The organism is Nocardia implantans, assembly GCF_035544775.1.
In the GTDB taxonomy this organism is placed as follows: Bacteria; Actinomycetota; Actinomycetes; order Mycobacteriales; family Mycobacteriaceae; genus Nocardia; species Nocardia implantans.
In genome coordinates, this window is the sequence record NZ_JAYKYQ010000014.1 from 1 (window position 1) to 57,671 (window position 57,671).

General features: G+C 69.6%; 50 protein-coding genes and 1 pseudogene (1 of these 51 running past the window's edge). 30 read left to right on the plus strand and 21 right to left on the minus strand.

Going from position 1 to position 57,671, the window contains the following annotated elements:
* From U3653_RS27735 to U3653_RS27755, 5 genes and pseudogenes are all read left to right on the plus strand, one after another.
* Window positions 1–697: pseudogene (locus tag U3653_RS27735) on the plus strand (lytic transglycosylase); the annotation flags it as partial.
* A gap of 558 nt (window positions 698–1,255) precedes the next feature.
* Complete coding sequence (locus tag U3653_RS27740; RefSeq protein ID WP_195082857.1) at window positions 1,256–2,479, plus strand: hypothetical protein; 1,224 nt, start codon at window positions 1,256–1,258, stop codon at window positions 2,477–2,479.
* Between the two features lie 61 nt (window positions 2,480–2,540).
* Entirely contained in the window at window positions 2,541–3,764 is a 1,224-nt protein-coding gene (locus U3653_RS27745; RefSeq protein WP_195082858.1) for a serine hydrolase, read from the plus strand.
* 166 nt (window positions 3,765–3,930) lie between these two features.
* A complete protein-coding gene (gene trpB / locus U3653_RS27750) occupies window positions 3,931–5,172 on the plus strand; it encodes a tryptophan synthase subunit beta (protein WP_195082859.1) in 1,242 nt (413 codons plus the stop codon).
* A gap of 76 nt (window positions 5,173–5,248) precedes the next feature.
* Window positions 5,249–6,388, plus strand: coding sequence for a metallophosphoesterase (locus U3653_RS27755; RefSeq protein ID WP_195082860.1), 1,140 nt, complete (start codon window positions 5,249–5,251; stop codon window positions 6,386–6,388).
* Window positions 6,389–6,404: 16 nt separating this feature from the next.
* On the opposite strand, the gene U3653_RS27760 is transcribed toward U3653_RS27755, so the two are convergent.
* Window positions 6,405–8,060 carry an alkaline phosphatase D family protein gene (locus tag U3653_RS27760; RefSeq protein WP_195082861.1) on the minus strand — a complete coding sequence of 552 codons (1,656 nt, stop codon included), beginning with the start codon at window positions 8,058–8,060 and terminating at the stop codon, window positions 6,405–6,407.
* Between the two features lie 47 nt (window positions 8,061–8,107).
* A complete protein-coding gene (locus U3653_RS27765; protein ID WP_195082862.1) occupies window positions 8,108–10,720 on the minus strand; it encodes a LuxR C-terminal-related transcriptional regulator in 2,613 nt (870 codons plus the stop codon).
* A gap of 221 nt (window positions 10,721–10,941) precedes the next feature.
* On the opposite strand from U3653_RS27765, the gene U3653_RS27770 reads away from it, so the two are divergent.
* Both U3653_RS27770 and U3653_RS27775 read left to right on the plus strand, forming a co-directional pair.
* A complete protein-coding gene (locus U3653_RS27770) occupies window positions 10,942–11,355 on the plus strand; it encodes a DUF7144 family membrane protein (protein ID WP_195082863.1) in 414 nt (137 codons plus the stop codon).
* Window positions 11,356–11,901: 546 nt separating this feature from the next.
* Entirely contained in the window at window positions 11,902–12,681 is a 780-nt protein-coding gene (locus tag U3653_RS27775) for an alpha/beta fold hydrolase (protein WP_195082864.1), read from the plus strand.
* A 57-nt stretch (window positions 12,682–12,738) separates the two neighbouring features.
* Here the strand turns inward: U3653_RS27775 and U3653_RS27780 are convergent, their stop codons facing one another.
* Window positions 12,739–14,532, minus strand: a complete 1,794-nt coding sequence (locus U3653_RS27780) for a hydroxysqualene dehydroxylase (protein ID WP_195082865.1) — start codon at window positions 14,530–14,532, stop codon at window positions 12,739–12,741.
* Window positions 14,525–15,937, minus strand: a complete 1,413-nt coding sequence (locus U3653_RS27785; RefSeq protein WP_195082866.1) for an NAD(P)/FAD-dependent oxidoreductase — start codon at window positions 15,935–15,937, stop codon at window positions 14,525–14,527. Before U3653_RS27785 ends, U3653_RS27780 begins: the two co-directional genes overlap by 8 nt.
* Before the next feature lie 169 nt (window positions 15,938–16,106).
* Between U3653_RS27785 and U3653_RS27790 the strand changes: the two genes are divergently transcribed.
* The 5 genes from U3653_RS27790 (at window position 16,107) to U3653_RS27810 (ending at window position 20,107) form a co-directional block, all read left to right on the plus strand.
* A complete protein-coding gene (locus U3653_RS27790) occupies window positions 16,107–16,751 on the plus strand; it encodes a TetR/AcrR family transcriptional regulator (RefSeq protein WP_195082867.1) in 645 nt (214 codons plus the stop codon).
* A 1,019-nt stretch (window positions 16,752–17,770) separates the two neighbouring features.
* The gene (locus U3653_RS27795) at window positions 17,771–18,109 is read left to right on the plus strand and encodes a histone-like nucleoid-structuring protein Lsr2 (protein ID WP_195082868.1); all 339 of its coding nucleotides are present in this window, start codon (window positions 17,771–17,773) and stop codon (window positions 18,107–18,109) included.
* Window positions 18,110–18,218: 109 nt separating this feature from the next.
* Window positions 18,219–19,235 carry an iron-containing redox enzyme family protein gene (locus U3653_RS27800; RefSeq protein WP_195082869.1) on the plus strand — a complete coding sequence of 339 codons (1,017 nt, stop codon included), beginning with the start codon at window positions 18,219–18,221 and terminating at the stop codon, window positions 19,233–19,235.
* 31 nt (window positions 19,236–19,266) lie between these two features.
* On the plus strand, window positions 19,267–19,920 hold the full coding sequence (locus U3653_RS27805; RefSeq protein WP_195082870.1) for a HemK2/MTQ2 family protein methyltransferase: 654 nt from the start codon (window positions 19,267–19,269) through the stop codon (window positions 19,918–19,920).
* A gap of 13 nt (window positions 19,921–19,933) precedes the next feature.
* Window positions 19,934–20,107: a CDGSH iron-sulfur domain-containing protein gene (locus tag U3653_RS27810; RefSeq protein WP_195082871.1), complete on the plus strand. Its 174-nt coding sequence runs from the start codon at window positions 19,934–19,936 to the stop codon at window positions 20,105–20,107.
* 9 nt (window positions 20,108–20,116) lie between these two features.
* Here the strand turns inward: U3653_RS27810 and U3653_RS27815 are convergent, their stop codons facing one another.
* Window positions 20,117–20,605, minus strand: coding sequence for a CinA family protein (locus U3653_RS27815; protein ID WP_195082872.1), 489 nt, complete (start codon window positions 20,603–20,605; stop codon window positions 20,117–20,119).
* A gap of 138 nt (window positions 20,606–20,743) precedes the next feature.
* Between U3653_RS27815 and U3653_RS27820 the strand changes: the two genes are divergently transcribed.
* Window positions 20,744–21,244: a hemerythrin domain-containing protein gene (locus tag U3653_RS27820; protein ID WP_195082873.1), complete on the plus strand. Its 501-nt coding sequence runs from the start codon at window positions 20,744–20,746 to the stop codon at window positions 21,242–21,244.
* Between the two features lie 52 nt (window positions 21,245–21,296).
* Here U3653_RS27820 and U3653_RS27825 read toward each other — a convergent pair whose 3' ends face one another.
* Together U3653_RS27825 and U3653_RS27830 are read right to left on the minus strand one after the other, a co-directional pair.
* Window positions 21,297–21,908 carry a flavodoxin family protein gene (locus U3653_RS27825; protein WP_195082874.1) on the minus strand — a complete coding sequence of 204 codons (612 nt, stop codon included), beginning with the start codon at window positions 21,906–21,908 and terminating at the stop codon, window positions 21,297–21,299.
* A gap of 34 nt (window positions 21,909–21,942) precedes the next feature.
* On the minus strand, window positions 21,943–23,406 hold the full coding sequence (locus tag U3653_RS27830; RefSeq protein ID WP_195082875.1) for an aminotransferase class I/II-fold pyridoxal phosphate-dependent enzyme: 1,464 nt from the start codon (window positions 23,404–23,406) through the stop codon (window positions 21,943–21,945).
* 180 nt (window positions 23,407–23,586) lie between these two features.
* On the opposite strand from U3653_RS27830, the gene U3653_RS27835 reads away from it, so the two are divergent.
* From U3653_RS27835 to U3653_RS27850, 4 genes are all read left to right on the plus strand, one after another.
* A complete protein-coding gene (locus U3653_RS27835; protein WP_195082876.1) occupies window positions 23,587–24,777 on the plus strand; it encodes a zinc-dependent alcohol dehydrogenase in 1,191 nt (396 codons plus the stop codon).
* A 91-nt stretch (window positions 24,778–24,868) separates the two neighbouring features.
* Complete coding sequence (locus tag U3653_RS27840) at window positions 24,869–29,470, plus strand: cation-translocating P-type ATPase (protein ID WP_195082877.1); 4,602 nt, start codon at window positions 24,869–24,871, stop codon at window positions 29,468–29,470.
* Window positions 29,471–29,615: 145 nt separating this feature from the next.
* Window positions 29,616–30,176, plus strand: coding sequence for a hemerythrin domain-containing protein (locus tag U3653_RS27845; protein WP_195082878.1), 561 nt, complete (start codon window positions 29,616–29,618; stop codon window positions 30,174–30,176).
* 39 nt (window positions 30,177–30,215) lie between these two features.
* Window positions 30,216–31,055, plus strand: a complete 840-nt coding sequence (locus U3653_RS27850) for an SDR family oxidoreductase (RefSeq protein ID WP_195082879.1) — start codon at window positions 30,216–30,218, stop codon at window positions 31,053–31,055.
* Between the two features lie 63 nt (window positions 31,056–31,118).
* Here the strand turns inward: U3653_RS27850 and U3653_RS27855 are convergent, their stop codons facing one another.
* From U3653_RS27855 to U3653_RS27865, 3 genes are read right to left on the minus strand one after another with little or no spacing between them, the layout of a single operon-like run.
* The gene (locus U3653_RS27855) at window positions 31,119–31,349 is read right to left on the minus strand and encodes a DUF6480 family protein (protein WP_195082880.1); all 231 of its coding nucleotides are present in this window, start codon (window positions 31,347–31,349) and stop codon (window positions 31,119–31,121) included.
* 9 nt (window positions 31,350–31,358) lie between these two features.
* Window positions 31,359–31,475 carry an LPXTG cell wall anchor domain-containing protein gene (locus tag U3653_RS27860; RefSeq protein WP_157111893.1) on the minus strand — a complete coding sequence of 39 codons (117 nt, stop codon included), beginning with the start codon at window positions 31,473–31,475 and terminating at the stop codon, window positions 31,359–31,361.
* 59 nt (window positions 31,476–31,534) lie between these two features.
* On the minus strand, window positions 31,535–31,915 hold the full coding sequence (locus U3653_RS27865) for an inorganic diphosphatase (protein WP_195082881.1): 381 nt from the start codon (window positions 31,913–31,915) through the stop codon (window positions 31,535–31,537).
* A 125-nt stretch (window positions 31,916–32,040) separates the two neighbouring features.
* Between U3653_RS27865 and U3653_RS27870 the strand changes: the two genes are divergently transcribed.
* The 3 genes from U3653_RS27870 to U3653_RS27880 all read left to right on the plus strand — a co-directional run bounded on the left by U3653_RS27870 (window position 32,041) and on the right by U3653_RS27880 (window position 34,370).
* Entirely contained in the window at window positions 32,041–32,664 is a 624-nt protein-coding gene (locus U3653_RS27870; protein WP_195082882.1) for a hypothetical protein, read from the plus strand.
* Between the two features lie 75 nt (window positions 32,665–32,739).
* Entirely contained in the window at window positions 32,740–33,519 is a 780-nt protein-coding gene (locus U3653_RS27875) for a helix-turn-helix domain-containing protein (protein WP_195082883.1), read from the plus strand.
* Window positions 33,516–34,370: a fructosamine kinase family protein gene (locus tag U3653_RS27880; RefSeq protein ID WP_195082884.1), complete on the plus strand. Its 855-nt coding sequence runs from the start codon at window positions 33,516–33,518 to the stop codon at window positions 34,368–34,370. The genes U3653_RS27875 and U3653_RS27880 overlap by 4 nt, the downstream gene beginning before the upstream one ends.
* Before the next feature lie 9 nt (window positions 34,371–34,379).
* On the opposite strand, the gene U3653_RS27885 is transcribed toward U3653_RS27880, so the two are convergent.
* A complete protein-coding gene (locus tag U3653_RS27885; RefSeq protein WP_195082885.1) occupies window positions 34,380–35,255 on the minus strand; it encodes a TIGR03619 family F420-dependent LLM class oxidoreductase in 876 nt (291 codons plus the stop codon).
* A 134-nt stretch (window positions 35,256–35,389) separates the two neighbouring features.
* The gene (locus U3653_RS27890) at window positions 35,390–35,929 is read right to left on the minus strand and encodes a VOC family protein (protein ID WP_323124550.1); all 540 of its coding nucleotides are present in this window, start codon (window positions 35,927–35,929) and stop codon (window positions 35,390–35,392) included.
* A 141-nt stretch (window positions 35,930–36,070) separates the two neighbouring features.
* On the opposite strand from U3653_RS27890, the gene U3653_RS27895 reads away from it, so the two are divergent.
* Entirely contained in the window at window positions 36,071–36,709 is a 639-nt protein-coding gene (locus U3653_RS27895) for a TetR family transcriptional regulator (protein ID WP_195082887.1), read from the plus strand.
* A gap of 12 nt (window positions 36,710–36,721) precedes the next feature.
* Here the strand turns inward: U3653_RS27895 and U3653_RS27900 are convergent, their stop codons facing one another.
* Window positions 36,722–36,961: a hypothetical protein gene (locus U3653_RS27900; RefSeq protein WP_195082888.1), complete on the minus strand. Its 240-nt coding sequence runs from the start codon at window positions 36,959–36,961 to the stop codon at window positions 36,722–36,724.
* 238 nt (window positions 36,962–37,199) lie between these two features.
* On the opposite strand from U3653_RS27900, the gene U3653_RS27905 reads away from it, so the two are divergent.
* Both U3653_RS27905 and U3653_RS27910 read left to right on the plus strand, forming a co-directional pair.
* Window positions 37,200–37,379, plus strand: a complete 180-nt coding sequence (locus U3653_RS27905) for a hypothetical protein (RefSeq protein WP_195082889.1) — start codon at window positions 37,200–37,202, stop codon at window positions 37,377–37,379.
* Between the two features lie 111 nt (window positions 37,380–37,490).
* Window positions 37,491–38,789: an NtaA/DmoA family FMN-dependent monooxygenase gene (locus tag U3653_RS27910; RefSeq protein WP_195082890.1), complete on the plus strand. Its 1,299-nt coding sequence runs from the start codon at window positions 37,491–37,493 to the stop codon at window positions 38,787–38,789.
* 21 nt (window positions 38,790–38,810) lie between these two features.
* Here the strand turns inward: U3653_RS27910 and U3653_RS27915 are convergent, their stop codons facing one another.
* Window positions 38,811–39,140, minus strand: coding sequence for a winged helix-turn-helix transcriptional regulator (locus U3653_RS27915; protein WP_323124551.1), 330 nt, complete (start codon window positions 39,138–39,140; stop codon window positions 38,811–38,813).
* Window positions 39,141–39,203: 63 nt separating this feature from the next.
* Here U3653_RS27915 and U3653_RS27920 point away from each other — a divergent pair, with 63 nt between their 5' ends.
* On the plus strand, window positions 39,204–39,605 hold the full coding sequence (locus U3653_RS27920) for a VOC family protein (protein WP_067805479.1): 402 nt from the start codon (window positions 39,204–39,206) through the stop codon (window positions 39,603–39,605).
* On the opposite strand, the gene U3653_RS27925 is transcribed toward U3653_RS27920, so the two are convergent.
* Together U3653_RS27925 and U3653_RS27930 are read right to left on the minus strand one after the other, a co-directional pair.
* Window positions 39,595–40,407 carry a hypothetical protein gene (locus tag U3653_RS27925; RefSeq protein WP_195082891.1) on the minus strand — a complete coding sequence of 271 codons (813 nt, stop codon included), beginning with the start codon at window positions 40,405–40,407 and terminating at the stop codon, window positions 39,595–39,597. The genes U3653_RS27920 and U3653_RS27925 overlap by 11 nt on opposite strands.
* A 554-nt stretch (window positions 40,408–40,961) precedes the next feature.
* Window positions 40,962–42,281 carry a family 1 glycosylhydrolase gene (locus U3653_RS27930; RefSeq protein ID WP_195082892.1) on the minus strand — a complete coding sequence of 440 codons (1,320 nt, stop codon included), beginning with the start codon at window positions 42,279–42,281 and terminating at the stop codon, window positions 40,962–40,964.
* Window positions 42,282–42,638: 357 nt separating this feature from the next.
* Between U3653_RS27930 and U3653_RS27935 the strand changes: the two genes are divergently transcribed.
* Window positions 42,639–43,730, plus strand: a complete 1,092-nt coding sequence (locus tag U3653_RS27935) for a hypothetical protein (protein ID WP_195082893.1) — start codon at window positions 42,639–42,641, stop codon at window positions 43,728–43,730.
* Between the two features lie 46 nt (window positions 43,731–43,776).
* Here U3653_RS27935 and U3653_RS27940 read toward each other — a convergent pair whose 3' ends face one another.
* From U3653_RS27940 to U3653_RS27950, 3 genes are all read right to left on the minus strand, one after another.
* Window positions 43,777–45,024, minus strand: a complete 1,248-nt coding sequence (locus U3653_RS27940; protein ID WP_195082894.1) for an esterase/lipase family protein — start codon at window positions 45,022–45,024, stop codon at window positions 43,777–43,779.
* A 36-nt stretch (window positions 45,025–45,060) separates the two neighbouring features.
* Window positions 45,061–46,218: an SMP-30/gluconolactonase/LRE family protein gene (locus U3653_RS27945; RefSeq protein ID WP_323124565.1), complete on the minus strand. Its 1,158-nt coding sequence runs from the start codon at window positions 46,216–46,218 to the stop codon at window positions 45,061–45,063.
* 116 nt (window positions 46,219–46,334) lie between these two features.
* Window positions 46,335–47,051, minus strand: a complete 717-nt coding sequence (locus U3653_RS27950) for a metal-dependent hydrolase (RefSeq protein WP_195082895.1) — start codon at window positions 47,049–47,051, stop codon at window positions 46,335–46,337.
* A 795-nt stretch (window positions 47,052–47,846) separates the two neighbouring features.
* On the opposite strand from U3653_RS27950, the gene U3653_RS27955 reads away from it, so the two are divergent.
* Entirely contained in the window at window positions 47,847–48,887 is a 1,041-nt protein-coding gene (locus tag U3653_RS27955) for a hypothetical protein (protein WP_323124552.1), read from the plus strand.
* 528 nt (window positions 48,888–49,415) lie between these two features.
* On the opposite strand, the gene U3653_RS27960 is transcribed toward U3653_RS27955, so the two are convergent.
* Both U3653_RS27960 and U3653_RS27965 read right to left on the minus strand, forming a co-directional pair.
* Window positions 49,416–53,711 carry an nSTAND1 domain-containing NTPase gene (locus U3653_RS27960; RefSeq protein ID WP_195082897.1) on the minus strand — a complete coding sequence of 1,432 codons (4,296 nt, stop codon included), beginning with the start codon at window positions 53,709–53,711 and terminating at the stop codon, window positions 49,416–49,418.
* A 100-nt stretch (window positions 53,712–53,811) separates the two neighbouring features.
* Window positions 53,812–54,777 carry a DUF4231 domain-containing protein gene (locus tag U3653_RS27965; protein WP_195082898.1) on the minus strand — a complete coding sequence of 322 codons (966 nt, stop codon included), beginning with the start codon at window positions 54,775–54,777 and terminating at the stop codon, window positions 53,812–53,814.
* A gap of 401 nt (window positions 54,778–55,178) precedes the next feature.
* Here U3653_RS27965 and yczE point away from each other — a divergent pair, with 401 nt between their 5' ends.
* From yczE to U3653_RS27985, 4 genes are all read left to right on the plus strand, one after another.
* Complete coding sequence (yczE, locus tag U3653_RS27970; RefSeq protein ID WP_323124566.1) at window positions 55,179–55,766, plus strand: membrane protein YczE; 588 nt, start codon at window positions 55,179–55,181, stop codon at window positions 55,764–55,766.
* A 94-nt stretch (window positions 55,767–55,860) separates the two neighbouring features.
* Window positions 55,861–56,004 (plus strand): hypothetical protein, encoded by a 144-nt coding sequence (locus U3653_RS27975; RefSeq protein ID WP_195082900.1) that lies wholly within the window; start codon window positions 55,861–55,863, stop codon window positions 56,002–56,004.
* 348 nt (window positions 56,005–56,352) lie between these two features.
* Entirely contained in the window at window positions 56,353–56,910 is a 558-nt protein-coding gene (locus U3653_RS27980) for a GNAT family N-acetyltransferase (protein ID WP_195082901.1), read from the plus strand.
* 66 nt (window positions 56,911–56,976) lie between these two features.
* A protein-coding gene (locus U3653_RS27985) for a molybdopterin oxidoreductase family protein (protein WP_195082902.1) crosses the window boundary here: on the plus strand, window positions 56,977–57,671 show its start. It continues 1,519 nt past the right edge of the window; 695 of the gene's 2,214 nt are visible here — the first part of the coding sequence; the start codon lies at window positions 56,977–56,979; its stop codon lies off the right edge, out of view.

Genomic DNA, 57,671 nt, shown 5'->3' on the forward strand with positions numbered 1-57,671 from the left:
CTCGATGGCGTATGCGGCGAATGTGCTGAGTTGGGCGCGGGCGTATCGGACGGGTGGTTCGCCGACGCCGGTGCGGGTGTCGCCGGATCTGGTGGCGCCGGGGTCGTTGCCGCCGGTGGGGCCTGGCACCGACATGACCGCGGTCACCGCGACGGTGCCCGCGCCCGAGGTGGCGACGCCGCCGCCGTCGCCACGGCCGCAGACGCAGACACAGACACAGGTGATGATCACGCTGCCCGGTCTGCCGCCGATTCCGTGCGGGATCTTCTGCCCGCCTCCCCAGCCGGTGCATCCCTGCCTGGTGCAACCGATTCCCGCTCCGATGCCGCAACCGGGACAGCCGGAATCCGGCCGCATCCCCCTCGCGCCCGGGCAAACATACGGTGCGGCCCCCGGACACCTGCGCAACCCGGACGTCGACGGTGCCGACGCCGAACCGCGAAGCGCCGACGCCGGAACGGTCGACTGCGCGCAGCCGGAAGCGGCCACCGCCCCCGTACCCGCGCCGGACGCCCCACAGCGGGACGTCGCACCACGCCACCCCGAACCTGCCACCACCACCCCGCCCGCGCCGGAACCCGAACCGGAACCGGAACGCGGCGTGGAGCCGGCACCCCCGCCGCCGCCCGCTATCACCCTGCCCTTCGGCATCGTCATCCCGCTGCCAGGGCCACCCCCGCCGCCACCGGCGGGCTGACATCGGCTGTCACCCGAGCCGGCTCGCATCCGGCGACGGCCCGCCCCAGCCCTGAGGGGAACCCGGGGTGAATGAGGCGTCGTCGACGTCGGCCCCGGTTGCGTTCGGGTCTGTCGGCCTGAGGGCGGCGCGGACGTGACTCGACCCGCGTGCAGGCGAGCCGCCGAAGCGCTCGAAGAGGTCTTCGAGCACTGGCCCCGACCGTGTTCTCCGCCGATCGCCACGCGATACCAGCCGCTTCCGCACGCCATCGGATCGGTTCGAACCCCGCCGCCGGAGTGGCGCCGATGGATGCGGCCACGACCGTGCCCCCGAGCGCGCGACGCCTGCCGCAAAGGCGTATCCGGACCGCGTCAACCGACGTATTGTGGTCGTTAGCTATCGCGTGGCATCTACCAGCGGCGCCCAAGAGGCCAGTCACTGTCAGTGGTCTTCGAAGACGCCATTTCGTGCGGTGGGCGCTCGGCGGATGGGTGGCCCGGTGCACCGACCGGGGCCGGTCGCCGGCGACCCGCGGTGACGAACCTTTACCGGGACCGGTCGAGCAGAGGTGATCTCATGAGGGCCACAGTCGGAATATCAGCGGAGCAGGCGGTGGTACGTGGGGTGATGATCGCGTCGACGGCGCGGCGAGGCACCCGTCCCGCCGTGCTGGGGGAGATCGAACAGCCGGTCGAGCACTCCACCGCCGCATCGGTGGCCGCCGCGCTCGACGCGTTGACCGCCGCCGCGGGCTCCGGCGCTCGAATCGATGACGTCGCGGTCGCCTACCGCACCGTGGCCGAACGGCGGGCAATCGTCTCGCAACTCTCGTCGGCCTCATGGCGTTCGTCGTCGCTCGTGTCGACCAAGACGGCGCTGCTCGCGCTGCTCGCTGACCTGCCCGGACTGGCCGAGGACGACACCCTGCTGGTGATGGAGGTCGTCGGCTACCACACGTCGTATCTCGTGGCCGCGCCGAATCGAGAGGAAATCCTGCTGTCCGGATCCTGGTCGTCCGGTGTCGTCGACGCGGAGACCGCGGGTTCGGCGGCCGACCGGATCAGGCCCGCTCTGGAAGCAGCCGGGGTACTGCCCGACGCCGTGGTGCTGTGCGGCTCGTCGGCGGGAGATCCGGAGGTCGTCTCCGCATTGCGAGCCGGGCTCGACGCGCCGGTCGTCACGGCGCCCGACCATGCCAACGCCGCCGCTTACGGTGCGGCCTTGGTCGTCGCGGCTCCGTTCCGGGGCGCGGCGGCGGAACCGGCAGCGGCCGATCGCAAGCACGGCGGCCGGGTGATCCTGGCCGGGGCCGCCGTCGCCGCGCTGCTCGGCGGCGCCGCGATCGCGGTCGCGCAGGCACGGGACGACCGTCCGGCCGACGCCGAGATCGGTGGACCGGCGGCCGCCACCGCCACCCAGCCGGTCGACCCGAATCCGGCGCAGGCGGCCCCCGCTCCTGCGGTCGAGCAGGCGCCCATCTCCGTGGTGCCGGAGGCGGCCGCCACTCCCGAGCCGTATCCCGAACCGCCGGTGCCGCCGCCTCCCGCGAACGCGCATGCTCAATTGCCCGCCCCGCCGATACCAATGCCCCCCGGACCGCCGCCCGCCGAGCAGCAGCCGCCGCCGCACCCGCGCACCTCGACGGAGTACCCGGAACCGACAACCGCCGCCGTCCCCGACGACACCTTCCTGTTCCCGGGCGAGTCGCCGCCGCCACCCTGGAATGCCGACCCTGCCGTCGTCCAGGCCTGGTGGGACAACCACGCGAAGCTGAAGGAGAGCTGGCTGAGTGGCCGCTGATGACATCGACCGCCCCGCCCGCGCGGCGGCGACATCCTCGGCGGGCCGATAAGCTGGCCGGGTGAGCGCACCAACCGCCGGATCGGTGGCGATCGTCGACGACCTGGAGGCCGTGACGACCCGAGGTCACGAAGACGAACCCACCGCGACCGGGATCGGCCGCGCCGACGTGGAATCGCTGTGGGCGTCGGTGCAGGCGTGGTACCGCCTCGGCACCACCCCGGCGATCCAGGTCTGCCTGCGCCGTGACGGGAAGATCCTGCTCAACCGCACCATCGGTCACGGCTGGGGCAACGCGCCGGAGGACGGACCCGACGCGGTCAAGGTGCAGGCCACTCCGGAGACGCCGTTCTGCGGCTTCTCGACCGCGAAGGGCGTGGCCGCGGCGCTGATGTTCATGCTCGTCGAACAGGGCGCGTTCGCCCTCGACGAGCCGGTGTCCGTGTACATCCCGGAGTTCGCCGCCAACGGCAAGGCCGCCATCACGATCGGTGACGTGCTTTCGCACTCGGCCGGGATCCCGTTCGTCACACCGCCGTACCGAGGCGTCGATCTGGTGCTCGACGAGGAATTGGCCGTGCGCGGGCTGGCCGATCTGGTCCCGAGCTGGAAGCCGGGACGGTTCCGCGTGTACCACGCGCTGACCATCGGGTTGATCCTGCGGCTGCTGGTGCAGCGGGCCACCGGCAAGCGGCTGCGCGAGCACCTCGCCGAGCAGGTGCTGGAGCCGTTCGGTTTCCGCTGGACCAATTTCGGTGTGCATCCGGAGGATGTGGGCGAAGTCGTGCCGAGCGTGAAGACCGGTCCGGCGCCGTCGCGCACGGCGAGTTACCTGGCGCGCAAGGCCATCGGCGGGCGAATGGACCGGGCATCGCGCTCGGCGACCGACGCCTTCCTCACCGCCGAACTGCCGTCGGGCAATCTGGTCACCACCGCGGCGGAGTTGTCGCGGTTCTACGAGATCCTCACCCGCGGCGCACCGGACGGCAGGCGCATCATCCGGCCGGAGACGTTGGCCGAGGCGGTGCGCCCGGCGCGCTGGATACCCGGCGTCGCCGGACGCGTCAGCCGAGCCGGATTCGAACTCGGCGGGCGCAGGTCGAAATTCGGCCGCGACACCGGATCGCACTTCGGGCGTAGCGGATTGACCACCCAGTACGGCTGGGCCGACCCGGCTCGCGGGCTGTCCGGGGCCATCCTCACCAGCGGCAAGGCCACCACCGACACCAAGCGTCCGTGGCAGCTGGTCGCCCAGATCTCCGCCACGGTGCCTGCCGACCGGTAGCCACGCGCCAGGGCATCCCGCGCCGAGGGCCTCCACCAGTGAGAAGACCTTAGCCATCCGACCGATTTAGTCTGTTAACTCGGTCGTTGCCAACCTGTCGGGTTGTGCTAGCGCTAGCGGAACAGACTGACCCGTCGGCTCTTTGGCGGTGAAAGCGTTGGTGTTGATGAGGATTGACCTTGACGTGGCGGTGAGCGCATCCCGGCACGAGATGTTCCCCGACGAGCGTGGCCGGTTCGGCGTGTTCGGAGGCAGATTCGTTCCCGAGGGCCTGATGGCCGCCCTGCTGGACCTGGAGGACGCCTATCGCCTGGCGCGGGAGGACCCCGGCTTCGTCACCGAGTACCGAGAGCTGTTGCGGGACCGGGTGGGTCGGCCGACGCTGCTGCACCAGGTACGGCGCTTCGGACGGTTGCTGGGCGTGCCGGGCGTCCGGGTGTATCTCAAGCGCGAAGACATGGCCCACACCGGCGCCCACAAGATCAACAATGCCATCGGGCAGGCGTTGCTGGCCCGGCGGATGGGCAAGAAGCGGATCGTCGCCGAGACCGGCGCGGGACAGCACGGCGTCGCGGTGGCGACGGTGGCGGCGATGCTCGGATTGACCTGTGTGGTGTACATGGGAACCGAGGACATGCGCCGTCAGTCGTCGAACGTGATGCGGATGAAGCTGCTCGGCGCCGAGGTGCGGCCGGTCGACATCGGCTCGCGACGGCTGAAGGAGGCGATCAGCGAGTCGGTGCGCGACTGGGTGGCCAGCGTGGACACCACCTACTACCTGTTCGGGACCGCGGCCGGGCCCGCGCCGTATCCGCGGATCGTGCGGGACTTCCAGACGGTGATCGGCACCGAGACCAGGGCCCAGATCGCGCGAGTCGAAGGCAGACTGCCCGATTACGTCCTGGCCTGTGTGGGCGGCGGCAGCAACGCGATCGGGGTCTTCCATCCCTTCGCCGACGACCCGCAGGTCCGGCTGATCGGCGTCGAAGCGGCCGGATTGGGGGTGGACACCGGAGAGCACGCGGCGACCCTGTGCATGGGCAGCCCCGGCGAGATCGACGGCTCCTACAGCTATCTGCTGCAGGACGAGGACGGCCAGATCGCGCGGACGCACAGTATCGCGGCGGGACTGGACTATCCGGGGGTCGGGCCGGAGCTCAGCCATCTGAAGCACAGCGGCCGGGTGACCTATCGAGCCGCGACGGACGCGGTCGCCCTGCGGGGCATGCAGGCGCTCAGCCACACCGAAGGCGTCCTCGCCGCATTGGAATCCGCCCACGCCGTCGGCCACCTGATGGAGATGGCCGACCGTGGTGAGATCCCCGCGGGCTCGCTGATCGTGCTGTGCCTGTCCGGCCGAGGGGACAAGGATCTCGCCGTCGCCGCCGAGCGGCTCGGCGTGGCATGACCGCTGCTATGGTCGGAAGCGCCCATGGCGCCGGAGAGGGACCGCGCGCTACACCCGCGCACGAGGACGAGCCCTCTTGAAGTATGTGCCCCGCCTGATCTTGTTCCTGGCGATTCCCGCTGTCTTGTTCCTGCTGCCCTGGTGGACGCTGGTGGCCGCGACCACCGATGAATCCGGTCCGCTGTTCTGGCTTGGTTCGGCGCTGTTCCTGCTCGGGTTCGCGGGCCTGCCCGCGGCGATGTATCTGGGTCACGGGCCCGCGCAGTCGGACGCGGCCTCGATCGTCGGCGACACTGTGCTCGGTGTGATGTGGGTGCTGTTCAGCTGGTCGGTGCTGGGCAATCTGGCGCGCGCGGGATTGACCGTCGCCGGCGTCGGCGACCCGGCTCGCTCCCGGATCGTGGCCGTCGGCGTGCTCGCGGTCGCGACGGTGCTGGTGGTGTGGGGTGTGATCGAGGCGCGCCGGGTGCCGAGGGTGCGCACGGTGGAGGTGTCGATTCCCGGTCTCGGCTCCGCGCTCGACGGACTGCGCATGGTCGTCGTGACCGACACCCACTACGCCGCGCTGGACCGGCTGCGCTGGTCGGAACGCGTGGTGGAGGTGGTCAACGCGCAACGACCCGACATCGCCTGTCACGCCGGCGACCTCGCCGACGGATCGGTGGCGAAGCGGCGCGCGCAGGTCGACCCGCTCGGCAAGGTGGAGGCCGAACTCGGCCGGTTCTACATCACCGGCAATCACGAGTATTTCGGCGATGCCGAAGGCTGGATCCAGCACATGACCTCGCTCGGCTGGCAGCCGTTGCACAACCAGCACGAGGTGGTGCGCCGCGGCGGCGATCGGCTGGTGATCGCAGGCATCGACGACCCCACCGGTGTCGGCTTGACCGGGCACGGCCCCGACCTGCCCGCAGCGCTCGCGGGCGCGGACCCGGACGTACCGGTCGTGTTGCTCGCCCATCAGCCCAGACAGATCGCGCAGGCGGTGGCCGCCGGTGTGGCGCTGCAGATCTCCGGCCACACCCACGGTGGCCAGATCTGGCCGTTCCACTATCTGGTCCGCCTCGAGCAGCCCGTCGTCGCCGGGCTGAGCCGCCACGGCGAGCGCACCCAGCTCTACACCAGCCGGGGCACGGGATTCTGGGGGCCGCAGTTGCGCGTGTTCGCGCCGAGTGAGATCACCGTGCTGGTCTTGCGCGCGGAGTCGGCGGGGTGAAGCGGGGCGGGTGAAGTCAGCGCGGGCCGTGCTCGGCGTCGGCGCGGCTCACCGCATCGGGCGCCGACGGCGGGGCGGGGGTGTGGCCGGGAGTCCACGCCTCGGTGACACCCGCAACGCCGTCCTGGACCACGTAACTGGCGCGGGTGTGGATCGGCGCGCCGCGATGGCGCACATAGGGCACCACGCGGAAATCGTTGCGCCATACTCGATGGTCGAGTTCCACCCGGACGTACCCGCGCTGGGCGTTGAAGAATTTGACGTCCGGATCGGCCGCGAGCAGACGGCGGCCTTTGTCGCTCAGATCGGTTCCGTCGCTGTTGCTGGTGATCGAGGTCCCGGTGAATTCCGCGGCCACCACCGGTGATCCGGGATCGGAGTAGTCACGCCGCAGGTCGGCGGCCTGGTTCTCGTGCCGGTCGCCGGTGATCACCACCAGGTTTCCCGCCCCGCGGGCCGCGGCGGCGCCCAGCACGGCGTTGCGGTCGGCGACGTAGCCGTCCCAGGCGTCGGTGGAGACGCTGACCCCGGGACCCGGATCGGAGTCGTTCTGGCTCATGCCCACCTGATTGCCGAGAACCTGCCAGCGCGCCGGCGACCGGGTCAGGCCGTCGATCAGCCAATCGCGCTGTGCCGCACCGAGAATCGTGCGGCCGGGGGAGAACCGCTCGGCGCAGCCGCTGACCACGGCGCCGCCGCAGGCCTGCGGCGTGCGGTACTGGCGGGTGTCGAGCATCGTGATCTCCGCGAGGTCGCCGAACCGGAAACGGCGGTGCAGGCGGATGCCCGCCGCGGACGGCAACTGCGCCAAGCGCAGCGGCTGGTGCTCGTACATGGCCTGGAAGGCGGCGGCGCGGCGCCTTCGGAACAGCGCGGGCACCCGCCAGATGTCCAGACCGATGCCGGGCTCCTCGCCGGCCCAGTTGTTGTCGATCTCGTGGTCGTCCATGGTGACCAGCCACGGAAACGCGGCGTGCGCGGCGCGCAGCGGCTGCTCCGCTTTGTAGAGCGCGTAGCGCAGCCGGTAGCCGGGCAGATCGACGGCTTCGTCGCGGAAATGCGGACCCATCGCCACGCCGGCCCGCCCGCGTGACCAGGCTCGCTCGTAGATGTAGTCGCCCAGATGCACCACCAGATCCAGGTCTTCGCGGCTCATGTGCTCGTAGGCGGTGTAGTAGCCCGAACTCCAGGACTGGCAGGAGGCGAAGGCGAAGCGCAACCGCGCCAAGGCTCGACCGGGCGCGGGGGCGGTGCGGGTGCGCCCGATCGGCGAGACGGCCGAACCCGCCCGGAACCGGTAGTGATACCAGCGATCCGGCGCGAGTCCGTGCACCTCCGGATGCACGCTGTGGCCGAGCGCGCGGGTGGCCACCGCCGATCCGCGCGCCACGACTCGGCGGAAGTACTCGTCCTCGGCGACCTCGTAGTCGACCGTCACCGGGTCCACCGGCATGCCGCCGAGGCCGTCCGGCGCCAGCGGGTCCGGGGCCAGCCGCGTCCACAGCACCACACCGTCGGGAGCCGGATCGCCGGACGCGACGCCGAGCGAGAACGGATCGCCGAGCCGGCGCGGGGCGGGAAAACGGGCGCTGCTCGCCGCCGCGGCGCCGGCCAGGACCGCGGCCGACCCGGCGGTGCCGACGCGCAACAGTTCCCGGCGTGAGAGGGCCATACCTCAGCGTAGAGCCGCGCCCGGCGGCGGGAAGTCCGGTCGCGACGTCAGAGCAGGCCGCCGCGGCGCGCGTGGTGCAGCGCGTCGACCCGGGAATTGGTGCCGAGCTTGCCGTAGATGCCGCGCAGGTGCGTCTTCACGGTGTTGACCGAGACCCCGAGGTCCTCGGCGATCTGCTGGGCGGTGCGGCCGGAGGGCAACTGCTTGAGCACGGTCATCTCGGTGTGGGTCAAGGCGGGGTAGGCGGGTCTGCGGCGCGCCGCGGGATGACGCCGGATCGCCTCCGCGAAGCTCTCCGCCCGGCCGAGACGGCCCGCGTAGCTGTCCAGCAAAGGCATCGCGGCCGGCACGTCGAGGAACGGCCGCAGCAGCCGGTGCGGCGTCGCGGAACCCAACGCGTTCTCCAACGCGGTGAGGGCCCTGGCCGGAGCCCGTGACTCGTGTTGCGCCGCGGAGTAGAGCAGCCACCCGGTGACCGCGCTGACCGGGCGCAGATCGCCCGCGCGGTCCAGCAGTGGTTCGAGCACCGCGCAGGTCGCCTTGCGACGATCGGCGGCCGCGTGCAGTGCCGCGTCGGCCAGCCGCACCTCGGGCAGTTCGCCGACGATGCCGCGGGCGCGTTCGACCAGCAGTTGGGCCGTCCTGGCATCGTGCACGCGCAGCAGCGCCCACACCACCGGCAGGATCAGGCTGCCGGTGGTGGCGGGCACCGCCGTGTGCTCCAGCAGGGCCAGCAGGCTGCGGCGCAGCGCGTCGACCGCGGCCGACTGCTCCTCCGCCTGTTCCAGGTCGAGCAGGCGGCCGATGACGTGGCCGCGCCGGCCCGCGACCGGACCGTGGGATCCGTCGTGATCGACCCGCTCGGTGAGCACGGACGCGACCTGCGCCGCACCGGGCGTCTCACCTTGCAGGTAGGCGCCGTAGGCGGCCACGGCGGTCGCCTGGACGGCGTCGGTGCTCTCCAGCAGCCCGTGTTCCTCCGCGACCGCCAGCGCGCGTGCCGCACGCGCCCGCATCGCGGTGGCGGCGTCGACGGCGTCGGCGGCGAACGCCAGCCGGGTCAGCGCACGCAGCACCAGGCGGGGCCGCCCCGCGTGCTCGGCCAGCGCCAGTCCGGAATGCAGCAGCTGTTCCCCCCGCGTGACGGCGCCGCCCGCGACGAAGGCGGTGGCGATCTGGATCTCGGTGTAGGCGTCGAGATCGGGGTCGCCGGTCGGCGCGAGGTCCTCCGGAAACTCCGGGAAGACCGCGCCGGTGGTCGCCGCGACGTCGATGGTCGCGGCGAGGGTCAGCGCGTCCAGCCGCTCGGGCGCGGCGAAGGAGACCTTGGCCGCGCGCCGCGCCGCCGCGGTGTCCAGGCACGCCACCGCTGCGGCGGCGCTGCCCGCGACGACCGCGTCGACGACGCGCACCAACCACAGGAACGGGTCGTCGAGCAACGCGGGCGCCGAGCGGGCCAGCTGATCGAACAGCGTCGGGCCCGTGCCGTCGAGAACCATGCGCAGCGCAGACGCCGACAAGAATTCGCACAGCTGGTCGTGGTCGGCGCCCGCGAGCTGATGCGGCAGGGCGGTCTCGGGCAGCCCCGCGGACCGCAGCCATCGGGCCGCCCGGCGGTGCAGTTGCGCGCAGACATCCGGTCCGAGGCGCCGGGCTTCGGCCAGGAAATACGCGCGCAGCAGCGGAGGACAGGAGAACCACACGTCGCCGTCGCGCACGACCGCGTCGATCGGGAAGCCGGCCCGGTCCAGTTCCTGCAGTGCCTGCCCCGCACCGCCGCCCACGAGTTCGTCGGCGAGCTGCTCGGTGAACGCGATCGGAACGCTGGTGTCGGTGAGGAACCGGCGCAGCGCAGGCGGCAGTGCCTCGATCAGTTCCCCGTGCAGGAAATCGGCGACCGCGCGCGCCGGGCGAGCGAGCGCGGCGAGCGCAGCGGTGCGATCGCCGGTCGCGGCGGCCATATGGCTCGCGGCGATGCGCACGAGCGCGGCCCAGCCCCGCGTCATGGTGTCGAGCGCGTCGAGCTCAGCGGCGGTGAGTCGGCACCCGTGGTCGCGGCACAGCGCGTCGATCCCGTCCGCGGTGAAGGCCAGTTCGCCTGCCCCCCAGCGGGTCAGCCGGGCGTGGAGTTCGAGGGCGTGCCAGCGTATCGGCGGGGCGAAGCGGGCGCACAGCACCGTCGTGACGGTGGGCGGCGCGTGGAGCAGGAAGTTCTCGACGACGGCCAGCGCGGCCGGATCGGTGAGCAGATGCGCGTCGTCGACCACCAGGACCGTCGGCGTCGTCCGCGCGGCCAGCGTCTCGGCGAGCGCCGCGGCGTACGTGGTCGGTGAGCCGGGCTCGGTGATCGCCGCGATGTCGAACCGGGCGTGCAGGACCGCCCACAGCGACGTCACCTCGTCGAGCTGCTCGGTGACGGTCAACCAGGCGACCTCGGATCCGCGCGCGGCCTGCCGGGCTGCCCAGGCGGCCGCCAGTACGGATTTCCCGGTCCCGGCGGGAGCGTGGATCAGCAGCACGTGCCCGGTGCCCGTCATGTTGTCGGCGGCGGCGTACAGATCGGGCCGGGGTATCGGAGTGAACGGCAACGCCGGTATCTCGGCAGCGTATCCCGCCGCGGCCGGGATGCGGCGTAGAGCGGGGACGTGCGATGTGGTCACCGTGCCTCCCGGGCCGTGTGCTGACAGATCACTACCGCGCCTCGGTAGCGGAACTTACCCGGTACGAACTCCGCTCGATCAGATCGTGTGTCGTCGTTATGGAATTTTCATTTCGCGCGATCGCGGAATATGGGAGTCACCCGAAACGGGTGAAGTGCCGGACGGGGCGACTGGTGGAGATTCGGAAGGCGTCTATTACTTCCCGAGAAAGGGGGCGACCGATGACGCACATGACCGAACCGGAGTCACACCCCGTCCGCCGTGGCATCGCGGCGGGCACGTCCATCGCGGCCGCGATCCTGTTGCTGACCGTGGGGGTGCTGTCGATCTTCGAGGGGATCTCGGCCGTCGCCGAGGACGAGCTCATCGTCGTCGGCGCCGACTACGTCTACAAGTTCGACACCACGACGTGGGGTTGGATCCACATCGTGCTCGGCATCCTGCTGGTCATCGCGGCGCTGGGCCTGATGACCGGCGCGACCTGGGCGCGGGTGGTGGCGATCTGCCTTGCGGCCCTGTCGATCCTGGCGAACTTCATGTGGCTGCCGTACTACCCGGCATGGTCGATCCTGGTCATCGCGCTGAACATCGTCGTGATCTGGGCGATCGCCACCTGGCGTCCGGAAGCGGTCTGACCCGGGCGGACACTTCGCGCCCGGGTCGGGGCGGCGCGCGAGCAGTTCGAGCACCCCGGCGGCGCCGCGTCCCGTTGTCCGGCGGCGCGGCGGCCTCCGGGTGCTCGAGCGTCTCGCCATTCCCCGCGGGTCGTGCTTCGCGGTAGCCGACGCGAACCACGTGCTGCGATCCGCGGCACCGCGCCCGGTTGCTGTCGGTATCCCGGACCGGGAAGCGCGCCTCGGTAGGCGGACATCCCGCGCTGCCGGACGATCCGTTCACCGGGCTTGAACATGCTCGGCCGGGCCGGATTCGGTGGGGGACATCTCCGGGCCCGATGCTTCCGCGCGCCGGAGACATTGTGGTGCTTCACAACTCCGGCACGCGGAATTCATGGTGTGTCGGTGCGGGGGATACCGGGGCGGTGGCGACACCGTCGGAGCGAAGCAGCATTCCGGGGAGCAAACCCCGGCAATCGCGCGGTGAAGTAGGGGTTTCCGCTGCAACCATAGGCGAGATTGTGGTATCCACCTTCGAGACCGCACCACGAATTCGAAGGGACGCCAATGCCCAGCAAGCCCCCGCTCGTTCTGCTGCACGGAGTCACGATGTCCGAACGGGTGTGGGATCACGTCACACCCTTGCTCGCCGCGCGCCACGAGGTGATCACCCCGACCGCGGTCGGGCATCGCGGTGGTCCGCCCGCCCTGCGGCGGCCGGCGCGGGTCGAGCACCTGGTGGACGACATCGAGCGCCGGTTGGACGCGCTGGGATTGCGGCGGGTACACGTCGCGGGCAATTCGCTGGGCGGCTGGATGGCGATCGAATTGGCCCGGCGCGGCCGAGCCGAGACCGTGTGCGCGCTCTCGCCCGCGGGTTTCTGGGAAGCCGGAGACCGAAGCCGTACGGCCGCCACCCGCCGCATCGCCCGCGAGGTGATCACGGGGCGGCTGCTGGGTTTCCTCGCCCCGGTGGGCCTGCGCAGCGCGGCGGTGCGGCGAGCGGCGTTGCGCAACATCGCCGTCCACGGAGACCGCGCCGACGCGGCGCAGGCCATGACCTTCCTGCGTGACCTGCTCGGCTGCACCGTCACGGCCGATCTGCTCGGCACCGACGAGCAGATCGCCGCGCTGGACCCGCTGCCGTGCCCGGTCACGGTGGCCTGGTCGGAGCACGATCGTGTGCTGCCCGCACAGACTCACTTGCCGATCGCGCGGACCCGGCTGCCCGAGGCCGCGTTCTCCGTTCTGCCGGACACCGGCCACGTGCCGATGATCGACGACCCCCGGCTCGTCGCACACACGATTCTGACCACCACGAGCACGACCGCCGCCGAGGCGTCCTGATCCGGCTGCCTCCCGCGCCGCGTCGGCTCGGTCATCCGGCCGGCTCCGCCCGCCTGGTCACAAGTCGAGCAGATGCGGCAGTCCGGCGCGGTAGCGGTCGGCGTCGATGCGTTTCAACGGGTCGAAGACCGGCAGGGATACCAGGGGAAAGACCGGGACGCGGGGCGCGGGGTCGTCGGCGGCATCGAGGATCGCGTTGGTGGCGGCGCGCCCGGACTCGTTGGCGCCCTCCATGGTGGCGAGGTCGATGTTGTTGCGCACGTGGTCGCCGCCGAAGAACAGGTTGGCGACGGCGCAGCCGGCCTCAGGGCGGTGGTCGTAGGAGCCGACGGTATTGACCAGCAGCGGGGTTTCGTTGTGGATGCCGCTCGCGGTCCACGTGATCCCCGGGTCCAGATGCCAGGAGCGGATGTCCTCGGGGCGCAGCCAGCCCGTGCCGGTGTTGAGCCATTCGCTCAGCTGGGCCCAGACCTCTTCGGCGATCTCGTCGGCGGTGCACTGCTTGGCGGGCCGGTGGAATCGGATGCCGGGGGAGTCCCAGTCGGAGATGTCCACCGAAAGGCATTCGCGCACCGTGCCGTCGCCGTATCGCGCGGCGAAGTCGCCGACCCACATCGGCGCCTGCCGCAGGGCGGTGAGTGCCCAGGGCGAGCCCAGCGCGGCGATGTGGCCTTCCGGCAGTTCGGTCGGGCGGGCGAGGTAGTACTGGATGCCGACCATCCAGTCGGTCCTGAGTTCGCGCATTCCCGCCAGATGCGGGTCCGCGTCGATGATCTCGTCGCTCAGCAGCCCGACCGCCTTGTCCACGGGCATGGCGCACAGATACCAGTCCGCGGTGACCGCGGTGGAGCGGCCGTCGGTGCCGGTCACTGTGGCCGAGGCGATCCGGCCGTCCCGCAACTCCAGCCGCGTCGCCCGCTGTCCCAGAGCGAATCGCACGCCCCGCGACCGCAGATACGTCACCCAGGGATCGATCCAGGCCTCGTTGGTGGGGCGGTTGAGGATACGGTCGATACCGGCCGAATATTGCGGGATCGCCCCGGTGCCGGCCAGCACGAGGGCCTCACCGATGGTGCCGATCGTGCGGGCCGAACTCAACTGGGGTTTGGCCGCGACGGTGATCCGGGTGAGGGCGCTGACCAGGTATTCGCGATAGGCCGCCGATTTGCCCTCGGCACGCAGGATCTGCTCCCACGTCACGTATTCCCACTGCCCGAACCGCCGTTCGGTACACGAGGTGAACCACACGGTCATCTGCTTGGCGAAGAACGCCAGTTCGGCCGGGGGCAGCTCGGGGATGAACCCGAACGCGCCGATCAGCGTGTTCTGGATGCGCTGAGGTGTCAGCTGATCGAGGCCGCCGAATTCGACCGGCGCGAACAGCGGCGGCCTGCCGCGGAAACCCGCGACCGTGCCCTCGACGCGAACCAGGTTGCCCGCCACGCCATCGGGATTGCCGGGGAACGGAATCCGGCGCATGGTGTCCGGCAGATTCTGGTAGCAGCCGGGGAAGAATCGGAAGCCGTGCTCCCCTGGCAGGTCCGCGCGGCCGTCGGTGCCGGTGCCAGGCACGCCCATGCTGCGCGCCTTGCCGCCGAGGAACGCCGGTTCGTAGACGGTGACCTCGTATCCGCGTTCGATCAATTCGTGGGCGGCCGACAGCCCGGCGACTCCGCCGCCGAGGATCGCGACCGACTTCCCGCCGGTGCGCAATCCGGGCGTTCGGCGGGCTTCCGGTGGCGCGGCGTGTGCCTGCGCGGCGGCGGCGACGGATACGCCGGCCGCGAGCGCGCCGCGCAGCAGGTCGCGGCGGGTGAGGTCGATGGTCGGCCGGGGACGCGGGTCATGCATGTCGATCTCCTGAAGATGCCGCGAGAGTGTCCCGCGGCGGGCGGGACGGGATGGCTTCGGCGGAACCGGTGCGCGTGAAGGCGCGGGCTTCCCTTAGTTCGGAGACCGCGTCGCGGCATTCGCCGGCCAGGTCGGCGAGGACGGGCCACGGCGCCCGCCAGGACTCGCGCAGCGCTCCTGCGGCGAACAGGGCGGCGCGGGCGGGAGTGAAGACGTCCTTCGGTTCCACGGTGCGGGAGAAGACTTCGGTGACCCGGTCGGCCAATGCCGGGTCGCCCGCGGCCCTGCGGTAGAGCTCGATTTCCAGCGGGCGCATCGCCGTGCCCCTGGCCAGGCGATTGGTCCACTGGTAGACGCCGAGGCACTCGCGATCGCGCAGCTGTTGCCATGCGGTCAGGACGGTGTCGAGATGCTCGGTGTCGTCGAGGGCCGGCGCGGCGAGTTCACCGAGCAACCGGCCGTAACGCAAGGCGTCGCGGATGCCCTGCGCGGTCACCGGGTCCTTGAAATGGCCCGCGTCACCCGCCAGCGCCCAGCCCGGCCCGGTCGAGCGCCGGAAGTAGGAGGACAGGCCGGTGGCCGCGCGCACCCGCCCGACTCTGCGGCAGTCGCGCAGCCGCAGCCGCAGTCCCGGTAGCCGCTCGATGGCTTCCTGGTATCGGAGTTCGGCGCGTCCCGCGCCCGGTCCGCCGGGCTGCGCGGGTGGTTGGACCAGGCTCAGCAGCAAGCCGTCGTCGCAGGGGAACGCGGTGCCCAGATCGGGACCGCAGCGCCACTGCGCGGCGATGTGCCGCTGGTCGGCCGCGCCGTCGTGCCAGTACGCGAAGTAGCAGTCGCGCCCGCTCGGCGCGGACAACCGGGGCCGGGTGGCGCCGACGAGCCTGGCCACCGTGCTGCGGCGGCCGTCGGCCCCGACGACCAGGCGGGCGCGCAGCTCGTGCTCGCCGCCGCCCGCGCTGTAGCGGACACCGGCGCAGCGCCCGCCGGACCACAGCAGATCGGTGACCCGCACGCCCTCCCGGATCCGCGCTCCGGCCTCGACCGCGGTGGCCACGAGCGCGGCGTCCAGTCCGGTCCGCCGCACGCACATCGCGTGGTCGATGCCGTCCACCGGCGCGAACGACGAGCGGACCGCGACGCCGTCGCCGTCGGCGAAGGCCGTGGTCAGTGCGGGCGCGCCGAGCCGAAGGACGCGCTCGAGCGCTCCGGCGCGGCGCAGTTCGGCCAGGCCTGCGGGCCACAGCAGATGGGTCGAGAGGGTGTCGGAGGGAAAACGCGCCGAGTCCAGCGCGACGACGTCCCGGCCCGCGCGGGCGAACGCGATGGCGGCCGCGGAGCCCGCGCAGCGCGCGCCGACGACCACCACATCGGTGTACTCGATTGCCGGAGAAGGGGATCCGCGCATGCCCGAACACCTCGGTCACATAGTCTCGGACACTGTGTCCGATCGATGGTGAGCGGTGCGCCTCCGAATGTCAATATCGGTGCCGTGTCGGCAGAATGGACGCCATGGTGGGACGCAACCGACCGGCACAGCCGACCGAGACGGCCGTCGCGCCGCGGAGAGGAACCGGATGCCCTCGCTGACCCGAGTCCCCAGGAACGCGCGGAAACCGGTCGACGACCGGCGCGCGGAGTTCGAGCGGCGTGTCCTGGCCGCGGTGGAGGAACTGCTCGCCGACGGCACGCCCTACACCGAGATCGCCGTGCACCGGATCGCCGCCGCCTCGCAGTCGGCGCGATCGACGTTCTACCGGTACTTCCCGGACAAGAGCCGGCTGCTGATCCGGATGGCCGAATTGGCCACGGCGGATCTGTTCGAGGCCGCCGAGCGCTGGTGGGTCACCGAGCACACCGGGCGGCAGGCCGGTGTGGTCGCGGCCGTGCGAACCATGATCGCCGGCTTCCGCGAGCACCGATCCCTGCTGCTGGCGCTGAGCGAGGTGGCCGCCTACGACCGCGACGTCGGCGCGTACTGGCGTGGCCGGGTCGCCTCGTTCGTGCGGGTGGTGCGATCGCGGCTGGAGACCGACCGGGCCGAGGGCAGGATCAGTCCGGCGATCGACCCGCAGGCCACCGCCATCGTGCTCACCTCGATGGTGGAGCGGGCGATCGCGGCGAGCTTCTCTTCCGGGTCGGGGGTCACCGACGACGCACTCGCGGAGGCGCTGGGGCGGGCCATCTGGTTGACCGTGTACGGTGACGCACCGTCGTCCTGAAGAATCATCCGGCGCCACAGGCGGATCCCTGTGGTCACGGCGTCGCTCCGCATCCGCCCGATCCGCACGACGGGCGGGCCGTGCCATCGGGCGATGCCCGGCCCTGGCGTGCGAAAACTGGGAGGCTCGAGCCCGGCGGGAGCGCGATACGGCACGGCGGCGGTGTAGCCGGTGGTGCGGTTCCAGCGGGACGGTCGGACGCAGCTAGCAGTTCCGGCGAGGGGGACGCGCACGGGCTGGGCCGGCATGCCCAGCGGCCGAGGAACACTCATGGAAGGGGTACTCCGATATTTCGTCGAACGAGAGGACCGACCGGCGGCATCGACCCGCGACGGTGATGCCGCCCGGCGGAAAAGAAACCCGGGCGCGCGAATGGCGCCGATTCCGGGCAGGCGAAGGCTACGCCGGATCGAGTGACCCGGTGCGGTGCGCGCGAACCCGGACGCCGGGACGAGAAATTGCGGAGTGCGCGGCGAATCACGTCGGCGACAACAGCTGATCGCGATTCGGGTCCGCCTTCGATGCGTCGAGCGGCCGCGGATCGAACACCGAATGCTCATGCACCGCTTTTTTCTGCTCCGCGCACACCGACCGCACCCGCGGTCCCCTGTGAAGTGTGCGCAACGGCCAGGACGGGAACCACGAAGTCGGACTCGCGGAATCGTTCATTCAGTGAAAGTTGCGCCCCGCGGCGGGCCGCCGCAGACCTTGTTCCCGCCCGTGCGGTGATCGTCTCGTGCCGGTGCGGAGTGGGGAAGTGGCCGCGCGCCTGCCTGCTTCGCCAGATGCAGCGGCAGGCGGTAGGCCGCGCCGCGGTCGATGCGGCGTTTGCCGTTCGGCCGCGTGCGCGTGCACTATGTGATGGCGCAGCGGCCGCCCGCGGCGAATCGTCCGCTGCGTCGCGTCCCGCGCGCCGGCAGGGGACCCCGGTGTTCCGGGGGTGGAACCGATCTGTTATCTACTGGCTACGATTGTTTTTTCGACTGCACGCGCTCGGTAACCGTGAAGGGATTATCTCTATGGCACGCAAGGTCGTCGTCACACTGGTCGATGACTACGACGGCAAGTCTCAGGCCGAGGAAACCGTGTCTTTCGCCGTTGACGGCGTGGCCTACGAGATGGACTTGTCGGCGGAGAATGCCGGTCAGTTGCGCGGATTCTTCGAACAATGGGTTCCGTATGCCCGCAAGATCGGTCGCGCGCGCCGCGGCGGCCGCGGCGGTGCCCTGCGGTCGGCGACCGATCGGGAACAGGCCACGGTGATCCGGGAGTGGGCGCGCAAGAACGGCATCGACGTCTCGGCGCGGGGACGGATCTCCGCGGAGGTCGTCGAGGCGTACAAGAAGGCGAACGGGTAGCTCCGCAGGTCCGTCTCGTCGGTGGCCGTCCCCACAGTGTGGGGACGGCCACCGCATTCTTTCCGCGCGGCGCCCCGCTAAGGGCGCCCCGCCGGGGTAAGCGCCCGGTATGACGGTGATGATAGGCGCCCCGAAACAGGATCTGCCGCGCCCACGCGGCGAGCTGTCGGAGGCGGTGGTGGAGCTGTTGCGCGGTGCGCCCGGGCGCGATCCGGTACCGGAGCCGGGTCCGGTGGACCCGTACGGCGAGGACCTGCATCTGGCGTTGCACACCTGCTACGAGCTGCACTATCACGGTTTCACGACGGTCGACGCGGGCTGGGAATGGGATCCGGGCCTGCTGGGTCTGCGCGCCGCGCTGGAACAGCGGTTCCTGCGGGCGCTGCGCGAGGACGTGCCCGGCGGAGCCGATCTGGACGCCGAACTCGACCGGTTGCTGGTGACCCCCGCCGACCCGGAGGGTCTGAGCCGTTTCCTGCGCGACGAGGGCGAGTGGTGGCAGATGCGCGAGTACTTCGTGCACCGCTCGATCTACCACCACAAAGAGGCCGACCCGTACGCCTGGGTGATTCCGCGGCTGCGCGGCCAAGCGAAGGCGTCGCTGGTGGCGGTGGAGTTCGACGAGTTCGGGGGTGGGCGCGGCGAGCGCGTGCACGCGCAGCTGTACGCCGATCTGCTGGCGGGCGCGGGGCTGGATCCGGACTATCTGCACTACCTGGACGTGGTGCCCGCGCCGATGCTCGCGCTGGTGAACATGATGTCGCTGTTCGGGCTGCACCGGTCGTTGCGTGGCGCGCTGGTGGGGCATTTCGCCACGGTGGAGATCACCTCGCCGCCCGGTGCGCAGCGTCTGGTGGAGGCGTTGGAACGGCTGGACGCCGACCCGGCGTGCGTGCTGTTCTTCCGCGAGCACGTCGAAGCCGACGCGGTGCACGAGCAGATCATGCGCACCGGCGTGATCGGTGACCTGCTGCGGCGGGAACCGGAGCTGACCGAGTCGGTGGCCTTCGGCATCCAGGTGACGAATCTGCTCGAGGACCGATTCGCCGATCATGTGCTCGACGCCTGGCGCGCGGGCCGCAGTTCGTTGCGGGAGACCGGGGGCGCGCCGGGCGCGGCTGATTGAGCGGCGCTGAGCTGGCTATCCGGCCAGAGTGATGTTGATTCGACCCCCCGGCGTCTATCCGCCGCAGTTGGACACTTGGTTGCTCGTGCGTGCCCTGTCCGAGGCGGGCATTCCGCGCGGCGGGCACGCGGTGGATGTGTGCACCGGCACCGGCGCGCTGGCCGTCGCCGCCGCCTATACCGGCGCCGCGCGGGTGACCGCCGTGGACGTGTCGAGGGCCGCGGTCGCGTCGGCCTGGTTGAACTGCCGGCTGCGCGGCATCGAAGCCGAGGTGCTGCGCGGTGATTTCGCCGCCGTGCTCGGTGGGCGCAGTTTCGATCTGGTGCTGGCCAACCCGCCGTATGTCCCTGCTCCCGCGGGCACCGACAGCCGCGGCATCGCCCGCGCGTGGGACGCGGGAACGCAGGGCAGGGCGATTCTCGATCAGTTGTGCGCGGCGCTGCCGACGCTGCTGAAACCACGCGGGATCGCGCTGATCGTGCACTCGGCGCTGTCGGATCCCGATACGACCCTCGACCAGCTGCGCGAGCGGGGCCTGAAGGCCGCGGTGGTGGCGCGGGCGACGGTGCCGTTCGGGCCGGTGCTGCGCCGCCGCGCGGACTGGCTGGAAGCGGCCGGGCTGATCAGCCCCGGCCAGCGAATGGAAGATCTGGTGGTGATCCGTGCCGACCGAATCCGGCAATGAGCACTGGCGGCGAGTGACACTCACCGCGGACGGCCCCGCGTTGATCGAGGGGCCGGTGGAGTTCGTCACCGCGGACGGCCGGACGCTGCGCTGCGACCGGTTCATGGTGGCGCTGTGCCTGTGCAAGCGCTCGAAGAACTACCCGTTCTGCGACACCAGCCACCGCAGGCATCGCCGCTCGTCCTGACCGCGCGGGTCAGCTCGGCGACCGCCGCGCGTGCAAGGCGCGCACGGTGTCCAACAGCGCCTCGGACGCGGAGGCGACGGTCTGGTCGAGCACGTCCTTCGGTTCCCCGTCGAACTGATGATGCCAGGCACGCACGTCGTTCTCGGTGGCGATCGCGAACCACACCGAGCCCGGCGGTTGCCCGTCCTGCGGGTCGGGACCGCCCGCACCGGTGACCGACACGGCGACAACGGCCTTCAGCAACTCGCGGACGCCGGTCGCCATCGCTTCGGCGGCCCAGCGCGATACCACCGGCACGTCGGGCACGCCGAGAACGGTGCGCTTGACCTCGGTGCTGTAGGCGACGAGGCCCCCGCGGAACCAGGCGGAGGAGTCGGGTGCCGCGCCCAGCGTGGCGCACAGCCGGCCCGCGGTGAGCGATTCGGCGACCGCGACGGTGATCTCCGCCTGCCCGGCCAGTTCGGCCACCTCGTGTGCGTAGTCGTCCGCGTGGGGCATCTGGAACCTTCCTGTGCTGGGTGCGGCTCACCACCATACGGCCGGCGCGGGATCCGGCTGTAGGGCGCAGGCCACGGTTTCGGCGGCGCGGCGCCGGGAATGCCCGGCACAGACCGGCCCCGACGCAAGGAGAAAGCGATGACCACCGACGCGATCGTGCTGCTTCGCGACGACCACAAGGCGATCCGGAAGCTGTTCCGCGAGTTCGAGAAAGCGGGCGAGGACGCCACCCGCGCCAAAGCCGACGTGGTGAACAAGATCATCGAGGCGCTCACCGTGCACACCTATCTGGAAAACGAGTGCATGTACCCCGAGGTGCGCAAACTCGTGCCCGACCTCGAGGACGACGTCCTGGAGTCCTACGAGGAGCACCACGTCGCCGACGTGCTGGTCACCGAGCTGGCGGCGATGAAGCCCGACGACGAGCACTTCACCGCCAAGACCACCGTGCTCATCGAGAACGTCGACCACCATATCGACGAGGAGGAGAACGAGTGGTTCCCGAAGGTGCGGGAAGCCTTGGGGCGCAAACAGCTTCAGGAGATCGGCGCGCGCATGCAGGAACTCAGGAAGAAGGCTCCGACCTCGCCCGCGCAGCCGTCGGCGCTGAAGAAGACCGTGGACGCGGTGCTGGCCTGAGCGAGGCGATCGCGCCGGCGCTGGCGAAGGCGCCGGCGCGATCATCCGCACCTCATGCGGCGGGCGGGTACTGCTGGGCGCGCAGCACGCGCGCCAGATGTGCGGCGTTGCGTGCGAGCGCGGCGGTCGCCGAAGCCACCGCCTTGGGCACCGAGTCGAGATCCTGGTAGTCGGTGCCGCCCATGGCTTGGTCGTTCCAGTACGTGCACCCCTGGGCCGGGATGGTGAAGCCGATGTCGTTGAGGCCCTGGTACAGATCGGCGACGATCTTGTGCGCGCCGTCCTCGTTGCCGACCACCGCGACCGTCGCCACCTTGCCGACCATCGCGGGGCGGCCCGCGTCGTCGGTCTCCGACAGCTCGGCGTCCAATCGCTCCAGCACCCGCTGCGCCACCGAGGACATGTGCCCGACCCAGGTGGGGGTCGCGACCAGCAGGATGTCGGCCGCGGCGATCCGCTCGCGGATCGACGGCCACTGGTCGCCGGGGCCCTCGTCGGCGGTCACGCCGGGCAGCACGTCGTAGTCGACCACCCGCAGCGCCGTGCCCTGCACGTCGTGCCCGGCCAGTTCGTCGAGCACCTGGCGGGCGATGAGGTCGCTGCTGGATTCGGCGGGCGACTTCTTCAGCGTGCACACCAAGGCGAGCGCGGTCGGTCCGGCCATGTTCGAAACCTCCTGAGAAATAAGGTCTTTCGGTTCACTCGCGGGCGACGACCCGGATCGTGCGCAGCCGGGCGTCGGCGGCGTCGGGTACGTTCATGCCCGCGTCGAGCCCGGTGCGCAGGTAGTCGACGACGGCGGCGTCGATGCGCTCACCGGGCACCACCACCGGAATGCCCGGCGGGTAGGGGGTGAGCTGCTCGGCGGCGATCCGGCCGACGGCGTCGCGCGCGTCCACCGTCTCCACCGGGCCGAAGAACGCGTCGCGCGGCAGCATCACCGACTCCAGCTGCAGATCCTCGGGCGAGGGCAGCTGGATGCGCGGTGGCTGCGGATCGGTCAGTTGATCGCGCCAGGCGGCGACGCCGTCGATCAGGGTGTCGATGGTGTCCTTGTCGTCGGCCAGCGACAGCGTGGCCAGCAGCCTGCGGTGATCGCTCAATCCCAGATCGAGGCGGCGATGCTCGCGCAGCCAGTCGGCGGCCTGATAGCCGCTGGCTCCGGTGCCGGAGACGTCCATGAGGACCTGTAAACGGTCGAGGTCGTGCGAGGCCTCGGCGCCGAGCAGTTCGTCTTCGAGCACCGTGATGCCCGGGATCTCGGTCAGCTGTCGGCGCGCCTGTTCGGCCGTGCGCAGCGCCGCACCGAGCAGTTCCTGCCCGCGCTCGACCATCTGCCTGCGCCAGCCGTCGAGCGCGGCGTAGACCAGCACGTTCGGGCTGGTGGTCATCAGCAGGTCGGCGCATTCGCTGAGCCGGATCGGATCCACCAGGTCGCCTTGCAGGTGGAACACCGAGCCCTGTTCGAATCCGGCGCCCATCTTGTGCACGCTGACCACGCACAGGTCGGCGCCGGCGTCCATCGCCCAGGTCGGCAGGTCGTCGTGGAACGGCAGATGCGCGCCCCACGCCTCGTCGACGATGAGCGGCTTGCCCCGCTCGTGGCAGACCTCGGCGATGCCCGCGATGTCCGCGCAGGTGCCGTAGGGACTCGGGCTCACGATCAACGCGCCCGCGGCGTCGGGGTGCGCGTCCCATGCCTCGGCCACCTGCCACGGTGAGGGCGGGTGCGCGAAATGCATCTCGGCGTCCCAGCGCGGGGTGATCCAGTGCGGCTGGACACCGGAGAAGATCAGCCCGGCGACCACCGATTTGTGGCTGTCGCGGGCCACGAGCAGGCCGCCGTCCTGCCCGCCCGCCACCGTCATCATGGCGGCCTTGACCGACAGCGAACTGCCGCAAGTGGAGAAGAACGCCGATTCCGCCCGCACCGCGTCGGCCATCAGCGCCTCCGCGCGCGACAGATAGCCGCCGCGGGAGAGCCGGTCGTCCAGCCCCGCGGTGGCCAGGACATCGGAGGCGAAGGCGTCGCGGCCGATCACCTCCAGGACGCGTTCGTCGGTACCGCGGCCTTGCCGGTGTCCCGGCGGCGTGAAGCCGTAGCGGCCCAGCCGGTGATAGTCGGCAAGCGCTTCCAGGAGAGGAGCTCGTGAATGGTCCACGGCTACCGCCTACCCGGAATCGGCGGCGGCACACCTGCCGCGTATCGGGCCGCGCCGCCGCCCGGTGACCTGCGGTCTTGCCCGGTCGCCGCCGGCGGCCGACCCGGTGCGGTCGTTTCGGGCCGAAGTGTCCGGGTAGGACCGGGACAGGTATCGAACCCCGACCGAGGAGCCGCGCGGATGAAGGCAGTGACCTGGCAAGGACGACGCAAAGTCGCTGTGGAGACGGTGCCCGATCCTCGGATCGAGGCCCCGACGGACGCGATCATCGAGGTCACCTCCACCGGTATCTGCGGATCCGACCTGCACCTGTACGAAGTGCTCGGCGCCTACATGAGCAACGGCGACGTCCTCGGCCACGAACCCATCGGACGGGTGGTGGAGACCGGCTCGGCCGTCACCGGGCTGCGGCCCGGCGATCGCGTCGTCATCCCGTTCCAGATCAGCTGCGGCGCCTGCTACATGTGCCGCGCCGGCCTGCCCACCCAATGCGAGACGACGCAGGTGCGCGAATACGGCTGCGGCGCGGCCCTGTTCGGCTATTCGAAGCTCTACGGGCAGGTGCCCGGCGGCCAAGCGGAGTATCTGCGGGTGCCGCACGCGGACGCCACCCACATCACAGTGCCCGACGGCCCGTCCGACGACCGCTTCCTGTACCTGTCGGACGTGCTGCCCACCGCGTGGCAGGCGGTGGAATACGCCGCGGTGCCCGACGGCGGATCGGTGACCGTGCTGGGTCTCGGCCCGATCGGTGACATGGCCTGCCGGGTCGCCGCGCATCGCGGCTACCGCGTCATCGGCGTCGACCGGGTGCCCGAGCGGCTGGCGCGGGTGGCCGAACGCGGCGTGGAGGTGATCGACCTGGACGCCGTCGACGAGCCGCTCGGCGACATCATCCGCGGCTGGACCGACGGCAGGGGCACCGACTCGGTGATCGACGCGGTGGGCATGGAGGCCCACGGCTCGCCGCTGGCATCGGCGGCCCAGCGCTCGGCGGCGTTCCTGCCGGATCCGGTGGCCAAGAAGGTGATGGACACCGCGGGCGTCGATCGGCTCGCGGCCCTGCGCTCGGCCATCGACATCGTCCGCCGCGGCGGCACGATCTCGGTGATCGGCGTCTACGGCGGCATGCTCGACCCCATGCCGATGCGGGTGCTGTTCGACAAGCAGATCCAGCTGCGGATGGGCCAGGCCAACGTCAAACGGTGGGTCGAGGACATCATGCCGCTGCTGCGCGACGGCGACCCGCTGGGCGTGGACACCTTCGCCACCCATCGCCTCCCGCTGACCGATGCGCCGCAGGCCTACGCCACCTTCCAGCAGAAGACCGACGGCGCGGTGAAGATCGTGCTGGACCCGACCGCGAACTGACCGGCGCGGCGGGCCCGCGAAGGGCCCGGCCACGGCGCACGCGCCGCGGCCGCGACGGTTTGCTCTGTCCTTGCCTGGGTAGCTGCCGTGTATGAGCTTCTTACTACGCGGAGTCGTCTCACCGTGGTGGCTCGAGGCGCCGACGTCGGTGGCGGCGGAGATGGCCCGCGCGAGCGTGGAGAAGGCCGTCGATCTGGGAACCAGAGCCGTGCAGGCGCCGGCGCAGGCGGTGGCGGCGGGCGCGCGGGCGAGCGCGTCGCTGCTGAACCTCAGCCGTGACGAGGAACTGCGCGACGAATTGGCGGCGTTGATCGACCCGCACGCGTTGCGGTCGCGCCGCCGGGTGGCGCTGTACGAGGACCGGGCCACCGTCGAGGTGCGCGGACTGGACTCAGGCAAGAGCTCGGACGTCACCGAGGCGCTGCACCGGAGGCTGGATCGCCGCCGCGATGTGCGCTGGTGGCGGGTGAACGCGGTGACCGGCCGCGTGGTGGCCGCCCTGGAACACGGTGCGGCCGACCTGCCCGCGCTGGTGTCGGCCATCGAATCCGTCGAGGCCGACACCGCGGTCGGCGACCTGGACTGGAGTCGCGGCTGCGAGCACCCGGGCGACCGCGAACCGTTGCTGGCGGCCGGAATCCAGGTCGCGGGCGACGTGTGCGCGATCGGATTGTCCGCCGTGAGCGCGGTGCTGCCGTTGCGCGGGCCCGCCCGCGTGCTGCGCGCGGCCGCCGCCTTCGTCGACACCCAGCCGCGCCTGCGCAAACGGCTGGAGGAGCAGCTCGGCCGCACCCGGACCGACCTGGTGCTCACCACGGCGAACGCGATCGGCAACGCCCTGGGCAACACGGCGGCGGCCGGCACGGCGAATCTGGTGATCGACGCGGTGCACCGCGGCTTCACGCTGACCGAATCGCTGACCCGCTATGTGCAATGGCAGGACTGGGAGGTCGAGATCGACCGGCGTCCGGCGGAAGTCTGCGATCCGCTGTCGCCGCCCGACCGCGTGGTCGAGATGCCGCAGGGACCGATCGAACGGGTCGCCGACGAAACGGCCGCCGGCGCGCTCGCGGGCGCGGTGACCTCCGTCCTGGGCGGACGCGGCCTGTTCGGCGCGGCCGACGCGCTGGAGCTCGGCGCGCCCAAGGCGGCGCGGGCCAGTCGCGAGGCCTACGGGGCGCTGGTCTCCACGATGCTGGGCCGGGCGGGTGTGCTGACGTTGCACCCGCGGGTGTGGCGGCGGCTGGACCGATTGTCGGCGCTGGTCATCGACGGAGAGTCGCTGCTGACCGCCCGGCGTCTGGTGCTCGACGCCGAAGCGACCGACCCGAGATGGTCGGTCGCGCAGGTATGGAGCGCAGGCCAGCGCTTGCTGTGGGAACACGAGACCGCCGACGGCGACGACGCGCAACCGGACGGCACCGGACGCTACTTGTCGGCCGGAGGCCACCGCCGGCTGGTGCACCCCGCGACCGGAAAACCCGATGACGGTGTGACGCTGCGCCCGGTGTGGCGCGAGCTGCACGACAACGGAACACCGGTCGGACGCGTGCTGATCGGCCGCGAACTCGACCGCAGGGCGCACGCCCTGCTCGGCCGCGCCCGCAGCGCGGGCCTGCGCGTGACTCTCGCCGGTGGCGCCGACGCCGCCGAGTTGCGGTCCATGGCCGACGAATTCGTCTCCCCGTCCACGTCGATGAGCGGGCTGGTGCGCGCGCTGCAGAAGGACGGTCACGTCGTAGCCGTGCTCAGCCCCCGCGCGCACAAGGCGCTGGCCCACGCCGATGTCGCGATCGGCCTGGCGGTGCGGGAAGGCAAGGCGCTGCGGATGCCGTGGACCGCCGACGCGGTCTGCCGCGACCTCGCGCAGGCCGATCGCGTCCTGGCCGCCATCGCTCCGGCTCGTCAGGTCAGCGAACGCGGCCGTTCGCTGGCCTTGTCGGGAGCGGCGCTGGGCGGGCTGCTGCTGGCGATCGCCCCGCACAGCGCGGGCCGCTCCTCGCCCATGACCGCCGCCCACTACACCGGCCTGCTCTCCGGCGCCTACACCGGATGGCGTTGCGGACGCACCGTCCCGCCCGCCACGCTCGCCCCGCTGCTGCCCTGGCATGCCCTCGAACCCGACGAGGTGCTCAGCCGGTTGCCGCGCCCGCTCCCGGTGACCGAACGCGCTCGGCCCGGCGCGGTCACCCGCATCCCCGGCGTGCGCGTCGTCGCGTCGGCGGCGTCGTTCGCCGGCCAGCTGCGCCGCGAACTCGCCGATCCGCTCACCCCCATTCTGGGGGTCGGCGCGGTCGCCACCGCCGTGCTCGGCGCGCCCTCGGACGCGGTGCTGCTGTCGTCGGTGCTCGGTGTCAACGCACTGGTCTCCGCCTGGCAGCGCCAGCGCGCGGAGAACGCGCTGCACCGCCTGTTCGAGGGTGAACAACTCAGCGCACGCGTGATCGATCGCGCCGAACTCGACACCGCCGAGCCGCGCGAACACCATGTGCCCGCGGACGTCCTCGCGCTCGGCGACGTGATCGTGCTGCGCGCAGGGGAGGTCGTCCCCGCCGACGCCAGGCTGCTGCGCGCCGACGACCTCGAAATGGACGAATCCGGTCTCACCGGCGAATCGATCACCGTCGAGAAACAGGTCGCGGCCACCCCTGGCCGGGCGCTGGCCGACCGCGCCTGCATGGTCTTCGAAGGCAGCACCGTGGTCAACGGCACCGGGCGAGCGATCGTCGTGGCGGTCGGCGACGACACCCAGGCCGGCCGCGCCGCCGCCGGAGCCATCCCGCCGGAGAAGGCCGGTGTGCAAGCGCAATTGCGCCGCCTGACCGACCGCGCCCTGCCGCTGACCCTGAGCGGCGGCGGCATCGTGACCGGACTGGGCATGCTGCGGGGCAGGCCGCTGCGCACCGCGATCGCCGACGGCGTCGCGGTCGCGGTCGCCGCGGTCCCCGAAGGGCTGCCGCTGGTGGCCACGGTCGCGCAGCTCGCGGCCGCCCGCAGGCTGTCGCGGCACGGCGTGCTGGTGCGCGCCAGCCGCACCGTGGAGGCGCTGGGCCGGGTGGACACCCTGTGCTTCGACAAGACCGGCACCCTCACCGAAGGGCGGCTGCGCCTGACCACCCTCGCCGATCTCGACGAGCAGTGGGCTCCGGACGCCGACTGCGAGCAAGCCCGCCGACTGCTGCGCGCCGCGGCCCGCGCCTGCCCCGATCCCGCCGAGGGCCCACCCGCGCACGCCACCGACCGCGCGGTGGTCGAGGCCGCGGCCGAGGCGCTCGGCGAGGACCCCCGCCACTGGGATGCGATCGAGGAGATCCCGTTCGAATCCAACCGCGGCTACGCCGCCACCCTCGGCCACACCGCACGCAAACTGCGGCTGATCGTCAAGGGCGCGCCCGAAGTGGTGCTGTCGCGCTGCACCGGCGTGCGGATGGACGACACCGACCTCCCCTTCGACGGCCGCATGCGCGAGCGCGCCGAGCAGGTGGTCCGCGATCTCGCCGAGCAGGGCCTGCGGGTGCTGGTGGTGGCGCGCCGCGACCTGTCCGCCGCACCCGACGACGTCGAGGCGGCGGTCGCCGAACTCAGCCTGCTCGGCTTCATCGGCCTCGCCGACGCCCCGCGCCCGCAGACGGTGCCGCTGGTGACCGCGCTGCAGCGCAACGACATCAGCGTCCGCATGATCACCGGCGACCACCCGGTGACCGCGGCGGCGGTGGCCCGCCAGCTCGGCATCGAGGCGGGGCAGGTGGTCACCGGCGCCGACCTCGACCGCCTCGACGAGACCGCGCGCGCGGAACTGATCGAGCAGAGCACCGTCTTCGCCCGCGTCAGCCCGGAGCAGAAGGTGCGCATCGTGGCGGCGCTGCGCCGCGCGGGTCACGTGGTCGGCATGACCGGCGACGGCAGCAACGACGCCGCCGCCATCCGCACCGCCGACGTCGGAATCGGTTTGGCCGCACAGGGTTCGGTCGCCGCCCGCAACGCCGCCGACATGGTGCTCACCCGCCCCGACCCGCTGGTGCTGTTGCACGCCCTCGTCGAAGGCCGCGGCATGTGGCAGCGCGTCGGCGACGCCGTCGGGGTGCTGGTCGGCGGCAATGCCGGGGAGGTGGCCTTCACGCTCTACGGCACCGCCGTCAGCGGCCAGGCGCCGCTGGGCACCCGGCAATTCCTGCTGGTGAACATGCTCACCGACATGTTCCCCGCGATGGCGCTTGCCCTCTCGCGCGAAGGGGACGCGGTCGATCCGGACGACGCCGACGATCCGCAGGCCCAGGCGCAGCGGGCCGCCGAGCGGCTGGCCGAACTCCCGCCCGCGCGGCTGGGTCCCGATCTGCTGCGCACGCTCGGTGTCCGCGGTGTCGCCACGGCCACCAGCGCCTCGGTGGCCTGGACCCTGGGCCGGATGACCGGCACGCAGCGGCGCGCCGCCACCATCGGCTTGGTCGCGCTCATCGGCACGCAGCTGGGCCAGACGCTGGTCTCCGGCTACCGCAGCCCACTGGTGTGGCTGACCACGGCCGCCAGCGGCGCGGTGCTCGGCGCGATCGTGATGACGCCGGGACTGTGCGGATACTTCGGTTGCCGCCCGCTGGATCCGGTCGGCTGGGGGATCGCGACCACCTGCGCGACCACCGCCACCGCCGCCGCGGCGCTGCTTCCGCGGCTGCTGCCCCCGCAGGAAGCCGAGTAGGGACGGGCACGCTGATTGGCGCCCGGCCGCCGGGGTACCCGCCCGGCAGCGGGGCCCGGCGACCCCGAGACGTGGAGCCGGTTGCCTCGCGCACGAATGATCAAGCCGGGCAAGGCATTTCACAGCGACAGAAACGAGTGTTGCGATGACCGACCAGGATGTCGTCGACCTGCTCACCGCCCAGCACGAGGAGATTCGCACCCTGCTGGCGCGACTGAAGGCCGGGCACGACGGGAAACAGGAGCTGTTCACCGATCTGGTGCGCTTGCTGGCGGTGCACGAGAGCGCCGAGGAGGAGGTCGTGCATCCGGTCGCCGGACGCGCCCGTTTCGGCGCCGACGCCGATATCGTGCAGCCGCGGCTCGAGGAGGAGAACGCGGCCAAGCGCGCGTTGGCCGACCTCTACGACCTAGGAGTGGACCATCCCGACTTCGACGCACGGCTCGCCCGCTTCGCCGACGCCGTGCACGAACACGCCGCCCACGAGGAGGCCGAGGAGTTCGCCCTGCTGCGCGCGCAGTTCTCCACCGGCCAGCTGCGGCGGATGGCCGGTTCCCTGCGCGCCGCCGAGGCCGTGGCGCCCACCCGGCCGCATCCGCGCGCGGGGGAGTCCGCGCTGGCGAATCTGGTGGCGGGCCCGCCGTTGGCGCTGTTCGACCGTGCCCGCGACGCGGTGCGCGACTGGCGCCTGCGGCAGGACACCTGAACCATCCGCAGCCCCGACACGGAGAAGGAGAGGACCGACATGGGGTTTCCCGAACAGCAGCAGAAAGTCCCCGGCATCCAGGCCAGGATGAATCCGGTACCGGACTGCGGTGAGGACAGCTACCGCGGCTCCGGCAAACTGACCGGCAAGGCCGCCGTCATCACCGGCGCCGACAGCGGCATCGGGCGGGCGGTGGCGATCGCCTACGCCCGCGAAGGCGCCGACGTGCTGATCTCCTACCTCGACGAGGACGAGGACGCGAAGGAAGTCGCCGACCTGGTGACCCAGGCCGGACGCAAAGCCGTGCTCGTGCCCGGCGACCTGTCCGAGGCCGCGCACTGCCGCGCCGTCATCGATCGGGCGGTGCGGGAATTCGGCAAGATCGACGTCCTGGTCAGCAACGCCGCCTTCCAGATGACGCACGAGACTCTGGAGGAGATCAGCGACGAGGAGTTCGAACACACCGTCAAGCTGAACATCAACGCCTACTTCTACCTGGTGAAGGCGGCGCTGCCGCACATGCCGCCGGGGTCGTCGATCATCGGCAGCTCCTCGGTGAACTCCGACATGCCCTCACCCACGCTGGCGCCGTACGCGGCGACCAAAGCCGCCATCGCGAACTTCTCCGCCAGCCTCGCGCAGCTGCTGGGCGAGCGCGGGATCCGGGTCAACAGCGTCGCGCCCGGACCGATCTGGACTCCGCTGATCCCCTCCACCATGCCGGTCGAGAAGGTCACCCAGTTCGGCGACGACACCCCGCTCGGCCGCGCGGGCCAGCCGGCCGAACTGGCGCCCACCTACGTCATGCTGGCCTCCGACGACGGCAGCTACGTCTCCGGCGCTCGCATCGCCGTCACCGGCGGCAGGCCGATTCTGTGACCGGCGCGCGATGACCCACGGTCGGCCGATCTGCTGGATCGGCCGACCGTCGGTAGCGGCGGGTCACAGCATCGACACCACGAGCCCGACCGCGACGGCCACGAACAGCAGGACCACCAGTGCGCCGATGAGCATCGCCACCACGCCGGTGACCGGGAAGTGGTGCCGGGTGCTCGGCTCCGGCGCGGACAGCCCGGACGTCTGCGGGGTGTCCGGGGGCGTGGAGCCGGGGGCGACGCCGCCGCCGGGTTCCAGGTCAGGGGTTTTCGCGGGATCGGGATCCATCGCGCTCATAGCCGCTCCCTACTCGCCGTCGTTTCCGGGGACCTCGGGTGCGCCGGGCCGTTTACCGGACCTCTTGCGATACAGGATCACCGCGCCGACGAGCACCGCGAGTCCGAGAATCACCAACAGTTCCATGGCAGGGACCTACCCGGTATCGGCCCGCCCAATCGAGCCGGGCCCGATGCGCGCGCCGGTCATCCGCCGATGATCACGTAGTGACCGGCGGTCTCCTGGAACTCGACCGCCTCGGCGATCGCCGAGGCGGTCGGCGCCGGGTCGCCGCTCGGGACGACGAGCAGTTTGTCGTCGTCGTCGTACCACCGGTGGATGATCCCGGCGCATCGTCCGCGGGCGAAGTCCAACGGTTCGGGGGGGCCGAGGAAGTACCCGTCCAGTTCCTGGCCGTCGGGAGCGCGGGTGAGCGGCACGTAGCCGTAGTTGAGCAGATAGCGGAAGCCGCAGCGCGGGTGCCTGCTGCCGTACGGGCGGTCGATGACGAGATCCACTGTAGCGCCGAGGAATAGGCGCGCCAAGCGCAGCGACGCGGAATCCTCCAGCTTCACCAGGTCGGTCACGGTCTCAGGCTACGGCCGTTCGGTGGCGGCGACCGAGGCATTGCGTGCGGGCGGAGGCCGGAGGAAGGTGAGTATGTCCGGTGGCGCCACCGGGGCGCCACCCAGAGTAGGGCGGGAGGTGGCCCGTGTACGCACGTTCCAGCACAATCGCGGCCCAGCCGTCATCGATGGACGACGGGATCGCATACCTGCGCGATGAAGTGATGCCGAATCTGCCGCAGCTCGAAGGATGGGTCGGACTGTCGTTGCTGGTGAACCGGTCGACGGGACGCTGCATCGCTTCGACCTCGTGGGAGTCGCAGCAGGCGTTGCACGCCAGCAGAGGACGCGCGCAGCAACTGCGCGACGGCTTGGCCAGGCAGCTCGGCGGCGTGGTGGAGCGCGTCGAGGAATGGGACATCGCGGTGATGCACCGGGACCATCCGGCCGACGACACCGCGTGTGCCAGGTGCAGCTGGGTGCAGGTCGATCCCGGGCAGGTCGAGCGCCTGATCGACACCTTCCGGATGGAAGTGCTGCCACAGATCGAGACGCTCGACGGATTCTGCAGCGCCAGCCTGTTCGTCGACCGGGACAGCGGCCGCGGGGTGGGCGCGATGGTCTGGTCGAGTCGCGAGGCGATGGACGCCACCCGCGAGCACAGCAATCGGATCAGGAGCGCGGCGACCCAGCGGGTGGGCGCCAACGTGCTCGAGGTAGGGGAGTTCGACCTGGCGTTCGCGCATCTGCGCGTTCCCGAAATGGCCTGACATCGCAGCGGGGTATCGGCGGCCATTACCCGAGAGGTAATGGCCGTCCCGCTCGGCCGTTCGTAATATCGGGGCGTGACTACCCCAACGGCAGGTGACCTGCTGCGACATTGGCGCTTGGAACGCAGGCTGAGCCAGCTGGAGCTGGCCGGACGGGCCGACACCTCGGCGCGGCACCTGAGCTTCATCGAAACCGGGCGCGCCACCCCGAGCCGCACCATGATCGTGCACTTGTCCGAACACCTGGAGATCCCGTTGCGCGAACGCAACCGCGTCCTGCTCGCCGCGGGCTACGCCCCCGCCTACGCGCAACCCGGTCTGGACACTCCGGCCATGGACGCCGTGCGCGGCGCCATGCGCCAGATCCTCGCAGGCCACGAGCCCTACCCCGCGCTGGCCATCGACCAGAACTGGACGATGATCGACGCCAACAGCGGAGTCGCCGTGCTCATCGCCGGCATCGATCCGGCACTGACGACACCGCCGGTGAACGCGCTGCGGCTGAGCCTGCACCCCGACGGCATGGCGGGGCGCATCCGCAACCTGCCCGAATGGCGCGGCCACATCTTCGCCCGCCTGGCCCGTCAAGCCGAGGTCACCGGCTCCAGGGACCTGGCCGACCTGCTCGAGGAACTGCGGTCCTACCCCGGCGGTGAAGTCGAACTCACCGTCCCCGAACCCGACCAGGCGGTGGTCCCGCTGCGGATCGACCACGACGGCGCCGAGTTGTCGTTCCTCAGCGTCACCACGGTGTTCGGCACCCCGATGAACGTCACCGTCGCCGAACTGGCCATCGAATCGTTCTTCCCTGCCGACGAGGACACCATGAAACGGCTCACCGCGGGCACCGGGTGAGCCGCGCGGCCCAGCTGTCGGCGCTGCTGGAGGCGCCCGTCCGCGCCGTGACCGATCTCGGCGCCAGCCACGCATGGACCCTGCACCGCGCCGAAACCGCCGACGGCCGAACATTTTTCGTGAAGGCCTCGGCCGATCCCGCACCGGTATTCGCGGCCGAGGCGGCGGGCCTGTGCTGGCTGCGTGCCGCGCCCGGCCCGGCCGAGTGCCTGCTACCGGAGGTCGTGGCCGCCGACGACCGCACACTGGTGCTGCCCTGGCTGGAGGAGACCGCTCCCGGCCCCGCGGCCGCCGAGCGCTTCGGCCGTGAACTGGCCGCGCTGCACGCCGCGCGCGCCGAGTCGTTCGGCGCACCATGGGAGGGCTGGATCGCGAGTCTGCCGCTGCCCAACGCCCCCACCGACGGATCGTGGTCGCGGTGGTACGCCGAACAGCGCCTCGCGCCCTACCTCGCCCGGGCGGCCGGCACGCTCGGCGCCGACGGCGTCGGCCTGATCGAGCGGGTCATCGACCGCATCGACGAGCTGGCAGGCCCCGCCGAACCACCGGCCCGCCTCCACGGCGACCTGTGGTCGGGCAACATCGTGTGGACGCGGGAGCGGGCGATGCTCGTCGACCCCGCCGCGCACGCGGGCCACCGCGAAACCGATCTGGCCATGCTCGCCCTCTTCGGCGCACCGCACCTGGACCGAATCCGCGCCGCCTACCACGAAACCCATCCGCTCGCCGACGGTTGGCGCACCCGCACGCCGCTGCACCAGCTGCATCCACTGCTGGTGCACGTCGCGCTGTTCGGCGCGGGCTACCGCGCGCAGACCCTCGCCGCGGCCACCGCCGCACTGCAATCCTGACGTCCGGCTTCACCTATCGACCTTGGCGATGACCTTCTCCGCGAAGCGGGACAGGCTGGCGATCTTGGTCTCCAGCGGCTCGGTGTCCTGCTCGGTGGTGTAGGGCAGCCGGAAGCCGACGATCACATCGGTGACCCCTTTGTCCTCGAGGCGTTTGATCCCGTCGACGGTGAATCCATCCAGCGAGATGACGTGCACCTCGAAGCCCTCCCGGGTGCCGTACTCCGCGCGCAACGCGGCCAACTCGCCCAGCAGCCGGTCCAGTTCGGCGCCGTCGCCACCGGCGTGCATCCACCCGTCGCCGCGCTGCGCGGCCCGGCGCAACGCGGGCCTGCTGTGCCCGCCGACGAGGATCGGCACCGGTTCGGTCGGCACCGGGCTGATCTTGATCGGCGGGATGTCGTAGAACTGCCCGTGGTATTCGAAGTACCCACCGGCCGAGAGCCCGCGCACGATGTCGATGCATTCGTCCATCCGCGCGCCGCGCTTGTCGAACGGCACGCCCATGATCTCGAAGTCGTCCGGCCACGGGCTGATGCCGACACCGAGCCCGAACCGGTTGCCGCTGAGCGCGGCCACCGACGCGGCCTGCTTGGCCACCAGCACGGGCGGCCGGATCGGCAGCTTCAGCACGAACGGCGTGAAACGCAGCGTGGTGGTCACCGCCGCCATCGCCGCGCTGAGCACGAACGCCTCGACGAACGGCTTGTCCTCCAGGAACTCCCGGCTGCCGTCGGGGGTGTAGGGGTACTTCGCGTCGGATTCCTTCGGATACGCCACGCTGTCGGCCACCGCCATGGAGGTGTAGCCCGCCTCCTCGGCGGCCTTGGCCAGAGCGAGGTAGTACGACGGATCGGTCATCGTCTCCGCGTAGGTGAAACGCATGGTGCTCGCCTTCCTGGCGCGCCGAGCGCGCCACAGGGGTCCCGGCGCCGGTCAGGGCCGTGACGTGATGGGAACTGCCGCAGACGGCGCAGAACCGCCCTCGACGGCGCCGAGGACGACGTAGCGTTCACCGCCTACCGCCATGGGTTGGTGAAGCCTTCCGGAATCAAATGGTCGAACAACGCCTTCATCTGCGGGGACAACCGCAGCAGTTCGATGTGCGAACCGATCGGCCCGCCGTCGAGATAGGCGAACTCCATCCCCACGCCGTCGAACCGGCCGCGCGCGGTGATCTCGATGCCCGCCGCGGCGGCCTCGGCGAGCGCGGCGTCGTAGTCCTCGGGCACCCAGGCGGCATGATGCAGTCCGGCGCCCGCGCGGTCCAGATGCTCGGCGTACAAGCTCGCTCCGCCGCGCGGCTCGATCAGCTCCAACTGCTGGCCGCCCGCATAACCGAGCGCCACACCGATCGTGTAGTCGGCGGGTGCGCCGCGCAGCTGCGCGGCATCGGGCCCGAAGTGAACCTCCGGGATGGTGAACCACTCGCCGACCCCGTACCGGCTGGTGAAGACCTCGCAGGCCGACGCCAGATCATCCACCACCCAGCACAGCTGGAAGATCGGACCGCTGGTGATCATCGGCGGCCCCCGGGCCTGCTCCCGCCGTGCCACCACCGGCAGAAACCCAGCGCGACGGCCCGCCCGGCAGGCGGGCGGCACGGTCCGGCGCCGGTGACCTCCGCCACATCATCCACGCCGTTCAATTAAGCATCTGTGTTTAACATCGTCAATACTCATGTTCAGTACAGTGCTGCTATGCCGAGCGACGATTCGCGCACCGCCCTGCTCGACGCCGCCGAACGCCTCATCGCCGAACGCGGCGCCGACGTGCCGCTGCGCGACATCGCCGCCGCGGCGGGCCAGCGCAACAACTCCGCCGTGCACTACTACTTCGACTCGCGCATCGGCCTGATCGAAGCCATCGTCGAACGGCGGATGAACTGGCTCGAACAGCGGCGCATGCAACTGCTCGCCGCCCACGAAGCCGACGGCCGCGCCAACGACGTGCACGCCCTCGTCGCCATGCTCGCCACACCCATCCTCGAACTGCTCGGCCACGACCGGGTCACCCATCTGGGCCGGTTCCTGGAAGTGGTGCGCACCCATCCCGTCGTCGCGGACGCGCACCGCCTCGCCGGGGCCGACCGCGCCGCGGTCCGCATCATCACCACCCGCCTCGACGCCGCCCTCACCGGCCTGCCACGGCGCCTGCGCAGACAACGCCTGGAAACCATGGCCACCGTCATGTTCGCGTTGATCGCCGACTACGAGCGCACCCTGGAAGCGGGCGTGCGCACCGCCCGCCCCGGGGACGCGGCGGAGATCGTCGACATGATCGTCGCCATGCTCACCGTGCCCGTCCCCGAGCACACCCCCGCCGCGCCGGGACGCTGAACCGGCGCCCACTCAACCCGGCGTCCGCCGGGCCACGGGCACCGAGGCCGGCTGCGGATGCGCGAGTTGCGGGAACCTGCGATGCAGCCGGTCGATATAGCCGCGCACCACACACAATTCGCTGAACAGTTCGTGCCGCGCGGCGGGATCGCGGCGCTGCGCGGATTCGATGTCCCGCACCAGCATCCGGGCACGCCGGGTCAACAACTCCACGAAGACCCGGGCCTGGGCGAGGTCGGCGTCTTGTTCCATGCGATGGGCCGATCTGTCGTTCGATTCCGATGTCGGTCGCCCAGTGCTCCCCGTACCGCGGTCCTCAGCCGATCGGAGCGAACACGATGCTAACCGAGCCCCGTTCACTCGGGTGCCGAAATGAAACCGGCTACCGGCTACCACGTGGCGACCGGCCGTCCCGCTCGTCGACCCAACACCGCCCGGAACGAAGCGCCGCCCCGGGCCGGCGGAGGCCGTCGACGCGTATGGTGATCGCATGGGCGTCATCGGGGAGCTGTTTCCGGGCAAGAAGCTGACCCATGAGGGCAGCGAGGACAGCGACGGGCAGACCCACACGCCACGGTTCGACATCGATCTCGACACCGGAGTCGTACGACTGTCGCGCATCGGCCGCGCCGGCACCCAAGACCGCACCGACGGTCCGGAACCCGCCTAGCGACGCCTCACCGCGGCCCCACCCTTGGCAGCCCAAAACCCGCTCGGCCGGAAAACATCTCGCTGATCGCAACCCGTTACCGCGGCGGTGCGCGCCGGTAGCGTCACCGCAATGGGCAATGCTGATGGGCGACGACGGCCGCTGAAGACCGTCACCGGAGTCAGCGGCGCGGTCAGCGTCTACGCGGCGGCCATCGATCCGTCCGCCACCACGATCGCGTCATCGATCGACGTCGCGAAAATCGCCGAACAACACAAATTCGACGCCCTGTTCGCCGCCGACCTGCTCAGTTTCGGCGCCCAAGGCGCGATCGGCGCGCAGGAACCGCTGATCTTCCTGTCCGCATTGAGTGCCGTCACCTCGCACGTCGGACTCATCGCGACGGTGACCACCACCTTCCACCACCCCTACAACCTCGCCCGGCTCTTCGGCACCCTCGACCACATCAGCAACGGCCGCGCGGCATGGAACGCGGTGACCTCATCGGTGGGGGAGGAGAACTACGGCGACCAGGAACTGCCCAGCCCCGAAGACCGGTATGCCCGCGCCACCGAATCCCTCGAAGTGGTCAACGCCCTGTTCGACAGCTGGCAGCCCGGCGCCCTGACCTCCGACGGGCACGGCGGCGCGATCCTGGACGCCACCCGCGTGCGGCCCATCGACCACGCGGGCCGGTACTTCACCGTCCGAGGGCCGCTGAACATACCGCCCCTGCCACAACGCAGACCCGTGCAATTCCAGGCCGGGCAATCCGCGGGCGGCATCGAACTCGGCGCGCGGTTCGCCGAGGTCGTGTTCACCTCCCTGCCCACCCTCGAAGACGCCGTCACCTACACCAAACGCATCCGCGCCCGCGCGAGCGAACTCGGCCGCGCCGATGGCCTGCCGCTGATCATGAGCTCCTTCCACGCCACCTACGGCGCCACCGAAGCCGAAGCCGAGCGCCTCGTGCGCGAACAAGCCGAGGCGACCGACTTCGAGGCCGGACGCGCCGCCCTCGCCGACATGCTCGGCGGCGGCATCGACCTGTCCGGCCTGCCGCTGGACAAGCCCCTCCCGGAAAGCCTGCTGCCCGAGGTGACATCCGTGCACCGCAGACGCGGCCGCGTGGAGATCTTCAGCAACTTCGCACGGTCGGGAAAGACACTGCGCGAGCTGATCATCGCCGCCAAGGACACCGGCCACTGGGCCGCCGCCGGAACCCCGGAACAACTCGCCGACGCCATCGAAGAACGCTACAACGCGGGCGTGCTCGACGTGATCTCCCTCGGCGGGCTCGCCGACGAACGCACCCGCGACTTCGTCGTCAACGGACTGCTGCCGGAACTACGCCGCCGCGGCATCGTCGGTTCCGACTACGTCGGGGCGACCTTCCGCGACAACCTCGAACTGCCCCCGCTACCGGACTGACCCGGCGCCGCGCCGCCACCCTCACATCAGCTCCGCGAGATGGGCGCGCGACCACGCGCACATACCGTGCACCAGCCGCAGCAACTCGCCTCCGGCCGCGGTCAGGGAATACTCCACCCGCGGATTGGCCGTCCGATGATCGCGGCGCGCGACCAAGCCCTCACGTTCCAGCGCACGCAAGGTCTCGGCCAGCATCTTGTAGCTGATGCCATCCATCGACCGATGCAACTCGCCGAAACGGTGTTCCCCGTCACCGATCTGCTCGAGCACCCGCAACGCCCACTTCGTCGACAGCGCCGCGAAGACACGCAGGGCGACAGCCCTGGCCTGCTGCTCCTCGGTCTCGCTCACCCTCACCACTCACTTTCAAGTGCGTACTGCCGGTCACGCCGATCCCCACCTAGCGTCGCAGATGTGCGCATCCTGAAAACCTATGCCAGAGTCCTCGTCTCCGACCTCGACACCGCGCTGCCGATCTACGAACGGCTGGCCGGCGCCAAGGCCGACCTCCGTTTCGGCTTCGAACGCGCCGAACTCGCCGCCGTCGGCGACTTCCTGCTCATCGCGGGCGATCCCGACGACGTCGAGCGGTACCGCGGCACGGTAGGCCCGGTGATCGTCGACGACCTCGACACCCTGCTGCGAACGGTGACCGAGCACGGGGCGGAGCTGATCGGTGGGCCGTTCACCAGCGCCACCGGCACGTTCGTGTACGTCCGCCACGCCGACGGCGCCCAACTGGAATACGTGCAGTGGTCGCCCGAGACGCGAGCGCTCGTCCTGGGACCGGACCGGCCGTCCGCCGCTAGCGCGTGAGGACCGGCGTCGAGGTCTCCGACCGATGCCCGGCGGACTCGCGTCGCGGGGGATTGGTATTCCGCACCCACGTGACATTGGCGACCAAGTCGTCGTCGAAGACCAGTTCGTCCCACAGCAACCGCTCGGCGGCATCCGGCGCGGGCTGCGCCACCGGACGCGGCGCCGTGGTGACGGCCGCGGGCCGCACGGGCTCGGCATCCCGCGCAGGCTGGGCGGGCAGCGGCGTCACCAGCCAAGTCAGGGCTCGCATCGGGCCCAAGCCGTAGCGACGAGTGCCCTGCGCGATCGCGGCCACCGCGGCCGCGCAGCTCAGCACCCCGGCGAGCAACGCCATCCCGGTCAGCCCAGCGCTGGCCATGCGCCGCTCACCCGCACCGGAAGCACTGCCGAATTCGCCGAGGAACCGATGCACCAATCCCGCGCCCAGACCTTCACCCGGATCGATCAGGATCCGCAGCTCCGGCCCCCTGGCATCCAGATACATCAGGGCGATCAGCACCACCACCGCCGCGGTCACGCTGGAGCCGATCACCAGCACGGCGAGCGCGCGGGTGCGCAACCGGATCTGCGCCAGCGCGGCGAACACGGTGACGAGCATCGCCGCCGCGGCCAGCAGACCCCACGCGCCGCTGATGTTCACATCACGGAACTTCGACACCGACCACTCGTCGAAACCGTTGGTGACGCCGGTGACCCGGCCGAACGCATCGGAGCGGGCCTCACCTCCCGCACCCGACGCCGAAAGCCACGGCTGGAACAACAAGGCGAAGCCGACCGCGCTCACGACCGCGGCGAACAAGAAGCCCCAATCCACACCCCGTGGTGGCCTCGCCCCGCGTCCGGCGCCTCCGGAGCCACGGCTCCGACGGTCTCGCGCTTCGCTTACCTGCCAAGGGGTTGGTTGTACCATTGCTCCAGTTTCGCCGGTGCCGCAGGAATAATGCTGCCGCCCAGAGCAATAACAGTGGAATTGCCCCGGGACGGTGAATATCGCGGCACATCAATGAGATGTAATTCGATCGGGCGTCATCGGCCATCGACGGAAATCACCGTAAGCACCTGCGCCACAGCAAGCAAGCGTGATCGATGTCCCACACATCACCGCAGCTCCGACGGCCTACCAGCCGAGCGTGACCCAACCGATGAGTAACATTTCACGCACGTCGTTGAACTCGTCATACGCAGATCCGCCGCGACGAGCACGAAACCCTGCGCCCCCGATTGCTGTGACACGCTTAACAAGCCGACGCTGGGACCTCGGTCACAAATTCTCCCGCCACCGCTACGGCCGCAAATCCACAACGCCACAGACAACTTCACGCCACCCCCGGCACCCATCCGGCCCCCACCGCGCTAGGCCGGATCCTCCCCGACGCAGGTCTCCGCCGCATCGATGTGCACACACGGCACCGGAGGCCGCGTCGGCCGATACGCAGGCTCGACACCACCCGCGCGGATCAGCCGGGCATACGCGTCGACCCCATCGGTCGGACGGCGCGCCAACGTCGGATCGGTCAGCACATCGACCGTGTAGAGCCCGAACCGCGGCGCGTAGGAACCCCACTCGTAGTTGTCGGTCAGACTCCAATAGTTGTAACCGATCACGTTCATGCCGTCGGCCTTCGCCCGCTGCAACCAATACACCGTGTCCCGCAGATGATCGGCGCGGGTGTACCCATCCGAGCGCACCTGCCCGTTGTCCGTCGGAAGCCCGTTCTCCACCACATACAGGGGACGACCGGGAAACTGGCGCGCGTAATGCCGCAACGCGTAGTAGATGCCCTCCGGATGCACCGGCAGCTCCCACATCGGTGGCCCACCCTCCGCGCCGCCCTGTGCCGACTCCCCGGTCTGCGGCAGCGGAGCGAAGTAATAGTCCAGCCCGATGAAATCCAGCTTGGCCGAAATCCGGTCCACGATAGGCTGATTCACCTCCGTCTCCGCGCCCGCCACATAACCCAGATTGCTCGTCACCTGAGCATCCGGCCGATAACCGTGGATGACGTCGTAGATCTCGTTGTGCGCCCGCGCGATCCGGTCCAGCATCACCGGCGCCTCGTCCACACCGATCCCGCCCGTGCGCAACTCCGTGCCCACATACGCCACCGGCTCGTTGAACGTCACCCACAGCGGATCGTGCGAGGCATACCGGCGCACCACCTCCCGCATGTTCGCCAGCCAATCCTCCACCATGCCCGGGTTGCGCCATCCGCCCCGATCCACCGCCCACCCCGGATACACCCAGTGATCCAGCGTCAGCATCGGCCGCATCCCCGCCGCGACGATCCGGGCGATCACATCGTCGTAGAACCCGAACGCCGCCTCATCCCACGCGTACGGCGCCGGTTGCAGCCGCGCCCACTCCAGACCGACCCGGTAGACCCGCACACCCAGCCGCGCCGCCAGGTCGATATCGGTGCGATAGCGCCGGGCGAAGTCCACCGAATCCAGGTACGGGTGCTCGGTCCCACCCGCCTCGATGAAACGCGACCAGTTGCTGTCCGGCGCGTGACCCTCCGACTGAAATCCGGACGACGCCACACCCCACAAGAAGTCGCGACCGAACACCGGCAGCTCCCGGCCCGGCTGAGCAGCTGAAACCCCCGAGGCCATCAGCATCGCCGCAGCGGCCGACAACGCGGCGAACCCGCGCCGGTGAGTGCGTGTACGCATCGCGGTAGCGTAACTGGAAGATTGCTGAAGTGTCCGGCAAGCACCAGCGTGTCGCAGATCCCACCATGGTCACGATCACCCCATCCGCGACCGCCGCGCCGACGCCACGCCCGCCGCCAGCACCCTCACCCATCGCAGCCGACCACGCCACGAAACCCACCCGGGTCCGCGCCACACCGCGCGGCGTCACCACCCGCGGACCCGACCCGCAACGGTCGGCACACGCGCAACCGGTCTCGCCGGCGTCCCGAGCCGGAATCCATCCACCCAGCGCGTCCCCGGGAAACGCCGTACAACATCACACAAGCGAATCAATTGACCGAGCGCATCCGCCGCTGATCGACCAGACTTGCCCAGGTGACCAGATACGCATTCGATGCCGACCGCGCCGCCCTCGTCGCCACCTGGGCGACCGGACGAGGCGACCTCGCCCAAACGGTGGCCACCCTGCCCCCGCAGGTGACCAGGGACCAGGCAACCGATCTGGCGTCGAACCTCACCACCCTCTCGCGGTTCCAATGGCGCACCTACACCCACCCCGCCAGCGCCGCGGGCGACCCCGACGTCCCCAACAGCGAAGCATGGCGCCGCGCCGAAGAACGCCGCAACTTCAAAGAAGTCGAAGCAGGCCTGCGCAGCCCCAACCTGCCCACCGACGAAGGACTGCTCGTCTCCTACAGCGGCGTCGTCGAATCCGCCCACCGCATCGGCCGCACCCTCCACGACATCGACGACGCCGCCCTACTCGAAACCGTCGCCGCCGAAGTACGCATCGAGCAGGAAGCCATCGAATCCGCCGAACGCGGCGACCTCTCCGGCCGCGCCCGCCAAGCCGTCGAACTGTCCCGCCCCGACGTCTCCCCGGCGCAGGTGCACGCCGCCGACGCACTCCTGCGCGCCGACCCGCTCGGCAGCATCGAACTGTTCACCGAACTCGACCCAGCCTCCGCCTCCGTCGCCGCCGCACACTGGCTCTACGCCGCCGCCGAAGTCGCGGGCGAGGCCGCGAACGTACCGACCACCGACGTCGTCGCCGAAGCCGACGACCTCGAAGCACTCCAAGTCGAAACCCCCACCCTCGTCCTCGAACGACTCGCCCAGGGCGACACCCCCACCGAAGTCGTCCTCGACCTGATCGCCGAAGCGGTGGCCGTCCACGAAGGCCGCGTCCCGGCCCCATGGAGCCTCGTCGCCCGCGTCGCCGAGATCGAAGCCCAAGCCCACCGGTTCGGCGTCGACGCCGACACCCGCGAAGCAATGCTCACCGGCTTCCGCATCAGCCGCCTCGACCCCGCCCGCCCCGCCCTCGACCTCCTGGAAGACCTCCTCGACGGCATCCGCGGCTGCCTGCTGCTCTACGCCGCCCACACCGAGCACGACGACCCCGAAACCCACTTCGCCGAAGACGTACGCCTCGAAGCCGACGCCGACCCCGAAGACCTCCTCTGAACGCCGCGGCGGGGCACGGCCACCCCCTGCCCCGCCCGCAGGGAATTCACGGCGAAACTCCGCCCGACACCACCGCTTCCGAGGCCAACCAGGCACGCAGCGCGCGATAGACCGCCGCATGATTGAGCAGCGTGAAGTGATGCGCCGACGCCAGATGCATCCCCTTGTCGACATCGAACCCGATGCGCCGGGCCCGCGCACGACCCGTACCGCTCGGCGTCAGCACCAACCCGTCACCGATCACACGCCCCAGCGGATGCCGTGCACTGCGCGTCACGGTCGCGGTGACGAAATAGTGGTCCACATCCCGCAACAACGGAACCTCGCGGACCACCCGGCGACGCAGTGCGTCGGCGTCCAGATCACGCCAATCCTCATCCACCAGCGAGCCGTCCCGAAGATCCCGGATACCCCCGCTACGGCGCCGCAACAGCCGCCCGAACGGACGAGTCTCCGGCAACCGCACCAGCGCCGCCGACGCGTAATGCACCACCTGCTCCAGCGGCGCGCCCAGATGCGGCGAACCCAGGCACACCACCTGACGCACCCGCCGCACCCACGGCAACCCGGCTTCACTCGCCACGAAACACGCGCCACGGGCGACCAACCCGCCCATCGAATGCCCCACCAGCGACACCCGCTCGATCGGCACCGGCCACCCGTCGATCAGTCCCTGCATCAATTCGCTGAACTGCGCCGCGTTCTCCGAAATGTGCAGCCCCGAGTTGTACCGAACCTGCAGCGACGTGCATCCCAGATCGGCCTCCAGCCGCTCGCCATAGGTCGGCCCGCCGCCCCAACGCCACGCGTGCTCGGTTTCCACCAAGCCGTGCAGGAACACCACGACATGCCCACCGGGCCGCCGCACTCGCGCACCCACCAGCTCTGCGGGCACGGGAGCGCCGTCGATGCGAAACGTCATCGGACCGGCCAGAATCGGCCGCGTCCGCTCGAGATCGTCACCGATCAAACCCTGCAACGCGGCCAGCAACCCCGAGCCGTACACCGTGCGCGACGGCGCGACACCGGGCAGATCCGCCGCCCGTTCCGCGACCATACCCACCGCCACCGCGGAACCGCTGACCACGCGGTAGATGCTCTCGGCGATCGCGTCGTGCATCAGCTGCACCGGAGCCGCCGCGGGCCCCACGCCCCACCGCACCGCACCGAACACACGGCGGGCGATCGCCCGGTGCACGGCCGCGATCCCATCGACCGCGCCGCCGAGCTCGTCACCGGCCAGCCGAGCCAGCGCCCTGACCTCCGCTTGCCGCTGGGGCACACCATTCGTCACCATTCGAGTGTACAAGTGTGCACTGAAAAGTGAACCCTACGGCACCCTCGACACAGCCACGGCCCGCTCGGTGAGACTGCCCAGATACAACACGCCGTCCTGCTCCACCACGCCGGTCACCATCGAATAGTCGGTGCCTTCGACCTGAAGGTCGTGCACGACATTGCCGTCGAAATCGACCGCCAATACCCACACCGTCCGCGCCGGCTTCGGCTGCACCCATGTCGGCAGTTTCCACACGATCCGCCGCAGCACGCCCGGCAGGGGAAGCAGCCGGTCCAGCAACGGATTGCGCGGGGAAGGAAGCGTGATCCAGATCAGGCCGTCACTGCCGAGACCGAGGTTGTCCGGGAATCCAGGCAGGTTCTCGATCAACCGCTCCTGCGTGCCGGCCTTCGGGCCGGTCAGCCAATAACGCGTGAGGCGGTAACCGCCGGTTTCCGCGACGACCACACCGGAGCGATCCGGCGCCAGGACGACGCCGTTGGCGAATTGCAGATCATCGATCAGCGTCTCGACCTCGCCTGCGGGGTCCCGGCGGAACAGGCGACCGGTGCCGGAATGCTCCAGGATGTCACCCATGTACTCATCCAGCGAGTATCGGCGCGACGAGGTGGAGAAGTAGATCGTGCCGTCGGTATCGCGCACCACGTTGCTGGCGAACCGGAGTCGCTCCCCATCGATCTCGTCCACCAGAACGGTCAACGCGCCCTCGGTATCGAGCTCCAGCAAGCCGCGCTCGAAATCGCAGATCAACACGCGCCCGTCGGCGTCGGCGTGCAGGCCGAGCGGACGGCCCCCGGTGTTCGCGAGTTCGCGGACCTCGCCGGTCGCCGGATCGATGCTGAGAACGGCGCCACCCTCGACGCCCGCGATGATCCTGCCGTCGGGGGAGAGGACGACATCCTCCGGGCCCGCGCCGGGCAGCTCGATACGCCGCACCGCGGGAAGAGGCGGGGTACTGCGGGTTTGCCGTGCTCGGGCTGGGGAGGGCGGCGGAGTCCAGCGCTGCGGCTTCATGGCGGAGGCGAGCATCGCATCAGGGTAGCCCGGGAAGTGCGGAGCTCCTGGAAAACGGTGCCGGGTTGGCAGCCTGCAAAATAAGATGTCGATACTTAGATATGCGCATTGAACGATGTATTTCCCTCTGGTTCCACCTACCTCACACAAAAGCGAACAAACCAAAGAAAGCACAGAGGACAAGGAGGGCAGCGTTTATGCGAAATCAGTGGTCGCCTGCCGCTGCCCAGGCCTCCGATCAGGGCGCCATCTCGCCGGGTGTCGGAAGCCAGGGGAGCGGAGCGGTGACGTCAGGGCTGGTGCGTGATGGTGTACCAGAGGATGGCCAGCGTACCGACCGTGAACAGTGGTGCCACGAGAAAGGTTTCGACCTTGTTGCCGGTGCGCTCGATGACGGGAAAACTGACTCGGACATCGAAAGGCCAGAACAAGCGGCAGCCGCGCTCGGTGAGGCAATCGCCGATCAGATGGGCCAGCGCGCCGAGCCCGACCGCGAACGGCAGCCAGACCGGCTTGTCGGCGATCCAATGTTCCATCGCGAAGGTGCCCGCGGAGGCGAGTACGACGATCGGTCCCCACGCCTTGAAGTTGTTGCCGGACGGGCACAGATGCAGAGCGCGCACGGCCAGGGCCAGCAGGAAGAACACCAGCCCGAGGGTGAACCAGCGGCCGAGCCAGTGCTCGCCGGCCCACGTGCCGTAGGCCACGGCCGCGACGAACGCCAAAGAGTGGGTGGCGCCGCGGTGACCTCCGGAGACCCACGAGATGAGCTTGCATGCGGTGTGCGTGATCGGGCCCAAGGCATGCGAGATGGTTCCGTCGGGATGGTCCGCATCGGGCAGCAGTGCGGCGCCGGCGGTGAGGAAGACCCCCAGCAGCAGATCGACGGTACCGAGATGTCCCGTCGCGTCCTGCAGAGCCGGAAACGTCAAGATCGTGACCGGCAGCGTCGCCGCTGCCGCCGACCAGGCCAGCGCGCCACTGGTCGCATGTGAATGTCCAAGCACCATTCGAACGTTAGTTCAGCTTCGTATCGGATCGCGAATGCCGCTGCGCGAGCGGGAGCAAGGGAGGAGTACGTCTCGTCGACCGGTTTTGCGAGATGGGGTAGGGGAGTGCTGACGGAAGTCGGGACGGGCCGGAAGACGTTGCGCAGAACAGTGATTGCCCGATTCGGCGTCGAAGACGTGCGCGTTGCCTTGCCCAGAGCTCTGGCGTCGGCAGCTGGTCCGGCGGCGTAACTGTGTGACAACTCGATGAAAAAATTGCGATACGTTCCTGTGCGTATATATGCATAGATCACACTCCAAACGAAATCACGCACCAACCGAACCGAAACACACAACAGCACAGACACCGCAGGGGGCCTCTCCGTCAAAACGCAGGTGTTGCCAAAGGCGAGGGCGTCGCCGACAGCAACCATCGCCACGGCCGCACCGTGGTAGGTCTGATCGGTCGATCGGATCGGCGGTGGCGACGGTGAATGACCGGAGGGGGAGAGTGCGGTTCGGTCAGACCGCCATGGGCGAGGTGCGTGTTGTCCTAGTACAGGCGGCGCGAGCGTTTACCCGGCATGCACCAACCGCACCGAATCTTCGGCGGACCGGCAAGGCCGCCGGTTGAGGCGGTCCGCTGGTGAACCGATCGCTGACAGTTTCCCAGGGGTGGTGAACTTAGTTCGCCATCTGCCCCTACGCTGCACCGCATAGCGTGAACTGATCGATTGCTTTCTGTCACATCGGACTTCTGTCTGGATGTGCGGCAAATATCTGGCAGCGGTGGGCGGCCTGGAGGAGGTTGCGGTGGGTGAATGGCGTGGGGTCCATCTGTGCGGCAGTGTTCCGTTGGCGGATGCGCGGACGGTCTTCTCCGAGGCGTCGCGGCGGATCGGGAAGCACTTGAAGCGCATACCGGACGGAGAGACGGGTGAGCGGGACAACTGGGTGGTGTGGCAGCTGCCGAAGATGCAGGCACATCCGGACCTGGAAACTGTTCCGCCGCCCAGTCCGGAATACGGGCCGAGCGAACGGGTGCAGCCCAAACCCGGCGTGGCGGCGGCGTCGATCGACTTCGGCGCTCTGGGTTACGCGGAGGCGGCTCTGGAATCCTGGCAGGTCTTCCGGCAGTTGCGCGAAGACGGCACCATACCCGCGGGTACCCGGTTCCAGGTGAGCTTGCCGACGCCCATCGCGGTGATCGGAGCATTCGTCGCAGGCCCGCAGGGGGAGTTGGAACGCAGGTACGAGGCGCGGCTGCTGGACGAACTCGCCGTCATCCTCGCCGGGATACCGGCCGAAGACCTTGCGGTGCAATGGGATGCCGCTGTCGAGTTCGCCATTTTCGAGGGCATCTTCCCGTCCTGGTTCGGTGCCGACTATCCGGCGCAGCTGGAAGGTGTGGGGGAACGACTGATTCGGCTGGGTGCCGCGGTGCCCGAAACGGTGGAGCTCGGCTATCACCTTTGTTACGGGGATTTCGGACATCGCCACTTCGCGGAGCCCGTCGATACCAGTAAGCTGGCGGCGGTCGCGGGCCGCATCCTGGCCGGTCTGGGCCGGCCGGTCGACTGGATTCATCTGCCGGTGCCGCGTTCTCGCGCGGACGCCGACTATTTCAAGCCCCTCGCCGATCTCGCTCTGCCGCCGGAGACGGACCTGTACCTCGGTTTGGTGCACGCCACCGACGGCCGCGCCGGCGCGATCGAACGCATCGAGGCTGCCCGCACGGCGGTCGCCGAATTCGGCATCGCCACCGAGTGCGGGATGGGCCGGCGCCCGTCGGACCAGATTCCCGCACTGTTCGACCTGCACGCGGAACTGGCGGACATGCTGGCTCGGCTCTGAAGCCTTGGCGCCGGGTCATTTGGGGTCGGGTCCGGTATCAAGCGAGTGGCTCAGGGCGTTGCCGCACGATTCTCAGCGCGACTGACACGTCTCACAGCTGTGGAGGGCTGACGCCGAGCTGCTTGCTGTCGAGGGGATGACGGCGCCCGACTCGAGGGGAGTCGGGCGCAACCTCTAGTTGACATAATGTTGATTATCGGCAAAGCTTCGGGCTGGTCGGTGGGGGTGGTTGAGTACGTGTGGCGTGCTGTTCGATCTGGCGTGCGGACAGGTTCATCCGGTGAGGCTCAAGAGCTGCCGGGCTCGTGTTGGGCTTCGGCCATGGCTGTTCCGTGTGGTCGAATGACTCCCCAACGCATGCATAAATATGCATGCGTTGCGTTGCCGCTGTGACGTCTGACTGCCACGCCCTTCTACTGCCCCTCCCCGCTCCGCATGGTTTCGTCACAGTGACGTAGCGCAGCTTGAGTTGCTGCTCATCTGACGGTACTGCCCAACAGTGGCGACCAACTGATGAGCACGATGACATCAAGGACTGGGCTTGCCGGGGCACGGCTCTCGATAAGGCACGTCGGGCGAGATCCAGTCTTTCCACTGCTCATGGCTCGGATTCGAGGTGAGCTTGTCGCATAACGCGTCCATCCATGCGATGGGCGCCGGCAGCTGCCAGATACCGCCGCCCACGAATGGCGGTCTGCCGTCGAGGGAGACGCGTGTGGCGCTGATGAAGATGCGGCGGCCGTCCTGGCTGAACTCGACGTAGGTGGCTTGGCCGGCGGCCGTCGTGTCGACGGCCTCGCCGATCTGGCTTCCTGTGGTGGTATCCCAAAATCGCAGTGTATTGTCCGCGCAGATCGAGACCAGGTGGCGGCCATCGGGACTGTAGGCGATGTCTACTTGTCGGTCGGAGCCTTCCATCGGCGGGCCGACCGCCTCGCCGCTCTCGGCGTCCCATTGCTGGATCGTTTTCCCACTCGCCCCGGCGATGCGCCGACCATCGGCGCTGATCGACATGTCGCCGAAACCGAAAGCGTTGGGGCGGCCGATCGGCTTGCCGATCGCTCGTCCGGTCGCTGTGTCCCAGATCCGAAGCGAGTCCGCGCTGTGGGAATACAGACGGTGGCCGTCGTCGCTGAAGGCAATGGATCGGACGCCGTATTCGTGACCGGTCATAGGATTGCCGATCTGTCGGCCGTTTCGCCAGTCCCAGAGTCGGACTGTTTTGTCGTCACTTGCAGTGGCGATTGTCTGCCCGCTGGGGTCGAATTCCACATAGTTCACGTAGTCGTCGTGTCCCCTGATGGGTTCGCCGTGTGGCTGTCCGTTGGAGGTGTCCACGATATGGATTTCTTTTCCGGTCGTGACTGCGAGCCAGCGGTGGTCCGGGCTGAGGTCGAACGCTTGGGTTCCGCGAAGTGCCTCCGTGACAATGGCGGGCCCGACCGGTTCGCCGGTATCGGCGTCGAAGCTTCGGAAGGTGTCGTCGTGGAAATCGAGGATACGCGGGCGATCGGCTGTACTGTCGAGCCCGTAGCCTCCCTCGTCCCCCGTGGTAGCCGCCATGCTTCCACCCATTTTCGTGGTGAGTGTCGCATACGTATCGGCGTTCGACACCTGGACGGTGTCGCTGGATACCGAAACGATCCGATTTCCTTGCCGGGTGAAGGCGACATCCGACATCGGTCCCTGGAACCCGAGCGGATCGCCGATCGGCTGGCCGGTGCGTGCGTCCCACAGTCGTACGGTCTTGTCGGTGCTTCCGGTGGCGATCCGGCCGCTGTCCGGGCTGAATGCCACAGACTGAATTTCTCCGTAGTTTCCGAAAATCGGTGTGCCGATCGCCTCGCCGGTCTCGGCGTTCCACAACCGTAGCGGTGAACCGGCGCTGAGCAATGTTCCGATGCCCACGGTGTGGCCGCCTGCGGCGACGGCATGGCCGTCTGGGCTGAATGCCACGCTCAAGGTCGCGTCATTGTCGCCCATGCGGGGGTCGCCGCCGCCTCGCAACGGTTCGCCGAGTGCCGATCCGTTGCTTGCGTCCCATAGGTGAACGGTATTGTCCGAGCTGGCTGATGCCAGGTGTCGCCCGTCTGGGCTGAACGCCAGAGCGGACATTCGGCCGACGGATCCTGTCAATGGACTTCCGAGTTGCTGCCCGGTCTCCGTGTCCCACAACCGCAAAGTGTCCGCGGTGCCGGCACTGCCTTTGTCTATCGCGGCGACTCGGTGCCCGTCGGAACTGACCGCCACGACACCGGCATAATTCACAGTGCCGGTCATCGGCTGACCGATGGGCTGTGGGACGGCTGAGTCCCATACCCGGATCCTTTTGTCCTTGCTGTATATCGCGACGAATCTGCCGTCGGAACTCGGCTTTATGATGCTGGTGGTCTTGGAGTCTGCGAACGGCTTTCCAATCGGCTGCCCGGTCTCGGTGTCGAACAGTCGAATTCCTGAGGGGGTGTACGCTGCGATCCGCTGACCGTCAGCGCTGAGCGCGGGAGTCCCGGGACCGCCACCGGAGGGGTCGACGATCTTCTGCAGTTCGGGCTTTTTGCTCAACGCGGTGACCAGTGCACCGATGTTCGGGTTCGCGGAGATACGCTGCGCGGCCAGCAATTTTGTTATTGCCTGTAGTTCGCTGCCGGGTTGGCCTCCTGCGAGCATCGCCTGTGCTTGCGAGGTCAGTCGTTCGGCGAGTGCCTCACGGCTGCGATCGTCGGCTTCCCGGCGTTTCGTGTTGGCGTCGTTGCGGGCGGCGACTGCCAGTACGAAGCCGGTCACCGCGATCAGGGCCACCGCCAGTGTCAGGGCGAGCACCGCACGCAGGACCTTCGTGCGTTTGTGCAGCACGGCCGCGTGCGCTTGAGCCTCGTCTCGGCGTTGTTGCGCGTTGCGCAATTCTGTTTCTCGGCGTTGCCGCTCGGCCTCAGCCTCGGCATCTTCGCGTTTCTTGGAAGCTTCGAGGAACTCGGCCGCGTGCCGAACCCGGTCGGTGAACATCGGGGAGTTCGCCAACTGCATCGCCGTGGCGAGTCGTGCGCCTTCGATCAGCCACTCCGGGCTGCGTGCGTTGCGGTTCCAGTCCGCAGCCGCGCGATCGAGGTTGTCAGCCTCCTTGAGGTCCTTGGCCTGTTCCTGGAGCCACCGGGTCAGTGGGCGCCATTGCCGGAGGAGGCTTTCCAGCGCGACCTCGATGACTGTCTCGCCGCCGCGCTCGTTCTTGACGAGCAGTCGCCGGGCGACCATGGCATTGATCAGGTCGTGGCTGGCCGGCGGCAGCTCGCTCCAGCGCGCGACTCGGCGTGAGGGCTGGTCGGTATTCGGATCGATGGTGGCCAGCCACGGAATGAACGCCGCGTGCAGCACGTCGAGTTGCTGTGACCGGAGGTCGGGATCGGTGGCGAGCAGCGTATCGATTTCGGCGTGGACGATATGTTGCATGCCGCCCATCGATTGATAGTTGGCGAGGGTTAGTTCGCCGGTGCTGCCGTAATCGAGGTAGAGGCGTGAGAGCGTCAGCGCGAGCAGCGGCAGGCTGTCCGCGCCGCCGGTGGCGTCGGTGACCAGCTGGGCGACGAGCGCGGGGGCGAGGCTCAGGCGCAGGCCCGCGGTGGTGGCGCGAGCGGCCGGTCCGGTGATCACTTCTTTGAATTCGCTCACCGGCATCGGTTTCAAGTCGCTGAATTCCCTGGTGTGCACGCCGAGTAGTTCCGGCGCTGTCTGTAGGGCCTCATATCGGTCGGCTCGAATGGTGACGACGGCGATCATGGGCAGTTCGGCGATCGCGTCGGAGTGCAGCAGCTTGCCGAGCAACCCGAGGCATGTGGCTGCCTCCGGCCCGGCCTCGGTGGTGAACAATTCCTCGGCTTGATCGATCGGCAGGATCAGCGTCGGCGCCGCGCTCGGGTCGAGCGGATCACGCCGTGCCTCGCGTAGCCAGTTCGTCAGCTGGCCGGTGTCGCCTGCCAGGCAGGCGGCTTTGATGTCGCCGAGCGCCGGACGGGTCAGGCCGGCGCGGGATCTGAGTTGCAGGATGGCGTTCGCGAGGCCTTGATCGCCGGTTACCGCGGCGCGTTCGGGGCGGACGATGTCGCAGAGCAGGAAGTTGTCGCGGTCGCGGCGCAGCCTGGGAAGAAGTCCGGCGCGCAGGAATGACGACTTCCCGACGCCGGACGGGCCGAGTACGACGAACAGGCCCTCGACAGCCGTGGAGCGCATGCCGCGAAGGACGTCGAGGCCGCGCAGGATTTGTGGGTCACGGCCGAAGAAGATGGCCGCGTCGACGTCCTCCATCGATTGCCAGCCACGGTAGGGGGCACGCTTGCAGTCGCCCGGTGGTGGCCACGGAAAGTGTTCGGCGCCGATTCCGGCTTCGCGTAGACCGCGGAGCATCCTGTGGAGGCCGTCGCTGGCGAGAACGGTCGGGGCGCCGCCGTCTTCCGATGTGATGGTGGTGACCGGGCTGTGCCCGTCGGGGAAGAGGTCACAGAATTGCCACTCGCGGGTTTTCTGTCCGCGAGCCGCGGGGTCGATGCGAGCGCAGAAGATTCGTTTGTTGAGAGATTCCGCGTGACGGAATTCGGCTAGGCACTCGGCTGAACGTTCCCAATCGGAGGAAATCAAGCAGATGACCGCTTCGCAGCGGTCGACTGCCCGGACGAGTTCGGACTTCCAGCGGGTTCCTGGTGCGATGCCGGTTCGGGGGTCGACATCGAGGAAGATTTCCCCGCTCAGGCTCGGTTCGTTCTCGGTCAGCCATCGGGTGACGGCTACCGCGGCCGTTTTGTCGCGGCTGGAATGGCTCACGAATACCCGATACATAAGGGAAATGCTGTCGCGGTTTGCGACAGGTGGCGCGAGTAGTGGACTACTCGTTCTGCGGTGTCGAAGACGGCCTGCCGCTGTGCACGGGACCGGCGCTTCATCTGTGGTCAGGTGGTTCTTCGGCCCATTTCGCGACCCACGTCTGGTTCTCGGCGGCGATTATGTTCTCGCAGTTGTCGACGAAGGCTGTCCACCGCTGGTCGTCGGTGGGTGGTCCCTGTGCCCTCCACTCCTGGAGGAGTTGTTGCAGGCGACGTGCCGTCGCGGAATATGTCATCACCAAGAACTCGTATCGGCGGCCGGTCAGATGACCGGCGACTCCCGCGCTGAGCGTGGTGAGCGCCGCTACCCATGGCGTCAGTGCGGAGGCCGGGGAGGTGGGGGTCGAGACGGTCGCGGTGCCGGCCAGGACCGCGGCGACGGAGGCGAGGACGGTGGCGGCCAGGCCGAGCATGAGGGTCCACCTCCGCAGGCGCCGTGCTCGTCGGGCGTAATTTTGCGCCCTGTGCTGGTAGTAGTGCGTGATCTGGTGCTGCACTCGGAGGTGCACGTAGTCTTCGGGGGTCAGCGGAGGGGGTGCCGGGGTATCCGGGCGTTGGGTGTCGCCTCTGGATGTGGAGTCGGGAGCGTTTTCGGTCATGTAGGGCAGGAGGTCCTCGGCTTTCTCCTCGATCTCGGCGATTGCCCGGTACAGGTTGGGCAAGGCGCTGTCCCCGAGGAAGGGGTGCGCTCGTGCGCGGAACCGGTAGATCACTTGCTTGATGCTCTCTGCCACCGCGCGGGCGCGAGACCAGCGGCGGAACTCGGCGGGTGTGAGGAAGTGAGCTGTGAGGAAGGTCGCCACGGCAAGGCAGATGGCGCCGATGGTGGTGACCACGAGTTGTGGCAGGCCGGAGGTCCGCAAGATGGTCGCGGTCATCGCCGCGGCGATGGCCCCGGCGCCGCCGAGATTCAGTACGGCGGTGCGAGCGCGGTCCGCGCGCCGCTTCCCGGCATCGGCGGCGCGGGCCCAGCGAGCCCTCCTCGCCCACAGTGACGCGACCGCATCGTCTTCGTAGGTCACCAGGTTTCTCCTCGGCTCGGTATCCACGCATTGTCACCTCCTCGGACGGCGTCTCCAGGGAACGGCGCGGCTGAGACGGAACCCGCCGCGGTCCGTGTGCCCGTCCTTCGTCATCGCCTCGCAACCGAGCGCCTGGCGCGTACTCGGCTGGCGGGGATTCGGTAAGTCTTGGATTTTTTCTAGATCGCACTCCCCTGGCCTAGCGGCACATCCTGTTGCGTCGTCTGGATGAGGGACTACGGTGCGACGTCCTCACGCTGCCGCGTTTCGTGGCTTTCGTTGTACGGTCCAGTGATCGGTGATTGGCTCTGGTTGTGGTGTCCAGTTGCGGGCACGCTGGGGTGGTGCTGGTTCGTCGGTTGGTCGCGTTGTATGTCGGATTGTGGTTGTACGGGTTCTCGATGGCGGTGATGGTGCGGGCCGGGCTCGGGTTGGATCCGTGGGATGTGTTTCATCAGGGTGTGGCGCGGCATGTGCCGATCAGTTTCGGTGCCGTCACGGCGCTCACCGGTGTTGCCGTGTTGTTGGTCTGGATTCCGCTGCGGCAGTTGCCCGGGCTGGGCACGGTGAGCAATGTCGTGGTGATCGCGGTGTCGGTCGACGCCGGGTTGGCGTGGTTGCCGTCGTGGGATGCGCTCGGCGTGCGGGTGGGCGCCATGGCGGCCGCGGTTGTGCTGAACGCTGTGGCCAGTGTGCTGTATATCGGGGCGGGCATGGGTCCGGGTCCGCGGGATGGACTGATGACTGGACTGGTTCGTCGGACCGGTCGCTCGGTGTGGGTGGTGCGCACGGCGATCGAGTTGACGGTGTTGACGACGGGGTTCGTCCTCGGTGGCAGTGTCGGCGTCGGAACGCTGGTGTACGCCTTCGGGATCGGCCCGCTGATCCATCTGATGATCCCCGCGGTGAACCGGTTCCTGCCGGGGTTCTCGGCGCCGAAGCCGGTGGCTGCCGTCGGCGGTGCGGCGGTGGGAGTCCCGGCCGCGTAGGGCTCTTCTGGCGGCGGGACTGAGCACCGATGTCATCGGCCGGTTGCTGCCGTGCACCCGCGATGGTCTCCCGGGGCCGGAACCGTGTGCCGAGGTGGTGGCGATCCTGAAGTCGGAGATCGACCGGATGGACGCGCTCGCCTCGGATCCGGCCCGCTCCCGTCGGCTGCTGGTGTCGATTCTGGTCGACTCCGGTGTGCCGGTGCCGAGCGCCCGCGCCGAACCGAGCACGGTGTAGCTGCCGCACGGTCTGGGACGGTTGACAGCACGTCCGTCTCGTTGGTGGCGTGGGGTGCCCTGTGGCCACGGCCGGACAGGGGTGTTCGGTAAGCCGGTCCCCCGTCGGCGGCCGCGCGTGTGGGAATGGGCCGCTGTTCGGCGAGGTGATTCGGCACCGAGATGTTCGCGGCCTATTCGCGGTATGCGCAGCGCGAGGTCCTCGAACCGCGCCCGATGGCGTCTCCGCGCTCACCGCCGGCGGTGCGGGTTGCGTGCGAACCGCTTGCGGCGAGGCGTCATCGGGCACTTCGACGATTCCGTGGCGGCGGGTGGTGGGTCGGGTGACAATCCGGGTGTGTCCGCTCTGATGCCCGATGTGGTCGCCGCCGAAGTGTTCGCCGCCGAATCCCAGCCGAGCCTGCGGGGTGAGGGTGTGTTGTTGCGGCCGTGGACGAATGACGATGCGGCGGTGATCCGGGCCGTCTATCAGGATCCGGATATTCAACGCTGGCATGTTCGTGATGTTGTTTCCGAGGCCGAGGCGCGGGAGTTGATCGCGCGCTGGCGGGCGGGTTGGCGTGGTGGTGACGGCCCGCAGTGGGCGGTCGTGGTCGGCGATGTGGTGGCGGCACGGGTCGGGTTGCGGCATATGGCGCCGGCGGACGGGGTGGCGGGGATCGCGTACTGGACGGCTCCGGGGTGGCGGGGTCGCGGGGTGACGCCCGCCGCGGTGGAGACGGTGACCGGGTGGGCGTTCGGGGTGGGTTTTCATCGGCTGGAGGTGTCGCATTCGGTGCGTAATCTGCCGTCGTGCCGGGCGGCGGTGAAGGCGGGGTTCGCGCCGGAAGGTGTGAAGCGCAGCGCGGGGTTGCACGCGGATGGCTGGCACGACATGCACGTGCATGTCCGCATCGGTCCGACATAGAGAGCTGTACGGAACGAGCTGTCCCAGATAGCCTGTGGGAAGCGATCCGGCAGAAGGTGAAATTTCATGAGTGCTACCACCATTGCCCGCCAGTGCACGTTGTGTGAGGCGCACTGCGGGATTCTCGTCACGGTCGAGGGTGATCAGGTGACGCGGATCGAGGGCAATCCGCAGGACGTGTTGTCGAAGGGCTACATCTGCCCGAAGGCGACGGCGATGGGCGGGTTGCATCACGACCCGGACCGGTTGCGGACGCCGGTGCGGCGGGTGGGTTCGTCGTTCGAGCCGATCGGCTGGGACGAGGCGTTCGCCGAGATCGGGCGGCGGCTGCGGAAGGTGCGTCGCGAGCACGGGAACAGTGCTGTGGGCATGTATCTGGGGAATCCGGCCGCGCACAGTTCGTCGGTGCTGTACGCGGTGTTGCTGCGGTCGGTGTTGTTGACGCGGAATTTCTTCTCGGCGTCGTCGATCGATCAGTTCCCGCAGGAATTCGTGGCGTGGCGGATGTTCGGCTCGAATGTGCTGATGCCGGTGACCGATATCGATCGGACCGATCGCCTGGTGATCCTGGGGGCGAATCCGGCGGTGTCGAACGGGTCGGTGACGACCATGCCGAATGCGAAGCAGCGGATCCGGGACGTGCGGCGGCGCGGGGGGAAGGTCGTGGTGATCGACCCGCGGCGGACGGAGACGGCGCGGCTGGCCGATCAGCATGTGGCGGTGGCTCCGGGTGGGGATGTGTATCTGCTGCTGGCGATGCT

What these genes read in the sequence shown, in the direction of transcription:
- U3653_RS27895 (WP_195082887.1), top strand. Translation starts at nt 36,071, where the DNA reads ATGCCGAGCGACGATTCGCGCACCGCCCTGCTCGACGCCGCCGAACGC.
- U3653_RS27860 (WP_157111893.1), bottom strand. Translation starts at nt 31,475, where the DNA reads ATGGAACTGTTGGTGATTCTCGGACTCGCGGTGCTCGTCGGCGCGGTG.
- U3653_RS27805 (WP_195082870.1), top strand. Translation starts at nt 19,267, where the DNA reads ATGTTGATTCGACCCCCCGGCGTCTATCCGCCGCAGTTGGACACTTGG.
- U3653_RS27780 (WP_195082865.1), bottom strand. Translation starts at nt 14,532, where the DNA reads ATGCATGACCCGCGTCCCCGGCCGACCATCGACCTCACCCGCCGCGAC.
- U3653_RS27785 (WP_195082866.1), bottom strand. Translation starts at nt 15,937, where the DNA reads ATGCGCGGATCCCCTTCTCCGGCAATCGAGTACACCGATGTGGTGGTC.
- U3653_RS27775 (WP_195082864.1), top strand. Translation starts at nt 11,902, where the DNA reads ATGCCCAGCAAGCCCCCGCTCGTTCTGCTGCACGGAGTCACGATGTCC.
- U3653_RS27840 (WP_195082877.1), top strand. Translation starts at nt 24,869, where the DNA reads ATGAGCTTCTTACTACGCGGAGTCGTCTCACCGTGGTGGCTCGAGGCG.
- U3653_RS27960 (WP_195082897.1), bottom strand. Translation starts at nt 53,711, where the DNA reads ATGTATCGGGTATTCGTGAGCCATTCCAGCCGCGACAAAACGGCCGCG.
- U3653_RS27855 (WP_195082880.1), bottom strand. Translation starts at nt 31,349, where the DNA reads ATGAGCGCGATGGATCCCGATCCCGCGAAAACCCCTGACCTGGAACCC.
- U3653_RS27905 (WP_195082889.1), top strand. Translation starts at nt 37,200, where the DNA reads ATGGGCGTCATCGGGGAGCTGTTTCCGGGCAAGAAGCTGACCCATGAG.
- U3653_RS27850 (WP_195082879.1), top strand. Translation starts at nt 30,216, where the DNA reads ATGGGGTTTCCCGAACAGCAGCAGAAAGTCCCCGGCATCCAGGCCAGG.
- U3653_RS27760 (WP_195082861.1), bottom strand. Translation starts at nt 8,060, where the DNA reads ATGGCCCTCTCACGCCGGGAACTGTTGCGCGTCGGCACCGCCGGGTCG.
- U3653_RS27795 (WP_195082868.1), top strand. Translation starts at nt 17,771, where the DNA reads ATGGCACGCAAGGTCGTCGTCACACTGGTCGATGACTACGACGGCAAG.
- U3653_RS27885 (WP_195082885.1), bottom strand. Translation starts at nt 35,255, where the DNA reads ATGCGTTTCACCTACGCGGAGACGATGACCGATCCGTCGTACTACCTC.
- U3653_RS27930 (WP_195082892.1), bottom strand. Translation starts at nt 42,281, where the DNA reads ATGCGTACACGCACTCACCGGCGCGGGTTCGCCGCGTTGTCGGCCGCT.
- U3653_RS27910 (WP_195082890.1), top strand. Translation starts at nt 37,491, where the DNA reads ATGGGCAATGCTGATGGGCGACGACGGCCGCTGAAGACCGTCACCGGA.
- U3653_RS27980 (WP_195082901.1), top strand. Translation starts at nt 56,353, where the DNA reads ATGCCCGATGTGGTCGCCGCCGAAGTGTTCGCCGCCGAATCCCAGCCG.
- trpB (WP_195082859.1), top strand. Translation starts at nt 3,931, where the DNA reads ATGAGGATTGACCTTGACGTGGCGGTGAGCGCATCCCGGCACGAGATG.
- yczE (WP_323124566.1), top strand. Translation starts at nt 55,179, where the DNA reads ATGGCGGTGATGGTGCGGGCCGGGCTCGGGTTGGATCCGTGGGATGTG.
- U3653_RS27815 (WP_195082872.1), bottom strand. Translation starts at nt 20,605, where the DNA reads ATGCCCCACGCGGACGACTACGCACACGAGGTGGCCGAACTGGCCGGG.
- U3653_RS27770 (WP_195082863.1), top strand. Translation starts at nt 10,942, where the DNA reads ATGACGCACATGACCGAACCGGAGTCACACCCCGTCCGCCGTGGCATC.
- U3653_RS27900 (WP_195082888.1), bottom strand. Translation starts at nt 36,961, where the DNA reads ATGGAACAAGACGCCGACCTCGCCCAGGCCCGGGTCTTCGTGGAGTTG.
- U3653_RS27820 (WP_195082873.1), top strand. Translation starts at nt 20,744, where the DNA reads ATGACCACCGACGCGATCGTGCTGCTTCGCGACGACCACAAGGCGATC.
- U3653_RS27845 (WP_195082878.1), top strand. Translation starts at nt 29,616, where the DNA reads ATGACCGACCAGGATGTCGTCGACCTGCTCACCGCCCAGCACGAGGAG.
- U3653_RS27835 (WP_195082876.1), top strand. Translation starts at nt 23,587, where the DNA reads ATGAAGGCAGTGACCTGGCAAGGACGACGCAAAGTCGCTGTGGAGACG.
- U3653_RS27790 (WP_195082867.1), top strand. Translation starts at nt 16,107, where the DNA reads ATGCCCTCGCTGACCCGAGTCCCCAGGAACGCGCGGAAACCGGTCGAC.
- U3653_RS27740 (WP_195082857.1), top strand. Translation starts at nt 1,256, where the DNA reads ATGAGGGCCACAGTCGGAATATCAGCGGAGCAGGCGGTGGTACGTGGG.
- U3653_RS27825 (WP_195082874.1), bottom strand. Translation starts at nt 21,908, where the DNA reads ATGGCCGGACCGACCGCGCTCGCCTTGGTGTGCACGCTGAAGAAGTCG.
- U3653_RS27800 (WP_195082869.1), top strand. Translation starts at nt 18,219, where the DNA reads ATGACGGTGATGATAGGCGCCCCGAAACAGGATCTGCCGCGCCCACGC.